The sequence below is a fragment of the Mucilaginibacter sp. P1_A3 genome (assembly GCF_056406855.1).
This window is the reverse complement of sequence record NZ_JBFTZJ010000009.1, coordinates 1-57,671: the sequence shown is the minus strand read 5'-3', so window position 1 is coordinate 57,671 and position 57,671 is coordinate 1. Positions and strand designations below refer to the sequence as shown.

Here is a 57,671-nt window from a genome sequence, read left to right as displayed (position 1 = left end):
CGTAAACAAATGGTAGGGGATCATTATTAAGGTACTTTAGCTTTGATGTAGCATATTCAACTGATTGCTCTTCTACTACAGTAAGTTTTAACCCTTCATCTTCTCGTTTGGCTTCTATTACACCAACAGGCTTTTTATCTACAAATAAGATATAATCTGCTGGGCCTGTTTCAGTTTGATACTCTCTTACAGCGACTCCAATACCTGCACTAAGATTGATTTGCTTTTTACCCTGTATCACCCAACCGCAAAGCAATAATTGCTTGTCGATATTATCACGGGCTAATTGTTCAGGGTTTTGGTTCATTAATTAAAGTAAGGTTTGTGAATAAAAGTAATATTTCCATACGATATTGCAGAATAAAGGTTATAATTTATCAAAATAGACCTTTCTTAAGTATGCAGGTATGTTATGAGCGATAGCGAATTTCATTCCTGCAAGGGCGGCGAGGCTGGAGGTGGAATGAAACCCGGCGCGATAGCGCGTGATGTAATGAAGCCACCTGCCGCAGCCGCTTTGCCTCAATTGGCATCAATAAAATGACCTAATACCCAATCTTTATCTACCGTACTCCGGGACACTTTTTCATGTAGTGCAATTTTCTCTATTTCCTTCTTCAGTATCATTAATATTGTTTGTCCGTTAGATTAAGCAATTCATCTTTGCTAATATTCAGCCTCAACTTCCAGCCTGTTACAAATTCGCCTTTCTCTGTCCCTTGTGAATCAAAAAGGTTATACTTATCATTTATCTGCGCTTTAGCGAAATCAATAAATTTATCCATTAATGGCTTTTCAAATAACTCCACCAAAAATCCTATTCTTTTTGTAGCAGCGCTATTGCCAACCGATCTGCAATAATTGATCATTTTATCAGCATCAATCTCTGCCTGGTATAAAGCCCTTATTAGTTCAGCATAACCACCAGAATATTGTGGTTGATCAAAACAGTCTATAATGGTCTTTTCAATATCCGTTATAGGATATTTTGTGTTGCCATAGCCGTTGTACATAATACCGGTACGCTTACCAGGATTTATAGTGACAAATTTATAAGGGGTTCCTAAAAGGGCCTTATCGGTTTTCCTTTGCGTGGTCTGTATAAATATTGTGTTAGAAAATTGCTCGGTTAAACCATTTAGATTTAAAGCTGACCAATAAGCCACCGCGCTGTTTTTTACCACAAATGTGCCGATCACATTTTCATCACGAAAATTAATTTTGCAAAACTTACCCCGTTCTATCCGTGAAATCAGTTCTTTATGAACTAAATTTTCAAGAACTTCGTTGAGGTTGTCAAACTTTCTATTGATTTGGTTCTCAATTTCATCAAATTTAAACAGCTCAATTTCATAATCATCCAGCAACTTCATAAATTCAAGTTGTTGCTGTGTTAAGTTGGATGATATGTAAACGCTATGTGCCATATTACTTCGAGTGTCATTATAAGACCTAAAAAATGGGTCTTATCGTTACATTAAAAGTAAATATAGGTAGTTATTTCTAATAAACAATAACTATTTAGAGATTGATCCACAAACAAGCAGCCGCTTAATGACTGCTTGTTTACCTACTGATCTATTTGATAAGTTTATTCAACAACAAATAAACCATAATTAAAAAAACAAAACCCAACACGCCCCATACCATTATTTTGTAATATTCAGGGCTTCTCATTTGTTCAGGGAATATTTGAAGCCTTATTTGCTTAGTTACCGGCTTGGGCCCCTTTTCAATAGTTTGATTTATGGTTAACAAACTACTGGCTAATGTTTGATTAACCATCGAAAGATCTGGTTTTGGTGCCTGCACCTGTATATTGCTAAACTTAGCTTCAAAACTATTAATCAATCTTTCAGTCTGCTTTTTACCAGTCTCTATAATCCTGTCTTTTTCATCAAGCTTTTCTTTTTGCATACTCATAAAGTCCTGCATTTGCTTATTGTGCAAAAAGACCTCTTTAAGCATTTCTGTTAGCGTTATATCATCCATTGGTGTTTCTTCCTGTGTCTTCATATTGAAATTCCTTTCGAATAGTTAAGTTTTTGTTCCTGTTCTTTAATTAATTCTTGCTGTTGCTTTTGTTCTTGTAGCCGTTGCTGCTGTATTTGCTGTTGTTTTAATAACTGTTCCTGTTTAAGCTTCTTTTCAATATCCATCAAAGCATAACCAACCTGACTGCCTTTGAAACGGACTTGCTGCTTATCTATAAATGCAATACCTCGCCCAAGCTCTACGGAATAACCTTGCTTTTCCATATACTTTTTTAATGCTGGTACATCTTTACATTGTTTAATAGCCTGTAATAAATGATTTTTTAAAACCTCCTTTCGCTGGTCAATCCTTTTCTCTTGTGATACTCTTTGTTCGGGTCTTAAAAATTTATTGGGACTTAATACTTTGGTTAGTTTATATTCCAGTTCCATCTTCCGGCAGTACTCTGCCATGCGTTTATAGCTATTGCTGTCACTGGCTGTTTTGCCATCATAACCGATACGGTTGGCGACAACATGCAGGTGCTGGTGTTGCCGGTCACTATGCTCAATCACAACATACTGGTTATTATGAAACATAAACTCTTTAGCCAGCTTTTCAGCCATGTCAACTTTGTCCTGAGGATTCAATTTGTCCGCATCACCGTGCGCAAAACTGACAGCTAAATGAAACACGGGCTTACTGACATTTGGGTTAAGCTTACTCACTTCAATAAAATCACGGATCAGTTGCCGCTTATCACCAAAACATTGGTTGTAAGCAATCACCTCTGCTTGTTTCTTTTCCATCTCATGTAACTGCATCGCCTTAGTTTGTTGCAAACGACCTTCAAAAAGATAGTTTAGGCACCCCCGAAAACTTTTGCCAGTTCCTATTTTACCAATCATGATATAGCGTTTTTAATGTCCTTAACCAACGTTTGCAGGCTCCTGATCTCTTGGTTAAGCAAGGCTCTTTCCATCCCGTTGAGATCATTTCCTTGGTTATACTTTTTAGCAAGCTGGTTTATATTGGCAGCTATATGATTCAATGTTCCTGTCAATTGCAACACTGACCTCGGTAGCGTTCGTACCTTGATCACCGCCCGATTGTGTAAACCAAGATCACGGAGAAATACAGATACTGTTTTCCCAACATTCCGGGCATTTGCCTGGATAATCTTTTTCTCTAAAAGGTTGCACATAACACTTAGGGCTTCACTTTTTTTATGCGGCACCTTAGGGCGTCCCCCCTTGTTGATTCTTCCTTTTTTTTCCTCACCAACCGCCTTACCTGTCTTTTTGATTAAGCCTTTCATAAGATTAACTTCTTTAAAATATCCCCCCCGAATGCGATAGCATGAGTGGGGGCCAGCAAGTTTCGGCAAGGCCGAAACATAGCTGGCTCCACTTTGGGGCTAATGCCCCTCGTGTTAGCCGGATACTTCGTATCCGGGCCTTGTAACCTTTCCATTTGGGTAAATTTATTTCGGGCTAAAGCCCGAAATGCTTATTTGTTTAATAGGTCGGCCTTTTTCGAGAGGCGGTCAACTGCTGTACCGCCTCTTCTTTAATTTCGTCCGCTGTCTTCTTCCGGCCAGACTTAATCCATTCCGTCAATTCAGATCGATAGAAATACAGCCGCTTGCCGCGCTTATTCACGGGGATTTCTTTACGGCATACTTTGCTGTAAATTGTAGGTACGGAGAGATTTAAAAATTTGGCAGCGTTAGAAATGGTCAGGAGTTCTTCGTGTCCTGGTAGCTGCTCATGCTGATGAAGTAAAAGCTGTTCAATGCTTTCAAGCTTATCCTGAAGTTTGCTTACCGCTAGCGGTAATTGGTCAAATGTTAGTGTTTCCATTGCGCATTATTTGTTTAATGCTGCAATTGTAGTGGCTTGTTTTGCTGGGTTACAAGAGGGTAAACTGTAACCTTACTGCAACCCACTCATTTCTTTGTTATCTTTTGTTACGAGGCGTAGGTAGGATATAAAATTTATCCTCCTTTTGTTCAATTTTAAGGATAGGGGATTTGCAGGGTCGGGTTTTGGTAGACATTAGACCGTTGAGATAGCCCTCTGTTAATTCCCTTGCTTCGGCTTGATTAGAAAGATAGTTAAATTTAGGAGCGATCCATCGCTCCAGGTCTGCCATCTGGCAACCTACGATAAGCCGAGCATCAAATAACTGTTTGAATGCATCGGCCAGTTGATTGCCAAAACCGCGGAAAACCAACGGTCTGTCCGGTGCCTCATCTGATAATAACAGTCTTTCAAGTTTGGGGTGATCTGCGGAAACAAAATACTCTCTTAATAAGTCGAGCAGTTGCGAGGCTATACCTGGTTTGAAAGTCGGGTAGCGACCTATTGATTTAGTGGGTGTTTCATTTTCAAACCCCGCTTCCGGTTCTTTACTTATTTCTGATTCTGTCGGCTCATCAGTCTGCTTCGCTTCCTGCTTTTTATCGTGAAGTGATTTTTGAAAATCTTCAAATGAAAGATGTTCTTTGATCGAATTTTCAGCATCATAGATTAGTTCCATCAAAAACTTTTCGCGCAACTTAACAGAATCGCCCAGGTCTTCAGCAAATTTGGAGGTGACTTCTATATCAGCGCTGTCAGACTGAAGATTATTCACTATGAACAAATACTCCAAACGGGCAGAAAAAATAAAAGAGCGATCATAAACCAACTTCATTTCCGAATAGTGCTGATTATAATTACCCCAAAACTCTTTAAACCGGCTGCGAACTTTAGACAATTCAGCCAATTGAAGTTTAATGCGCTCTTTATCTAACGTAATCAGATCAATAAAAGCCATGTCCTTTAACACCCTTAATTCGCTCCTATAAGAAAAGGAATCATAGTATTGGGTTTGGTAGGTTAAATCATAGGCTTTAGCACACTTCTTTTCAGTCGTGCCAGAATCCATCTGCATATCATCTTCGACAATATGCAGGTCAAAAGTTTGAATACGGATTAAAAATTCTTTTAGATGCTGCATGTGCGTGCAGATTATACACTCAAATTTAAGTATTATAATATTCCCATAAAAACGTTCAAGATGCTTAGGGCTAAAACGAAATAAATTTAATCAGTAACAACTTACCTCTTGATAATATTACCGATCTTCGGCGTGATCTGAATTGTGAACTTTCTGTTTTCAGCTTCATTCAACTCTCTAGATTTTCCAAAGTATCCACTTCCAGTAATTAGAATCTCACAGTTTTTAAATGATTTAAAGTTCAATCCGTTTTGTTGCCAAAGGTTCACTAAGGATAGAGATCTATTATAACTCAATACGTACCCAACGTCAGGCATTGTTATGAAATTCCCTTGGGTACGCTGCGTATTGCCTTCTACAATGACAAGATAATTAACGTTTGGGTTTTCTTTAGTAAGTTTTGTCATCAAATCAAAGATATTCTTCCCCGCTAAAAGAAGATCATTCTGGAGTGCTGTAGGAATATCATGTATATTTGAACTATTGCCTTTGAAATTTACGTCAACCTTTAATTTGTATCTTTTATTTCTTGTATCGAAGACAAAATATCTTTTGTCTAAATTTTTTAAAGCTTCCTGGATTTTATGAATTTCATCTAGCTCAATCTTGGCAGCTGTAAGTTCTCCGATCATTTTCGCTTGCATTGTATACACAAGTACAAAAAGTACAAGCATGACGAAAAACAAGCTAGTCATCAGGTCTGAATAGCTTAGCCAAAAAAAGTCCCTTTTCTTTTCGTTAGATTTGCTCATTCAGATTCTCCAGTCTATTATTTGACTTATTCATGGTGATCTTTAGATCTTTTATTGCGTCTATTAGAGCAACGTTGGTCTCTATAGACTGTTTCTGTGCGTTACGGAAATCGTTACTCATGTCTGCGATATGGTTTACTAGAAGACTAAATTCTTCTTTTTGAATTTTAGAGTTTTCGACAAAAACCTGGACGGCGTTTTGAATTTCGTCAAGTCCGGAAAAGAAATTATTGTTGCTGCCAACAAATGCTTGTATTTGTTCTGTTGAAATCTTGAAATAACTGTTGAGCTCCCTATAGATCACACTTATATCTTCGTTAAGCTCATCAACTTRCGATCTCCATATTTCACGATGATCATTTATTGTGGGAAAATGTTTTTCAAGCGAATCCTTAAATTGCTTTTGTAGCTCGACATTTGCCACGGATTGTCCGGAAAGAATTTTTAGATTGCTGTTAAAATCTTTAAATTGTCCTATTATTTCATTCATTTCGCCAGCAACTGTTTCGGTCTTATCAATGTAACCGTTTAATCCTCTCTGATATTCTTGAAATCTATCTAGATGCTCTGCTGAGTCTTTAAGATCCACAAATACTTCGGCTATTTTGGTTGCTGTTTTGGTCAGACTTAGTTTATTTATTTCTTCAAGTACTGTCTGTTGCTTCTTTAAGTTTTCATTAAGTAGTTGCCCGGAATCTTTATAGTCACCCATGTTTTCACCAAATTTTTTGATGAAATGATTTAGAACATCTTTAAAGCTTCCTAACGACTTGGATACTCCAATATTTAGAAATGGTAATAGTTCTCGTTGAAGGAAGTCGTAATAATGGTTTCTGTCAGTATCGTTGCGGTAAGCGGCTGGTTTGTAAATCAATGCTGAATTAACTACTGTAAACGCAAGCCCCACTAAGCTGGCAACCATTGCTGCAATAACACCGTTAAGCAGGTGACTTATGCTATCTGAGGAGATTGTCGTAGTCGTCCCTGCTATAGTAGTAGTAAAATCAATTCCAGAGAGGCCAATTATAATCCCAATAAACGTTCCAGCTAATCCGATATACAATGGCACATTTATTAGGTTTCCTATTTCGTTATCAACTTTTTCCACATGTCTTTCACAAGTATCTTTCAGGATTCCAAAGTCAGCTGAAGCACCTTTGTTTTTGCATAAATAAGCATTGGTAGATTTTATAACCTCAGAAAAGTCGATGTGCGTTTTATGTGTGTCTACTGGAATGACCAAAAGTTCTACAGGTTCAGCATCGGGTTCGTTTCCTACTAATAAATGAGTGTCAGATAATGAGTCAAGGTATAATTCAAATTGCTCTGGATCAGCCATCACATCTTTCGTTATAAAGAATGATTTAATTTCTATGTCTTTAAACGAGCTTGGGAAAAACGTCTTATACGCACGAATCTTTTTCATAACGTGTGCAAAAACAAAAATTTGCAAGGCAATCAGGGCGATAATAAATATAATTTCGAATGTCATTTGCTTAATTTAAAATAATGTATTTTGATTTGGATCTATCTTTTTTCTGATAGTCCTATTATCATTTTTTAGTTCTACTTGTGTATTTTCCTTTTTCTCACCATTTTGGTTATTGAACTGTTTGTAAAGCTCACTTGCCTTTGGATAATTACCATCAACAAAAGACTTAACCAAAAATGCATGGGATAACGGTTTTTTGTAATTCAGGACATCACAATTTGTTTCATAGTCCAAAAGGACAATATCTTGATGTATTGCAGCATCTTTTAACTTTTCCAATATAGATGCAACTTTATTTTCAAGTACCCATAAATAGGTTGGAAGATATATCTCAATCCGGGCCTCAATATAACTCAACAACTCCTTTCCTAAAAATCCTTTTCTATGCCCTAACGGTTTTCCAAACTTCCTTACTGTTCTTTTGAGATTTTTCATTGTCTTATTCTCGAATACTGACTTATCCACGTCTGCACCCTCAAAAACTTTTAGTCCCTGCCATATACCTTCAACAGATTCAGCCATCATTCCATCTGAAAACGGAACTGGAATCTTACTGTGCGGATAAAATGGACTTAGTTTCACCAATGACGTGGTTGCCTTTGAAGTGACATCCAATATCTTGGCATTTGGATATCGGGCTGCAAGTGTTTTCTCACTTTTCTTTCTACTATCTACATAAATCATACTAAAACTCGTTAATATTTAAAATGAACTCAGCAGGTATCCATGTTTTTACCATTACTTCGGCCTGATAATATTTTACTTCTTCATCGCTTAAATTAAAATGGTTCACATGCCTAACTAATGAAAATCTTATTCTTTTGAAATCTTCGATTTTTGATCCCGATTTATGACCTGTTTTAGTTGCATTCATGTCTGAGAACCTTGTTTCTTGAAAGAAGCACACTTCACGGTCTATTTTTAAAATCACTGGATCTTTTATCCTGTCTTGCTTTTTTGCAACAAACATCATCGGATGATTGATCGTAAAAGAAACTCTAACAAAATCCTCTGAATTATATCTTCTGTCTAGCTCTCTGGATTGTATATCGCCTCCTGGAAAAGGAATATCAATATTATTTCTTTGTAAATAATGCCAAGAATATAGTCCTCCACATTCTTTAATTGATTTTAAATTAGCCCTATCTGTAAAATGGTAAAGTTGAGTAATACTATTTTCATTACACACATTTTCAAAGTCCATCCAATCAATCTTCTTAGTTAGTAAATTCTTCAGCTTTTCTTTCTCTGAATCCTTCTCTGCAGCTAGAAGTTTTTTAATAGCATCCTCATTATCCTTCTCAACTTTAATCGCTTTTAATCGTTGGTTTTCAATTTCTTGATGACGCTTAACTTCCTCTAAGTGTTTTCTTAAAACCTCATTCTGAGCTTTTTCAATTAACACAAGCTCTTTATCCCTAATCTTTTGTTTAGATTGGTTTAGTCTTAGAGTTTCTTTGTAGAATGTTGGTTTTATTTCTAAAGCAAGTTCAGAAATCAACGCTTTTGCTTCCGTTAATCTATTCTGAGCAATTGCTCCTTCAAGGCGATTTAATTTTTGTTTTATTTTGCCTTTTTCAACTTCAATCTGTTGTTGCTTTTTATCAAGTCTTGCCTTATGAAGGCTCAGTGTACCATGAGCCTTTAACAAATTCTCTAATTTTTCACCAGATTGAGGATTTTCGAAAATCCGAATCTTATTTTGGTCTCTTAATCCTACACCATTTCTTGTCCCAAGGCTTATCATTGTTCCAATCTTATCGTCTATAAATGATAGATCAGCGTATTGTAGTTCGGAAATTTCATTCATTGCGAAATTCAGAAGTAGTCGTCTTTTTTCCAATTCTAATAATTCCGCCCTAAAATTGGCAAGGTCATTATGATTACTTCTGCTGAATAAAAAAATATTGTTTTCATTGTAAAATGATAAAATTGCTTTTGATGTGGCATTTTCAGCTAGTTGATCAATAATTAATGACTTGCTAGCATCATCTTTAACTTCACTATAATTTTGCAAAAGTTCAAACTCATTGAATGAAGTTTCAAGAATCGCTTTTTGCTCTGTAAAAAAATCTTTTTGCTGTGGGGTTTTCTTCGAAAAGAGCAACTTTAACCTAAGCCATAATTTCCTAATAAAGTTCATTTGCTTGAACGCTAAGTTAAAATTGATGCTTCTTCAACAGATTACCATTTATGTTTTCTCCCAGTTTCGTCAAAGGTGGAATCAAATATGTATCAATCTTTGTATTTGCTTCAATGAAGCTTACTAGTCTTTCGATTTCGTAACTAGGGTTTCTTCTAAACGCAGAATAAAGAATTCGATAGACACGCCATCCAATTCTTTCAAGAAATTCCTGTCGTTCAATATCGTACGCGACGTCTTCTGGGAGTGAATGGAAAGGGTCTCCATCGCATTCTATAGCTATTGTTTTGCCGTTGTTAAAAACTACTAAGTCGATTTTGAAATTAACGTAGACATTTTTATTAAGTTTCTGATTGAAATATTGTTCGTCTTCTTTGACCTTATATTGTGGCTGAATGTAGTTGTAACCATGCTCTATAAGACTTTTTGCTATATCAGCTTCAAACCAACTGTCGAATGGCGTCGGAACGTTGAGGCGGTCTCTTTGAATATTAAAGTTATCAAGAATAAGAGGCTGTAATGGTTTGACATCTGAGTAAAAGAAATTTATTATTTCCCTTCTAAAGTCTTGTGGAGCTAAATTGTCATTTTTAACCGAATGAAAAAGTATCATTTGCTCCTTAGCTCTACTTAAAGCCACATTTATTTTTCTCTTTTTGTCATCATCATTTATAATTGCTGTTGGTTTTGCGTTTTTATTATTTATGCTAGCTTCATAATCTAATGCTACACCAAGTGAAACTAACATCACATCCCGCTCGTCGCCTTGGAATTTTGGGGAATCTTCAATGATTATCTTAAAAGAATCAATAAGTTCGCTTCCAAATTCAGCAACAAGATCTTCTTTTACATCTTTTAATTTTTCAGTATGTTTTGTATAGCCAAGACTTACAACACCTATTGATTTTGTTTTGTAATTGGGATCAGTTAGCATTAATTTCAAACATTCCTTTATTTGTAGAATTTCCTGATGTACGATATTATCCTCTGAAATTGCATTATCTACAAATACTGTTTTTTTGGGAGGCAACCTATTCGAATTTAGTTGCTTTAAGGGTCTAAGTGAATTATTATAAAAATAGTTTTTAGAGAATTCGATCAGTTCTGGCACACATCTGAAATGTTCCTTTAAGGTGAGATTGGAAGTTCCTGCAATCATTTCCGAAAGGTTAAATAGACTGTTATCGCTTTTAATGTGAATGACATTCGGTCCCAGAAATTCTAAATATTTATTTTTTATGGAGTCGAAATCATTGCCATCTGCAGCAGTTAGACTAGATGGAGAAGTTTGCTTGTCATCTCCAACGATTATAATGGTTTTTCCGTAATAACCGAGAATAAGACTATTGAAATCTAGCTGACTTGCTTCATCGACAATAATGCAATCAAATATCTCGGGCTCATGACCTACACTGTTTAGCACATCGTTAAACTTCATTACCCAACAGGAGAGTTTCTTCGATATGGCTATGCTATTCTTTCTACAAAGAATTTGATATCTGACCTGATCACGTATCTTTCTATTACTTTGGCTTAAGTTATACTTATATTCTTTTAGAACATTGATAAACTCGTCAATCTCATCATCATCAAATTTTTTCTTGAAGTTGCTTTTTCCAAGATCGAATAAAATTTCACATTTCTTTTTTGATATTTCATTATTTAATCTTGAAATTTTTTCTGTACTGGCCTGTAAATTTATAGATAACTTATATTCTAGATATTGATTTGTCACCGCATAATCAATATTCTCAATTGTAAAGTATTCGGGGTTAATGTTTTTAAGGTCTGGAAATGTATTTGGCAAATATTCAGTCAAATAAGAAACAATTCTGCGGAATTCATTTTCCTTTAGCAAGCGTTCATTGAAACTCCGTATTTTATCTAGTAAACCTTGATATTTATCCTCATCTTCAATGTCATATATAGGGAGAAATTCCATAAACAGGTGTTTTAGCTTAGATCTTTCTATAACTATATTGACTCCTTTTAGGATTTCAATAAGACCTTGAATTTTGGAGTCCAGTTGCACTAAGTCTTTAAGATCTTCCCTATACATAATCGCCCTCTCTCTAATACCGTCAATATCTTCTATTGGAAGATCAATGAATCGAGAAAAGTTAACTAGCCCAGGGTCTAATCTCGTTTTGTTCAACAACTGTTTATTTCTTTCGATCTGAGCCAGGATGTCCTCAAATTGACTAAACTTTTCGTTAACGTTTGCCCGCTCATCTAGCACAAAAATAAATCCTGTATCTTTTAGAAGTTTGAATTTCCTACCAAGAACGGAGATTTTTTCTATTAGCGATTTAAGCTTAACTATTTCATCCCGTGTGTTACACTTTTTCCCATCAATGGTAAAGTCTTCTAAATACGCCACTTTCTTAAATGACGCAGTATATCTTTTAAAAAAACTTACAGTTTGATCTGTTAAGTGAGACTGATAGGTTTCAATGTCTAAAAGATATCTGGTTTGATTTTCGATGATTTCAGAATATGCCTTATTGGTGGTAAGATCACAACTTTCAAAATTTGAATGTAGTGAAGCAGACAAACGATCAATTTCCTGAGCTGACTTCATAACTAAGTCAGAATTTGTAAAATCTTTTATTTGCTCAATGATACGGTCTAAATCTATGCTAAGCAGCTTATCCCGATTTTGTATATTTAACCCTAACGTTATACTTTTCGTTTGATTCTTTTCCTTCAACTGAAAGAGCTGCCTAAAATCAAAATCCTTTAATTTATTGTAAATGCTTTCCAGGTCAATATCCAGCGAATCGGAAGTTGAAATTTCATAATCACTTAACTTTTGATATTTTATTAAACTGATTTTTAATTTTTGAAAGTCGACAACATTAAATTCAACTAGGTTATCCTTGATCCAATTGAACTCTTTAGGATCTTTCTTAAGGAATTTTTCGACTATCTGATATGGTCTTAGATTAGAAAAACTTTCGTTTAAGCTGACTGTCGAATATTCAGATTCTAATGAGTTGATGATCTCGCCTTTCGATTTTACGTACGCCGCTTTGAGCTTATCCAAATCCAACAATTTGTTATCAATGTTTACAATGTAACTTTTGGTCAACAAATCTGAGATTCGTTCAATGCTATTTGAAAGTGAAAATCTGTCTTTTTTGTTTTCAAGTTCTATTTTTGTAAAAATGAGATCGTCAAAGCTTTCAGGAATTTTCCCAAGAAGGGATTCCAATGCCTTGTCAGTTTGAGCGGTAACCAGCACCCGTTTTCCTTGTGCCAATAAAGTACATAAAATATTAACAATTGTGTGGGATTTCCCTGTCCCCGGTGGACCGGTAACAACTGTTAATCTATTCTTAAGATAATTTTTATAGATACTTTTCTGTTCCGTATTGTATGGAAGCGGAAAAAAGACCGAAAAATCTTCTTCGGCATTTAAAGAAGAGAAGCTCTCTTTGTTTTCTTCATAAAGCTCATCAATAAAGTAATTTTGTTTCGGATGACTGTTCTTATACAAAGTAGATGGATCTCGTACTAAAAAATTGAACAATGTGCCAGTTTCTGGGTTTAAATCGTTATGCGCAATAATAGAGTCTGTCAATCTTTCAAAAAAACGAGGTTTCTGATATTTAATATTAATTGCTGGCGAAAAACTGATTCTAAAAAAATCTTCCCTGTATATGTCACTTTCGGGTTTATTAAGAGAAGTTTCGAAAGCGGAACTATCTGACATCTTTTGGAGACTATTCGAAATTAATTTTCTAAAATCTTGCTGGTATATGTATTCAAACCCGAGTTCCTCAATTTTCGCGTCAAATATTTCTATGATATTTAATAGTACTTCTTTCTCAATTGGCGCGTTATTCAAAAAGAAAAAATCAGCGTATGGCGTCCCGGATTCAGAAAAGTTTAGGCTAATTGAATTTTTGGAACTAATTTCTAATGTTAAAGGAAAATGAAAAAGATGTTGATTGGTTTTCGAAAAATTATTTGAGCTGTTTTTTTTTGCGTACTGTATTAAACCGATACTAAGGACTATTTCAAGATTGGAATCATTTTTTATATCATTATATGCTCGAAAAAGCTTTGAATAAATCTCTTTACCCCTTTTATAAGTTTTTATCTTTTCAGCGCTAATTTCACCTTCCTCGGAGCTTAAATAAAGGCGTAATGATTCATTATCATTGTTTTTACTAGAGAAAACGTTTTTGGCGAAATCAAAAAAAACATCTTCGGAAAATATATCCGAAATAGTAATCTCTGGCAGTAAAGGTTTATCCAGAGTAAATATTTTTTCAACTTTAGTAAATTCCGGAGTAAAAAGTTTAGGTAAAACTGAATTGCACATCCCTGCATCTAAAAGTTTTTCGATGTCATTTAACCAAATGAAGTTTGATGCATTGCTACTAGCAAGTATATCTTTGATACCTCGCTCGAGAAGTTTTTTGTATTCTTTAAGAAAAGTTATATAACTTTTTACTGCGTTCATGATAAGGACAGGATTAAGCGACTCTAAATTTAGAAGAAGCTACTCATTAGTTCTTAAAAATTTAAACCGCACTAATATAATCAACTTTATGTTTTGAAAGCTTGCAGTATTCAATTCTTTTAATTATAGTAAGTTAACTAATCTCCTGAAACTATTTTGTGATACCAATTTTATTTAACCTCTGATAGAATTTCAATCAGTAATAAGTAGCCTAGTTTCGTTAGACTAAAACAGGATACCGAAAGTTCCCTAGCTAATACCGCATTTTATTTGATATATCATTCAGACATTAATAATAAAATGATTTTTGTTAATAGCAGCACGTGAAATAGCAAAACGAGGTTTAGAAAACCCTTTCGGCGCGATTCTAAACTTAGAATAATAGCCTAACGAAATACTTTTTTTTCAAAAATGTGTGAGAAATGTGTGAGAAACAAAAAACCCAACTCGCCAGAGTTGGGTTAAATCATTGATTTTCAGGCTCCTGAGGCTGGGCTCGAACCAGCGACCCTCTGATTAACAGTCAGATGCTCTAACCAGCTGAGCTACTCAGGACTATTTTCCGTTTGGAGTGGTGCAAAAGTATAATTTCTCCGGATATTTCACAATATTTGCGCAAAAAAATTTTAAAATATTTTTACATGAGTTTGTTAGTTATTGGTACTGTGGCATTTGACGCTATTGAAACTCCCTTTGGGAAGACAGAAAAAATCGTGGGAGGGTCTGCAACCTTCGCAAGTTTGGGCGCATCTTACTTTTTTGATGATATAAATATCGTTGCTGTGGTGGGTGATGACTTTCCGCAAAGCGAGATTGAAGACCTGAATAATCACAATATTCATACAGAAGGATTGCAAATTAAAGAAGGAGAAAAGTCTTTTTTCTGGAGCGGCAAGTATCACAATGATATGAACACCAGGGATACGCTGGTTACCGAACTTAATGTTTTGGCCGATTTTGACCCAATCATCCCCAATACATACCAGGATTGCGAGTTCCTGATGCTGGGCAATCTTTCTCCCCAGGTACAGCAAAGCGTTATCAACAGGCTAACCAAGCGCCCAAAACTTATTGTGATGGATACGATGAACTTTTGGATGGACATTGCCCTTGATGAACTTTTAAAGACCATCAGCATGGTTGATGTTTTAACAATTAATGATGCCGAGGCCCGTCAGCTTTCTGGCGAGTACTCACTGGTTAAAGCTGCCCGCAAAATATTAACCATGGGCCCAAAATACCTGATCATCAAAAAAGGCGAACACGGAGCCCTGCTTTTTCATGAGGATAAAATATTCAGCGCACCTGCCTTACCACTGGCCGAAGTATTTGACCCTACAGGCGCTGGCGATACTTTTGCCGGAGGATTTATAGGCTACATGGCCAAAGTTGGCACAGTGAGCTTTAATAACATCAAAAACGGAATCATCTTTGGGTCTGCACTGGCTTCGTTTTGTGTTGAAAAGTTTGGATCTGAAAGATTGAGGAATTTAACACAGGAAGAAATAGTAGCCCGCATACAGGAATTTATAAGCCTGGCAAAATTTGAGATATAAGAAACTCAACTAAATCCTCTGGCAGAGCAGGTTGTTTACTTATTTTAAATTTAGCACTATTGAAACTTACGAAGTTTTTAAAACTTCGTAAGTTTTTCTTTTTAAAACACCTGCTTAGGGAGCCGGAGAACTTAGTCTGCCTACTTTTTCAAATTTTTCAAACACAGTCTCTGTATGCGGAGCATCCACAAGTTCGGGTGTAAGATCCTGGCCGGCCCAGTGCTCGTAATGTTTCCCGTTTCTCCAAAGGCGGCTTTCAGTCACATCATAAATAATGCCCTTATAGGCCACCCAGATCTGCGGCTTATCCTGCCCGTTACGAAGGGCCAGCTGTGACTTTGTATATTCAGGCAGATTTGCCATTTACTTTTCTTTTAGCTTTAAAATATTCAAAAAAACCAATATTCATCAGCAACAGGGCCATTAAATAAAAATGATCTTCTACAGGGATCGTACCTACCCTTAGGCCCAAATTCTGGTTGTTATTATAAAGCACTATGGGTATTGCAGTTAAAAACCCATTCACTATATAAAACGGAATAAGCGCAACCAAATAGGTTATATAAAATTGGTTAAGCCAGTTTACCTTCATGCCAAATTGCAGCACCACCATCAATACTGCTAAAAGGCCAAAAGTAATGGCAGAATAAATCCTGTTGTAATAAAACACCAGCGCCAATATGCTGATCAATACAATCAACCCGCTAATGATAGCGCTAAGCTGTACCCCCATCCTCCACTTCACATAATAGTTTAAGCAGGCATGTATGAACAGGCACGCGAAGGGCACGGTTAAAAAAAACAACATTTCCTCCAATGGTAAGCCCCAAAAAGCTATGCCAATAATGTAATGCGGGTTGAAGGACCATACGCCTTTCATGGTGAACAATACATCCCAAAACAAAAAGAAAATGCCTGTTATCAACATTCCGGGCCACATGAACTTCCAGCTTTTATAAAAATGCACCTTTTTATCAAACGATAAAACAACTGGAAAAAACACCGTCAGGATATCTATAAGCAGGTAAGTGTATTTCACTTTAATTCAACTAAATGTTTATTCAGCTCATCATTTTGGGCGGGTGTGCAGCGTTTGGAATGGATCAAAAATTTAATAATGGCTACAGTAAGCTCCTTATCGGCAGTACCATAATTTTTTTTATCTAACTGAGCTATAATATCTTCTCTATCAGCAACCAAATCTTTATTAAAACCTAAAAAGCCGGGCACATTGTGCTCAATAGAGAAACGCAAAAACCTGATCTCTATATTATGCGGATCAGCATTTACGGCTGTTTGAAAAACTTTTTCCGAATTATTTAAAAACTTAACCTTCATGTATGGATTCCAGGCGTGTTTAGCTTTACAGGATAGTAAAGCCCCCATATATCCACTGATTAACCCTGTCCGGTTTTTTACGGAGGCAAGGCTCTTGTATAAGGAATCGGTGGTTTTACTGTTATCAATAGCTAATACCAATTGCTTGCGTATACTTTTTAGGTTGATGTCATCGGCCTCTACATTCTGTACTATCAGCAATAAAAAAAACGAGGCTACTATAAATACGCGATGGATCATCAAATTACATTTAGTTTTTGTTGTAATACAGCTTTAACGTACAAACCTATTTTGCAGGTATCAGAAACACGGATTCTTTTTTGCATTATAACGTTTGCCGGTGTATTCTTTATTTTTTTAAACAGTTGCAGATAGTAGGTATAGGCAATATAAACCCCTAACCGTGTACCAACTGGCAGCTGTTTTATGCCTGCAAAAGCGGCATCAAAATCACTTTGAATATTGGCCTGTATATTCAATTTAACCTGCTCGGTAAAATTATTAAAATCAACACCAGGAAAATAAGTTCTGCCACGTTCTTCAAAATCCGACCTTATATCCCGCAAAAAATTCACTTTTTGAAAAGCTGCGCCAAGGCTGCGGGCCTGCGGTAAAAGTGCACAGTAAAGGTCATCATCATTATTAGCAAAAACACGCAGGCACATCAACCCTATTGCTTCTGCCGATCCATAAATGTAGGCATTATATTCTTCCCCATCATACACTTTTTGGTCAAGGTCCATTTCCATTGACCGTAAAAAGGCGTCAATGAGCTGATGATCTATACCGTACCTGTTAACCACCTGCTGAAAAGAATGAATAACCGGGTTAAGACTTATACCCTCTTCAATAGCCTTAAAAGTTTCTCTTCTGAAATTGCAAATCAGCCTTACTTTATCATATTCATGAAACGTATCCACAATTTCATCGGCAAACCTTACAAAACCGTAAATAGCATAAATAGGATACCTGTAATCCGCATCAAATGCCTTTATCCCCAAACTAAAGGAGGTACTATATTTTTGAGTGATCAGCTTACTGCACTCAAAACAGGTTTCATCATACAGATTCATCTACTTTAATTCAATATTGTTCCAAAAATACATTTTTATAACCATATTGTTTTTTATTTCACCCATAAAACAATTTGCATAACTTGGGCCTAATATAAATATATGGTCAGCAACAAACATATTATTGTTATAGGAACCGGTTTTGCAGGTTTATCAGCCGCTTGTGTTTTAGCCAAAGAGGGGTTTAAGGTAACCGTACTTGAAAAGAACGATCAACCGGGTGGCAGGGCCAGAGTTTGGGAACAGGATGGTTTTAAGTTTGATATGGGACCAAGCTGGTATTGGATGCCGGATGTGTTTGAAAACTTTTTCTCCCTGTTTGGTAAAAAAACTGCTGATTATTATAAACTGGAACGACTGGATCCTGGTTATCGTATTTATTTTGGAAAGGCCGATACGATGGATGTGCCGGCAGAGATGCCCGCCTTGGAGGCCCTTTTTGAGGAAACAGAACCGGGCAGCAGCTTAAAATTAAGGGAGTTTTTAAAACAGGCCGAATACAAATACAAAGTTGGCATGGGCGAATACGTATTTCGTCCGTCGCATTCCATAACAGAGTTTATAGATCTCAACCTTATCAAAAAAAGTTTCAGTCTGCAATTATTGGGGAGCATGAGTAAGCATGTGCGCAAATATTTTAAAAATCCCAAACTGATAAAACTACTGGAGTTCCCGGTGTTATTTCTTGGCGCTACGCCTCAAAAAACACCTGCCATGTATAGCATGATGAACTATGCCGATCTTACCCTCGGAACTTGGTATCCACACGGAGGCATGAACCAGATTGTAAAAGCCATGGTAAGCCTGGCCGAAGAACTTGGCGTGGAGATAAAGCTGAAAACGGAAGTTACCAGGATCAATATAGAAAACAAACTGGTAAGCAGTATTGATACCAATCAGGGAGTTTACCATGCTGATTTTGTGATTGCCGGTGCCGATTATGAGCATATTGATCAACACTTATTAGACAAGCAACATCAAAATTATACAGCTAAGTATTGGGACAGCCGCAGCATGTCGCCATCGAGCCTGTTGTTTTATATAGGCACCAACAAAAAGGTAGCGGGAATAAAACACCATAATTTATTTTTTGATGAGGACTTTGAGCTTCATGCCAAAGAAATTTATACTACGCCCACCTGGCCAACAAACCCATTATTTTATGTTTGCTGCACCTCAAAAACAGATAACACCGTAGCGCCGCCGGGTGGCGAAAACCTTTTCTTCCTGATGCCTGTTGCCCCGGGCTTGCATGATGATGAAAGCATTCGTGAAAAATACTTCGACTTAATGCTTGATCGCTTTAAACAGATCACAGGCCAGGATATCCGCGATTCGATAGTTGTTAAGCGGAGTTATGCCCTAAACGATTTTAAAGCTGATTACCACTCATTTAAAGGCAATGCCTACGGACTTGCCAACACCTTATCGCAAACAGCATTCTTTAAACCTGCCATGCGGGCAAAGCATATCAAAAACATGCTGTATACCGGGCAATTAACCGTACCGGGGCCCGGTGTTCCGCCGGCTATTATTTCAGGGCAGGTGGTGGCTATGGAGGCGATAAAGAGCCTTACCTAAATAGCCGGACTTTCATTAAACGAGAAAACCCGCCTGAATCAGCGGGTTTTCCTATATATATAAATATTATATTGAGTTTATGATATTAGTTCTCTGCGTAAACAGGTTTGGCAATACCGTTATCATAAGCTTTTAAGTTTTTCTTTAATAGCTTACGTGCCACGTGTATCCTGGTTTTTACCGTACCGATAGGAATCTCTAAATGATCGGCTATCTCATGGTATTTATGGCCTTCAAAATACATGGTAAATGGTATATAATAATCTCCAGGCAGCCTGTCTAAAGCTCTTTTAATATCATCCATCACAAATTTGGCTTCCCCCTGGTTTTTTGTTGAACTGAATACCAGGTTTGGCGATGAAATCTCGTCACTCTTGGTAACAAATGTGCTCATTTTAACAAAACGGCGGTAGTTATTAATAAATGTATTTTTCATGATGGTGTATAACCATCCTTTTAAATTTGTTCCTTCTTTAAACTTATTATAATAAGTTATGGCCTTCAACATTGTATCCTGAACAAGGTCGTTAGCATCGTCTGCGTCATGCGTGAAATGTAAGGCGTATGACCTTAATGATGTTGCCTGACGTAGTACTAGGGTGTTAAACTCAATCTTTGTCATTTTGTTAAAGTTTTGTGTTAACAGTTAGGCAAGCATGATGCCATTTACCAACCCATTAAGAACAAATCCTTCCAATAAATACAAAAACAGCGTGTTTACGTAAGCGTGTACACATTACACTGCAATTACAATTAAAATACTAATATACAGCCGATTAAAACCACCAAAAAGCAAACAAAAACAGTCTGCAGAGGCCACAATTGTACCGTAAATATTATTTACAATTGATGAAAACAAAATGAAAAATTTAGTTGAAATTTAATTTTTTAACTAATAATATTGACCTCACGCTGTAGCATAACGCCAAATTTAGTGTACACACTGTCTATGATTTGCGACGAAAAGCTGTACACTTCCTGTCCTGTGGCCCCCCCATGGTTCACTAATACCAGGGCCTGATTTTTCCAGGTTCCTGTGTGGCCAACTGTTTTTCCCTTCCATCCGCACTGCTCAATAAGCCATCCGGCAGCTAATTTTACCTGCTCATCGGCGGCTGGATAATTTACTACATCGGGGTACTTAGTGTGTACTGCTTCAAATTCCTGCTTACTTATCACCGGGTTTTTAAAGAAACTACCGGCATTGCCAATGGTTGAAGGATCGGGCAGTTTGGATACCCTGATATGTGATACTACCTGCGAAATATCTCTTATTGTAGGCGATGTAATTCCCCGGTTTGCCAGCTCCTGCCCTATCGCGCCATACTGCGTGTTGATATTTGGGATAAGCGACAAATGAAACTTTACCGATACAATAATGTACTGGCCCTTTAGCTCGCTTTTAAATACACTTTCCCGGTAACCAAATTTACAATCGGCCTTGCTAAACGTTTTAAAAGTACTGGTGGCAATTTCAAAAGCTTTGCAGCTTACAAAAGCATCTTTAAGCTCAACCCCATAAGCGCCAATATTTTGAATGGGAGATGCCCCCACCGAGCCAGGGATGAGGCTCAGGTTTTCAATACCGGCATATTCACGGGCTACGCAAAAGTTTACCAGATCGTTCCATACCTCGCCGCCGCCAACTTCAACAAATACATCGTTATGGCTTATGCGATGCTCAATACCGCGGATATTCATACGGATAACCAGGCCATCAAAATTGGTAACCAATAGCAAATTGCTGCCTCCACCTATTACTAACCTTTCAGTTTGTAGCCATAACGGATCAGCAAACAATTCAACAAGGTCATCTTCATGGGCTATCTCTACAAAATACCGGGCATGGGCATCAATACCAAAAGTGTTAAAGTTTTTAAGTGATACGTTTTCCTGTATTTGCAGCATAGTATTTTGATTTCGGAATTACGGCGAATTTCGGAATTTTTATTTTGCGATGCCGCAAATCCTCACCAAAAAGAAATGATTAAGTGCAGTTAACCTCTTTGATTCGATGATGAACGGTAAGGTTATATTTTCATTAGGATAATTATCAAAGGATTGAATCAATTGAAATGGCGTGTTATTTTTTTGCAGCTCGGCCTTTTGCCCCTCATTAATTAATATCAGCGCGTTGCTATGCTTAAGAGCATCAGCCATATCCATAAAAGTAACTGGCTGATGGGTATAAAACTCAAAAGCATTTGGCACATTAAAGGCTGCTATTACCTCCTCCTTTGGATGATACTGATTTATAAACGCTGCCGCCTGTACATCCCCTTTAAAATCAACGAGTGTTGGGTACACTAAAGTTACCAGGTAACTGTTAACAAAAAGGCTAACGCAGCAAGTAAATAAAAACAAAGCCCTCATCTTTGTTTCGCTGTAATTATAGATATACCAGGTAATTAATGCCAAAGCAATGCTCAGCATTAAAAATACCGGCCAGCGCCCGGGTGCAAAAATGAAGTTCAACACCACAACGACCATAATCAACAGCACATTTATGGTATACTGCGAGATACTAAAAAAAAGATTTTTATTACTGCCGATAATCTCCTTTATAAATACCGCCGTTATAATGGCAAAGAAGGGAAACAGGATATTGGTATAAAAAGGAAGCTGAAATTTGGAGATTGAAAAAACCAGTAACATGATCAGCGCGCCGCTAATGGTAACGTACTCTGGCAATATTACCTTTTTAATTATTTTACGAACAGCCCTGAACAGGGCAAAATAAAACAACAATGCCCAGGGCGCAAAAGCCCAAAGCAGCGTATGCACAAAAAAGAAGACGCTGCCATGCGTATTCCTGATAAAGCTGTTATTGTTGAAGCGCCCAAACTGGCTACCCCACAAAAACCAATGAATACCTGATATTCCTGTCTTGCCAAAAACTATCTTTTCGGGATGCGTATCGAATTGAATATATAAGGTATAAATTTCCGGAAGTACAAAAACCGCTACCAAAACAAAGGATAGTAGCCATTTCCATTGAAAAAGCCCCTTAATATCTTTCCGGAACAGATAGTCGCAGATAATTCCACTTCCGATGGGGATCAGCAGGTAGATCCCTTTCGTCATTACCGCGCAGGCCGTAAACAGAGTGGCCAGCAAAATATCTGCCCATGTAAACCGATCTTTTAATTTACAAAAATGATAAACGGCGCCCATTAACAAACCCATAATATAAGGTTCGGCGCGTACATCCGTATTTGACATTACTACGTGCTGAGCGGTAAGTAATACCAGTACAGCAATCAGCGCCGTTTCAACATCATAAAACTTTTTGGCAAGCTTGTAAGTATAGATAACCGACAGGAAGAAAAACAGCAAAGCAGGCAATTTATAAGCTATGGTATTGATGCCCAAAATTTTGAAACTAATAGCTGTCATCCAGAACGGAAAATGGGGTTTATCCAGCCAATCCTTACCATGATACATCAGATCGGTAAAGTTGAAGCTTTGAGCCATGTTTCGGGCCAGTACACTGTACAAAGCAGGATCGTCTGTAAAATATTTTACACCAATGCCAGCCAGGTTTACCAATATGGCTATAACGAGTACTAATAAATATGGCTTTTTTTGCGCGTAAAGTATGGAGGAGGCAAATCTATTCACAAGAATATTTAGAGTTATGTAGCAGATTTCATCAAAAGCGTGGCAGCTGTAAAGTGTCTGATTATTTCAAATGGCGCATTGCTTGCGTTTTGCAAAAATAAACTACCGATGTTTCCTTAACTTAACGGTATTGATATATAATGGTGAATAGTACAGCTGTTATCTATTCCAGGGCAGGTATTTTACTGTATTAGCTGCCAGTAAAGTTGGCGCTCCTGCATTCAGTTTTTCGCCATTCATAACCCGTTCATAAAGCTGCAGGTATTTTTGCGCCATTTTTTGCACCGTGAAATTTTCCATAGCATAATCATGGCATAGCTGGTTGCTAAAATCCGCCACAGATTTAAGGCCTTCTGCAAGTACCGAACTACTGTTACTGAGCATACCTACTTCGGGTGCAACCAACTCGGGCAGTGAGCCATAAGGCGTCCCAAATACCGGGCATCCATAATATAAGCTTTCAATAATAGCTAAGCCAAATGGCTCGTGCCAAAGCACCGGAAACAGCAGCGCCTTTGAACTGTTGAGCACTACTGCCTTTTTATCATTATCAACCATCCCTTTAAACCTCACATTTAAGTTTGGTGTAAACCGAAGGCCCATTTTTAAATTTAAACGGGTACCACCCAACACAATCAGCTTATTACCGCTTTGGGTAGCTACATCAATTGCACCTTTAACGTTTTTAACCTTCCAGGCCGCCTTTGCCAAAAAGTGGGTATGAATGCGCTTCTTTGACAGATTGGGTTTAGGGTAATCATCAGGATCAAGGCCGTGATGCACAAAGGCTGTGCCCCCATACCGGGCCGCATGATTGGCCGAAACAAATACCGAATTTTGATCTAACAGATCTCCGTATGCGGGATTGTTATGCACATTAACCAAGTAAGGTTTTTTAGTAAAGTTATTTACCTGGAAATGAAAATGTACCACGTCAATATCATCAGGCACCTGCTTACTTATATCAACGGTAGGATTATAAACCAAAATTTTAGCAAAAGGACAGGAAGAACCAGCGGCTACCAGGTAAGTAATTTGATGCCCTAAACGCTGAAGCGCTGCACCCAGCCACCAGATCATTCTTTCAGTTCCGCCGTATTTTGCTGCGGGTATTTGGGTATTGTTTACTATTAAAATCTTCATTCAAAAATGTAATCGCCCGAATTTCGCAATTTAAATTGGATTGCGATAAAGGAATACCCGTGTGGCCCCCGCAATCATTCCTCTAAATTGCATATTTTAGAATTTTCATGTCAACAATATAATTTATCAACTTTTTTAATTATTTTAGGAACTTGATTAACTTATTAACGATTTAACTAAAAGAAATGACATCAATTAGCAATCCTGTAATATCTGTACAAAAAAAATCAGCGATAAACCCTATCATTATCATAGGCGCCTTATTTTTCATCTTCGGCTTTGTAACCTGGTTAAATTCGGTATTGATACCTTATTTAAAAATTGCATGTCAGTTAAATAACTTTGAATCGTACCTGGTAACCAGCGCGTTTTATATAGCTTACTTGTTGATGGCCAAACCATCTGCCTGGGTGCTTAAACTATTCGGGTTTAAAAATGGAATGGCAGTTGGGCTAATAGTTATTGCACTTGGCGCTCTTATATTTATCCCGGCAGCACTCACCAGGGTTTATTCTGTTTTCTTAATCGGTTTATTTGTACAGGGTACAGGGTTGGCTATTTTACAGTCGGCATCAAATCCGTATATCACCATTATTGGGCCACCAGAAGGCGCCGCCAAACGCATGAGTATCATGGGTATCTTTAATAAATGCGCAGGCGTGCTGGCCCCTATAGCCTTGGGTGCATTGGTATTAAACAATATAGATGGCTTTAGCGCCAACCTGGTAAAGCTTACCCCCGCAGAAAAAATAATACAGCTTAACGAGTTAGCAGCAAGGGTAATACTTCCCTATATCATCATAGTTGTTGTACTTTCGGTTTTAGCAGTGCTGATCTATTTTTCGGGCTTACCTGAAATTGATACCGAGCATGAGGACGAAGCTGTTGCAGCAGCCAACTCTGGCAAAAGCAGCATTTTCCAGTTCCCGCATTTAATATTAGGTGTAATCGCCTTGTTTTTTTATGTAGGTGCCGAAGTAATTGCCGGCGATTCAATCATCGGCTATGGTACGGCAAATCATATCCCGTTATCAGTGGCAAAGTATTTCGCTTCGGGTACGCTGATATGTATGGTTATTGGTTATTGTGCGGGCATCCTGTTTATTCCCCGTTACATCAGCCAGCAAAAAGCATTGGTTTATTCGGCTATATTAGGTGCTGTGTTAACCATTTTAGCACTAGTTACTCCTAAATATATCTCGATAGGATGTATAGCGCTCTTAGGCTTAGCCAACGCCTTAATGTGGCCTGCCATATGGCCGTTAGCATTATCAGGATTAGGCAGATTCACCAAAATAGGCTCATCGCTTTTGGTAATGGGTATTGCCGGCGCCGCCGTTTTCCCACCATTGTATGGTTTATTGGTTGATAAGCTATCGGCCCAGGAAGCTTATATGATACTGATCCCCATTTACCTGTTCATCTTTTATTTTGCAACCATTGGTTACAAAAAGGGGAAACATGTGATAGCGGTGTAAGCGAAAATATTTCTTCATAAATTAATAAGGCAGCGATATTGATTATATTGCTGCCTTGTTAGTTTTAACCTTATCCAATGAAATTACGATTTAATTACTGGCAGCTTTTTTTGTTGTTTTTGCCATTTATAATAGGTTTCCAACTATTTCATGTTCCTTATACATCTCCGCGAGTATATAATATAGCAGTAACCTCCTTAAACCTACTTTTTAATATCAGCCCATGTTTTATAATTGGCTACCAGTCTTATTTAGTAATCACCTTTAACAAGACAATTAATGGCGCAAGGTGGTTTACTATAAATGCTTTTATCCCTGTAATTTTTACCCTTGTATATTTTACTTATGTAGTGACGATCACCATTCTCAGGCCACCGCATTTGAATAGTCGTCTGGGGCCGATTGAACAAACCAATTGGGGTTTTGTACCCAACGCCATTGAAATATTTTTGCTGCACGCGATCATTACATTTTTTGTTGTTAATAACATTTATGTATCCCGGCAGATCAAGAAGATACCCGATGACGTTTTGAGAGATCAATTAAGCTTTGATTTTTTTAGGCCCATGAAAAAGTTAAAAAACATGTCGTACATTGTAATAGCAGGAATATTAATACTTTCGATAGTAATTGATATTTTCATGAATGGTCTTATTCCAAATCAGAATTAAGCATAACCAGTTGACAACTTGATTGACTGTACGAAACCCTGAATTTATTGAATTAAAGAATTTCCATTTTTCCGAACTGATTTAATTCTGTTCATTCCAAAAATTCGTTTAATTCGAGTTCAGACAAATAATCATTCAATTGTCTGAACCTGAATTTATTGAATTAATGAATTTTCAGAATTTTTCAAACTGTTTTAATTCTGTTCATTCCAAAAATCCGTTTAATTCCGATTCAGACAATTTCATTTCTTAAACCACTTCTTCCCAACCACCAGCAAGCCAAACTCTTCAGCCGGATTCTTTTCCATTGATTTGTGGTGAATTTTATGCGCGCGGCGGATAGCCTTCAGATAATGATTATTACTTTTAAAAGCCTTGAACCGGTTATGGATAAACCAATCGTGAAATATGAAATAGATGGTGCCGTAAATGCTGATCCCGGTACCTATCCAAAAAAGGCAATCTAAACTGATGTGTCCTATCCACATCAGCCATAAAGCCAATGCAGCAAAGCCGATACTGAATATGTCATTCAACTCCAAAAAGCTGTGCCTTTCCTGGTGATGGGTTTTATGAATAAACCACAGCGGCCCATGGAACAAATATTTGTGCATCACCCATGAGATGAGTTCCATGCACATCACAGTCGCCACTATTAAAGCTATATTTATGAAGAAATGCATTGTTTAGTTGGCAGTTTTCTGTTTGCAGTTGGCATTATTTAACTAAACGGATAGCTTTAAAATAAGTTTGCAGTTTTAAGGCGTTATATTTTCGCTTAAAACTGCAAACTCAAAACTGCTTACTGAGAACTATATATGAATAGCTCTATTCTCTGTAGCTGCTAAACATGCTTCGCGCATAGCTTCAGTATAGGTTGGGTGAGCATGGCTGATACGTGCAATATCTTCTGCACTTGCACGGAACTCCATGGCAACAACCGCTTCAGCAATCATATCCGCAGCACGCGGACCAATCATGTGTACGCCTAAAATTTCGTCGGTAGCGGCATCAGCCAATACTTTCACAAAACCATCCAAATCACCACTTGCACGGGCACGGCCGCTGGCTTTGAATGGGAACGAACCTGTTTTATATTTTACTCCGGCGGCTTTCAATTGCTCTTCGGTTTGGCCAACAGCAGCAACCTCAGGCCAGGTATATACTACACCGGGGATCAGGTTATAATCAATGTGTGGTTTCTGGCCGGCAATGATCTCGGCAACTAATGTACCTTCATCTTCGGCTTTGTGGGCCAGCATAGCGCCTTTTATCACGTCGCCAATGGCGTAAACACCTTTAACGCTGGTTTCCAGGTGATCGTTAACGGTAATTTTACGGCCACGTTCTTCAACAGTGATGCCTATTTTATCCAGGCCTAAACCATCGGTATAGGCAATCCTGCCAACAGCTACCAGGCAATAATCGCCTTTTAATTCTTTCTTTTCGCCTTTGGGAGTATCAAAATTCACGGTCACTTCGTCACCTTTTACAGTAGCGCCGGTAACTTTATGACCCAGGTAAAACTCCATACCCAGTTTGGTTAATACTTTTTGCAACTCGCGGCCCAAACCCTTATCCATAGTTGGGATAATACCATCCATAAATTCAATTACAGAAACCTTGGAACCTAAACGTGCATAAACAGAACCCAGCTCCAAACCTATAACACCACCGCCAATCAATACCAGATGCTTAGGTATTTCGGTAAGTGATAAAGCTTCTGTTGATGTGATGACGCGTTTTTTATCAATCGGCAAAAATGGCAATGCCGATGGTTTTGAACCTGTAGCAATAATCACATTTTTACCGGTGATCTCGGTTTCGGTGCCATCGGCCTTTTTAACGATGATGGTATTTTTATCTTTAAAAGATCCTGTACCAAAATGGGTATCGATCTTGTTTTTCTTCATCAGGTAGCTAATACCGCTGGTATTGGCATCCACCACTTCCTGTTTGCGTTTTACCATCTGGCCAAAATCAATACCCAGATTATCCAGCTTAATACCATGTGTGGTAAAAGCGTGGGCAGCGTTATGGTAATGTTCAGATGAATCTAACAACGCCTTTGAAGGGATACAGCCTACATTAAGGCAGGTACCGCCAAGGGTGTTATATTTTTCGACGATAGCGGTTTTTAAACCCAGCTGGGCACAACGTATAGCGGCAACATAGCCACCTGGGCCCGAACCGATAACGATAACATCATATTGCATAGTAGTGTTTTTTTGTGGATGGCAAAGTTAAGTAATATCAAAAGCAATAAAGATATATTTTATAGGTACAAGGTCAAAATTCGCAATACTTGTTTACCCAGGCACGGATAAGGGCCACGCGATCCTTGATAAACCTTGGTCCAAAAAATAAATTCGACCAGTCATCAAAGTGTTCATGCTGAAATCCTAAATAAAAAATCCAGAACCCTACGCCAAGGTAAGGGATTGCTTTTAGCTCATCTTCGGTAACAGATCGGTTTTCACGATAACTTTTAACAAAAACAGCAAACATCCGCTCAGCTTCCGCGTCGGTAAGTTTGCCGGTATACACATGTACAAAAAAATGCACGAAGAATGACATCAGATCATTGGCAAGATAGCCCTTCCCGGCAAAGTCAAAATCGAAAAAGGTTAAATTCCCAGTTCCATCAAAGTGAAAATTCTTAGGCAAAAAATCATACTGACAATAACCGTAGCTAAATTTTGTGGCATCAAATGATGCTATTTTTTCCGCTACCTTACCTGCAATTTCTGTTAAATAAGCGTACTCATCCGGCAGGTCTTTAAAAGCAAGCTCGAAATTTTTTAGGGGCTGGCTAAGTGTTGTTTCAACGGTATATTCTCTGCGGGGATGCTGGAGTTGGATAGCCGATGTTAAATTATGTACGGTAGCCATCTCCCTGCCAACCGTTTTTAGCTGCTCGTCATTCAAATCAAGAACCGGGGCCCCCTCGGCAAATGAAAACAAGATTCCATGCCGCGTGCCTTCGGCGGCATTAAATTGCTGTAACTGTTTACCATGTATATCTTTAATAGGGTACGCTACTCTTGCGCAGCCATCTTTAAGCTGGTTTAACAACTCAATTTCGCCTTTTATCTCCTCAACCGACCGATGCTGTTCGCGGTAGATCTTTAAAACATATTTGGCATTGGTAGCCTCTATGATATAAGTATCACTTACCCCGCGTAATAAAAACTTGCAGGTTATCAGCCTTAAATTATAAGCATCTTCAATATACTTTTTTAAAGCAATGGCCGATAAGGTGGAATATTGTGCCGGGAAGTGCGTCATAGGTTTTAAAAATTAAAATGGGGCTGCAATGATACAAAATTGAATAAACTTAACACTGGGCTTATCCTTATTTTAGCCAATATTAGCCACTTATTAACACGTTAATGTAACAGTGTTGTATTAAATTATTTGTTAGCGATTATGTTGTTAATTTAGGCAGATATTTTGACTGACATTATGAATAAAACTATTTCGATGTAAATGAAACAGGGCTTTTTATTGATCCTATTGTTTTTTTTGTGCTTAGGTACAAACTCTCAAGTATTAACGAACGGTCATCTGGTTTATTCCAACTTATCACACAACCATATCTACAGTGTGACCATCATAAAAAAGCTGAACGATCATACCCTTGCCTCAAATTCCAAATTAACTTTACTAGTATTGAATCAAGATAAAAAAATCCAACAGCGTATCAGTTTTAATACGGGGCTTTTGTTTGAAGATGCCTATACCAGCAATAAAAACGCCCGCTCCTATGTTACCGGCGTAAATAAGGATACCGAAGTTTCAGATTATGATTTTGGAGATCTTATTATTGCCGACCTTAATTTTGATGAAAAAGAAGACATCGCCATAAAATATGATTCGGGTGGCAACGGGGGCCCAGTTTATAATTTCTATTTGCAAGACAAAACAGGTAATTTTAAGTTGAGCAAATATCTTACAAATCGTGTTTGTTCGTTTCCGTTCTACATAGACAACAGACATAAAACAATTGCAACACAAATACACGCTAACGTATCCCAGGAAGGCAGAAAAACCTTTAAATATAATCCACTGACTAAAAAGTGGCGATTAGTAAAATGGGAAATGATCGGTACAAAAGAATAAAACAAATAATTTAATCTTAATTAATAAATGAAAGTCCGGATACTCGTATTCATAATTCTGTTTGGTGCTATTAAAACCCACGCTCAACTCCTGCAAGAAAAGGAAACCTTTACCCATGCCGATAGCTTGCGCGGTAACTTAACGCCATTACGCACGTGTTACGATATCAACTATTACCACCTTGATGTTAAATTTGATATCGCCCAAAAATCCATCAGCGGCAGTAACCTCTTTAAGTTTACGGCTACGCAGGATTTTACCCAGCTGCAGTTTGATTTGTTTGCTAACCTTAAAGTAGATAAGATACTTTACAAAGGCAAAATACTACCCTTTAAACGCGATGCCAACGCCGTGTTTGTGACCTTCCCTAAAGCTATTGCTAAAGGTAGTAAGGACCAGTTTACGGTATATTATTCTGGCAAACCAACCGTTGCCTTAAATGCACCCTGGGACGGCGGACTGGTATTTAAAAAAGATTCGTTAGGTAAACCATGGGTAGCTACTGCTTGCGAGGGTGTAGGCGCCAGTATCTGGTGGCCAAATAAAGACCACCTGAGCGATGAAGTTGATAGTATGCTCATCAGCATCAACGTACCTAAGGGGCTCAAAGATGTATCCAACGGTCGCCTGCGTAAGGTAACCACATTAAAAGATGGTTATACCCGGTTCGATTGGTTTGTGGCAAACCCTATTAACAATTACGATGTAGTAGCCAACATTGGCGATTATGTTCATTTCAGTGATAGCTATATGGGCGAAAAAGGCAAGCTTACCATGGATTATTGGGTGCTGCCTGCAAGCCTTGAAAAAGCAAAAAAACATTTTAGTGCCAATGCAAAACCTATGCTTAAAGCTTTTGAACACTGGTTTGGCCCTTACCCTTTTTATGAGGATGGCTATAAACTGGTAGAAACCCCGCATTTAGGCATGGAACATCAAAGCGCTACCGCCTATGGTAACCACTTTTTAAATGGCTACATGGGTTACGATATGTCGGGCACGGGCTGGGGACTAAAATGGGATTACATCATCATTCACGAAAGCGGGCACGAATGGTTCGGCAACAACATTACCGGGAAAGATTTAGGCGATATGTGGGTCCACGAAAGCTTTACCTGCTATTCCGAATCACTGTTCATTGAAGATAACTGGGGCAAAAAAGCCGGCCAGGAGTATAACTTTGGTTTAAGGGATGGTATTAACAACGATAGTCCGTTGGTTGGCCCCTACAATGTAAATAAAGAAGGTTCGGGCGATATGTACCCTAAAGGCGCGGTTGTGCTTAACATGGTACGTACCATCATTAATGACGACGAAAAATGGCGGGATATTCTGCGAGGCCTAAACAAAACATTCTATCATCAAACCGTAACTTATGCACAGGTTGTTGATTACATTAACGGGCAATCGGGCAAAAACCTGTTACCGGTATTTGATCAATACATGCATTACAAAAACCTGCCAACGCTGGAGTTTGCTACAAAAGGCGGTAAATTTTGCAGCAGGTGGATAGCAGATGTAAAAGATTTTACCATGCCGGTTTTGGTACGGGTAAAAGGCGGCGAATATAAATTCATCACACCAACAACCCGTTTTACCCCCGTTGATTTGGAGGGTGCAGCCAAAGATAATATTGAGGTAGATACCTTTAACTTTTATATTGGGGTATTGGTTGATTAAATTGAGTGAGTGGTTGATTAAGTGAGTGGTTGACTGGAGCAAAAAAAATTAGAAACGATTTACATAGACACATATGCAAAATAAAAACCTATACAAATGCGCACTTAGCTTATTGATGGCAGGCGCAAGCTTACTCCCGGCTAAAGCGCAACTGGGCGTTGCAAAAGAGACCTTTACACGTGCCGATACTTTACGCGGATCATTAACCACACCGCTGCGTACCTGTTATGATATTAACTACTATCACCTTGATGTGAAGTTTGATATCGATAAAAAATTCATCAGTGGTAATGTATTATTCAAGTTTACGGCTGTTAATGATTTTAATAAGTTGCAATTTGATCTTTGGAATAACCTGCAAATAGCAAAAGTGGTTTACAAAGGCCAGGAATTGAAATACACCCGTGAATTTAACGCCGTGTTCGTAACCTTCCCTAAAAACATCACTAAAGGCAGTATGGATGAATTTACAGTGTACTACTCGGGCAATCCTACCATAGCCAAACGTGCTCCCTGGGATGGAGGCGTTGAGTACAATACCGATTCATTAGGTCATGCATGGGTATCAACCGCCTGCCAGGGCATGGGAGCCAGCGTTTGGTGGCCTACTAAAGATCAGCAGGCCGATGAGGTGGATAGCGCGCTCATCAGCATCAGCGTACCAAAAGGTTTAAAAGATGTTTCAAATGGCCGTTTACGAAAAGTTACCGATTTGAAAGATGGGTATATACGGTTCGATTGGTTTGTAAGCAACCCCATCAACAATTATGATATTGAAGCCAACATTGGCGATTACACCCATTACGAGGGTGTTTACAATGGCGAAAAAGGTAAGCTTACCATGGATTTTTGGCCATTAAGCTACAACCTTGACAAAGCTAAAGCCCAATGGGGCCTTGATGCGCCACGGATGCTGAAAGCTTTTGAAAACTGGTTTGGCCCTTATCCTTTTTACGAGGATGGCTATAAATTGGTAGAAAGTCATCACCTGGGTATGGAGCACCAGAGTGGTACAGCCTATGGTAATCATTACAAAAACGGCTACCTCGGTCGCGACCTTTCCGGTACAGGCTGGGGACTTAAATGGGATTTTATAGTTGTACACGAAAGCGGGCACGAGTGGTTCGGTAATAACATCACCTCCAAAGATTTGGGTGATATGTGGATTCACGAAAGTTTTACCAATTATTCTGAATCGCTATTTGTAGAAACTTTTTATGGCAAACAAGCCGGCCAGGAATATGTACACGGCACCCGCGCAAGCATCGTAAACGACAGGCCGATAGTTGGCCCATATAACGTGAACAAAGAAGGCTCGGGCGATATGTATTACAAAGGCGGCAATATGCTCAACATGATCCGCACTATTATTAACGATGACGAAAAATGGCGTAGTGTACTGCGCGGACTTAACAAAACTTTCTACCATCAAACCGTTACCTATGATCAGGTTGTGGATTATATCAACAAGCAATCGGGGATGGATCTGTCGCCGATATTTGACCAATACCTGCACTACAAAACCCTGCCTATCTTGGAGCTGATGGTAAAAGATGGCAAAACCCTCGCCCGCTGGACCAGCGCAGATGCTAAAGGTTTCAACATGCCGGTTAAAGTAAGGGTTAAAGGTGGCGATTATAAATTTATTACCCCAACAACCCGCTTTAAACCTATTGAACTCGACGGCGCAACAAAGGACAATATTGAGGTTGATACGTTCAATTTTTATATTGGAGTGCTGGTAGAGTAAAAGCAAATTTGTTTTGCTGAGTGATGAATTTCACGAAACGCTGAAGGAGAAATGACGTTTTAAAAGGTTTGTCATCCTGAGGAACGAAGGATCTATTCGCAGACTGTACAGGGCGAAGAAGCATAGCGAATAATAGATCCTTCACTGCGTTCAGGATGACAAAAGCCTTTTTGGTAAATACGTCATAGGAGAAATGACAAACGACGAAAGACTTACGAAGTTTTAAAACGGCGAAGCCCTCAACGAGGCCAAAAACAATATTATCGAGTTAAACTTCGTAAGTCTGGGATTCAACAACTTGCCATGGTTAGTAAAGAAGCATCTCCCTTACTCAATAGAAATAACCTATTTTTAACTTTATTTCTATCCCCGTGCAACCTCGTCAAAAAACTTGCGTCATATAGACACAAAACATATAGTTAACATGAAATTATTAAGCAAAATATTACTGGTTACTGTTTTGGTAACGGGTACTGCAGGTTATACAATAGCAAAAACTCATTCAACAGAAGTAACTCAAAATACAGAAGACCGCCATATTACTGGTTTCAGTTCGGTAAATGTTGCAGGTTCATTCGATGTAGTTATTACACAGGGATCTACCGAATCGGTTAAGGTACAGGCCCCGTCTGATATTATTAGTCGGATCATCACCGAAGTTGAAGGCGGTGTACTTAAAATATATACTAAAAGTGATAATGACTGGCATTGGTTTAATGGCGGTCACAAAAAAATAATGATCTATGTATCGGCCAAAGATCTTAATGGCGTCATCCTTTCAGGATCTGGCGATGTATCTTTTAAAGGGGGCATTCGTGCCAATTCCTTTAAACTGAAGCTTACAGGATCGGGTGATGTAACCGGCAGATTGGATGTAAAATCATTAGATGCTGTTTTGGCGGGCTCAGGAGATATTACCATAAGCGGTAGTGCCGATAACTCCAATATCAGCGTTGCCGGCTCTGGCGATTATTCTGCCAGGGACCTTGTTACCAATACGGCATCTGTGCGTGTTGCAGGTTCGGGCGATGTCAGAATAAATGTTAATCAGAAACTTGATGCCTCGGTTATAGGTTCGGGCGATGTACACTACACAGGTAGTGTTAAAAACATCAACAGCTCCAAAGTGGGCAGCGGCGATATTAGCAGAATGTAAAAACCTCGCCTAAACAGCGAAGCTATTCTCCGAAAGAGGAAACCTTAAGATAAAAACGAAAAAAGCGATGAGTTTCTCATCGCTTTTTTCGTTTAAACTATTTTCACCTCCCTCTTCATTGAAGAGAGCCGGCTGATTCTAAAATCTGGTATAAAAAGCCAGCTGAGCCACGTGATTAAGCGTATAGCTTTCTGCTTGTTTAATGTATTGATTAAGGTAACCGGTCTCCACATCTATCATCTTGTTGATACGATACCCTACGGCAACGTAGGCCCTGTTCTGATCAAAAAAGTGCTTATTCCCCTTGTTTTTATTTTGGATGTTTACAAACACTTCGTTTTGCAAGGCAACAAACGGCCCTTTGCTAAATGCTCCCGAATCTTTTTTCAGTGGGATAACTCCCCTCGCAAAATATCTTAAGCGCTGCGCAAAATACTGATCGTTCTTATTTGCCGCGGTGTGGCCCAGGAAACGCTGCTCTAAGCGGAAGCGGTGTGCTACTGCAATGTTTTTATTTACTTTGTGCGAATAAGTATACTGCTCCCATATACGGTGTTCCGGGCGGAAGGTTTGGTCGCCGGCTGTGTTGCGGCCATAAGTGGCTATGTATGCATATCCCAAGGCTCCTACCTTATTTTTAGCGAAGTAATAATTAGCCGATGGACGCAGCAATATGTGCTTCAGATAACTAAGTTCATCATGTGAGCGGAGCTGCCCATCAAACGAATACCCCCAGTGCTCAGATAATTTCTGGCTGTGGAACAAAGCCGCCCATGCCGAAAACTGGTTATCCTGCGCAAATAGCTTCGCAGGTACTATAAACAATAAAACTATTAAAACTGCTAATTTTTGCTTCAACTTCATAGATGTATATATTATTTAATAAAATCGTACTAACCAATTTTTAATCCTTCAACCTGATTAAGGTCCTTCTGCCCAGGTCAACAGTTACCCTGAAAGCTTCCTGGTTACTGGTTTTAAAACCAGGTGTTTGGTGAAAACTTAAAATAAACTGCCCTTTTATTCTATTGTACAGGAAAGGCGTCCATATAATATCCATCCGGTTGTACGTTTTCTTTTCATAAAACGCATCACCGTACATAATATGATGCCCTTGCCCTTTATAAAATTCATCAAACAAGGCAAAACGGTGATAGCCAAAATAAACATTTGCCACAAAGCCCGCTGGCTTTTGGAAACCATCAACCCCACGGGTTCGTTCAAATGACATCATACCTCCTGCTTCTATTGATAAGGAATCAAGAAAGGTTTTGTGGCCAAAATCGAGCCCTAACCTTATCTGCCCCGCGCCGTTATCTTGTATATTATCATTAGGTACAGCAATGATTGCACCGGCATCGTGCTCCAGCATAAAATTGTGTGATACATAAAACATACCGGTAACCGATGGCTTGTACCTGCCCGAAAATCCAAATAAAAACTGCTCTCTATCTGTATTGGTTTGGCGGCTTACCCAATCTATCCAGCCGGTCTCCACAAAATGATCGTTATGCACACGTGCTAAAAGCCCCTGGATATTGGGACGATAATAGCGTAAGGTATCATTAAGTATTGCCCGTGGATAATCATCAAGTAAGCCCTCACGAGGGAAAGCCCCGGCATTAAAAAGCCAGCTTTTACCTGTAAAGCTATAATAGGCAATCGGGTCTACCTTTAAAAAATAAGGTTTGGCGCCAAACTCATGAATACCGTTGGCACCCACAATAAAGTGATTTAAACTATCAAGGTTCCATCCCACATCAAGCGCGGTACGAACGCCGTTGTAGGTGCGAGATCGTAATACAAATGGCTTATACTCGCGGTTGTCCATAAAGCCCATCGCGTTAAAATGAATATCAATGGTTTGCTGTGCCAGCGCGGCAGTACCGGTAATTATTGTAAAAACTGCAAGTAAGTATATTCTTTTAAACATAGGTGTAATTATTATTTAACTGTAAAACTAATACCATCGCTGTTCCTGCCTCCCTGGAACGGCTCTGTACGCAAGGAGAAGAACAGCAGATAATTTGCCTTTTTCTCAGGAGCAGTAAGGGTAAAGGCATAGTCGGTTTGTTCGCCTGGTTTCAGAGATATATTATTAAAGTCATCTCCCGAAGCTTGTGTCTTCACTATGTCCTCACCGATTAGTATACAGGCTTCTAAGGTAAGCGGATGCGTTTGGTTTTTGTTGCTGAGATTAATGGTATATGAATATGGATTAGTTATCCTCATATTGATTACATGCTTTTGTCCGGGTGCAAATGCAAAATTAGGAGATAAAATTTTACATTTCACTTTTTGGTAAGTGCGGGTATCCTCTACCCAGCTGCCATACCATTTCCCCCTGATGGTCATACTATCGGTAGTAACATTGGGTATCTTATCATGAGTAAGATAATAAACTCTTTTATGCTGAAATTGCTCCTCAAACGGCCACATATCAAACTGGGTGATACGGTAATACCGGGAATCATAGGCAAACCCTTTTAAAGAGTTGGTGTAATAAGAATATCTTGATGGGTCCTGGTACTCATTTTTCATGACCAAATAGCTATCGCCAATTTTGGCATGAATAGCATCCGCCCATTTATGATGACCAAAGTATGCCTCTAACTGTTCATTACCTTTTAAAATATCAAAGCCTGCAACTACACACAATCTAAACGCCACAAACAACGCGATATTGGCAATGCTTAAACGATACAACCATTTAGGGTTCAATTCCCTTTGCTTAAGGTTAATGAGTGCAAGCATTACCAAAGGCACAAAGCCAATGAGGGCATAATGTAACTGCACAGTGGCCTTTAATGAGCTCAGGATAAAAAAGGCGAATGTGCATACCATGTTCACCTGCAGAGCCCTCATAAATTTATCCTGAATCCGGGTAGTAAAGGATGCATAAAACAAGTACCAGGATGTGAGCGCGCCACCCAAAAGCAATTGACCAAAAAAGAAATCAGATCCGGCATTGAAGTGAACTCCGCCGCCTTCCCGCTCAAACAGGCTAATATTTATAGCCGGGAAGTTATGGTGATATTGCCATAAAATATGAGGCACATACAAACCCAGAGCCAAAAGCACAATAAAATAAAAAGAAGGACGCCTTAGAAGTTTAAGGTTTGATAGTAAGGTAAAACTCACCACCAATATACCGTGATACTTACTGTACATAAGGCAAGCCACTACTATGCCCAGTATCAGGGCCAGTTTCCAGCTGTTGTTATCAATGTATTGCTGGTAAAAATAGTAAAACAGCACTGTAAAGAAAAGCAGTGGCGCATCGGGTGTGGCGGTAAAGCCATAGATATGGAACACCCATACGCCCGACATCAGCAAAATAAACCATTTGATACTTACCTCATACCTTTTAAGCATCAGCCAGATGATGTAGATAGAGAGCGTGCTCGATATAACCATCGCCAGCCGTGTTCCCAGTTCATTATGCATCAGCATATCACCCAAGCGGATAAATACAGCCACCATAGGCGGGTGATAGTAGAAACCCCAATCCATCATGCGCGAGAAGATCCAGTAGTAGGCTTCATCGGCATGCACCTCTAAAGTGGAAGCCTGCAGGATGTTTAGCGCCGTCCACAGCAATAAAAAATAAATAATGGGCTTGTTGTATTTTGTTTGGGCCGGCGTATTAATTATGGCGGTATCCTGCATTAATGAACTATTGAAATTGAGTTTGTAAAGGTATAATAAAACACCAAACACATAAAACTATCCCTATCATGAATAAGTAATTTGATGAAATAATAACCTAAATCTTCCTACTTTAGCCTTCCAATAACTAAACAATTATCTATAATGCTCAAATCAATAGAACTAATTAGGGGACCAAGGGAATTGGCGCTCAACCAGGTGAAGGACCTTACGCTGGAACAGCTTAACCAAGTACCTCAGGGTTTTAACAACAATATCATCTGGAATATAGCACACATGATATCAGGTCAACAGGGTATTTTTTATACCCGTGCAGGTTTACCGGTAATAGTGGACGACAAATACTATACCCCCTACCGCCCGGAAACTAAACCAACTACTTTTGTGGGGGCCGAAGATGTAGCCACCATCAAAGAACTATTCCTTTCAACTATCGATCAGCTGGAAACGGATGTTAACAACAACCTGTTTGTAAACTACCCAACCTGGAGCACCCGGTATGGCACCACTGTAAATTCTGTTGAAACCGCACTGGCTTTTTTGCCTTTTCATGAAGGTTTACACTTCGGGTACATGATGGCTTTGAAAAGAGTATTATAAGGTAATATAGGGGTGTTCGATTTTGCGTATGGATTTCCGGCAAACCCTATTGGCGAAGAGTACCCGATCATCGACCCAACAACGGCCGAATAAATAATACTCCTTTTCTATAAATTCATTTATAACCTTTTTACGCTTTTTTTTACAAAAAGCCTTCTGAATTGTACGTTATTTGGTAATATGAATCCTACTACAACTCCGATTCTCTTCTTGATTTTCAATCGTCCGAGCCACACCAAAAAAGTTTTTGATGCTATCAAAATCCAAAAACCAAAAGCTCTCTTTATAGCCGCAGATGGGCCGAGAAAAGACCGACCTGGTGAATTTGAAAAATGTGAACTCGTCAAAAAAAACGTTTTGGATGCAATTGATTGGGATTGTGATGTTAAACTTTTATTTAGAACAGAAAACTTAGGTTGCGGAAAAGCAGTATCTGGAGCAATAAACTGGTTTTTTGAAAACGTGGAAGAAGGAATAATATTGGAAGACGATTGTGTGCCCGGAAATAGCTTTTTTTATTTTTGTGAGGAGCTATTAAACAGGTACAGAGATACTGAACAGATTATGCATATCAATGGCACGCGGTTTCAAAACACAAGCAATTTTGGAAACAAAAGCTATTATTTCAGCAACTATATACACCCTTATGGATGGGCTACCTGGCGGCGCGCATGGCAAAAATATCAGTTTGATATTCCTGTAGAAACAAGCGAAGATTTTAAAATCATATTAAAACATAAATTTCCAGATGTTCTTGAAAGGCATCTTTGGGAAACATCCTTTTTAGGCATGGCTCAGAATAAAATAGACACATGGGACACACAATGGAATTACAGCATTTATAAGTCTTCGGGTTTTGCAATTACGCCAGTACTAAATCTTGTTTCAAACATAGGCTTTGACGATGAAGCAACGCACACCAATGAATATACCGTGGGCATTGCAGATTTATCAATAAACACAATAGATGCTATTGTGCATCCCCAAAAAATAGCTGTATCAAAGGCGGCCGACAGGCATACTTATAAAAAGCATTACGAGCTTAAGATCACTCTTTTTAATAAATTAAAATTTAAAATTGGCAAGGTACTTCCTTTTGTAAAAACCGCCTATTTAAGATTATTTTTAAAAAAGGACTTCTAAAAACAAAAACGATACCTGATCTAATGCTTTATAAAAATTCAAAATAAGTCCACTAACTGACCTCAAGGCTTTTAAATTTCGGTTATTTAAAGACCGATTTTGTGGCTCGGTCATTAATTAAAATCCAGTCGTTTTTTTCTACTTTTATAGAAAAACCTGACCGTGATGATTTTTACCGGCATTAGCATTTTAACATGTTTTATAAACGTAGCATTCGTCACTTACCTCATTGTCGGCCTAAAAAAAATTAAACAAATAAGCAAACTACCTGTAATTGACGATGAACCTGCAGTAGCTATAATTATAGCTGTACGCAACGAAGAGCAAGACCTTGAAAAAGCGTTGTTAAGCGTTTGCCATATCAATTATAGTAACTACAGGATTATTGTGGTTAACGACCGATCTACCGACGGTACCGCCGAGATATTAAAGGGATTCATTACAAATTATCCAAAACTAAGTGTTACCACCATTGACAGCCTGCCTCCTGGATGGCTGGGTAAAAACAATGCATTATACCAGGGTTATAAAAGCAGTAATGAAGAATGGATGCTTTTTGCTGATGCCGATATTGTTTTTCACCCGGATGCGTTAAGTAAAGCCGTAGGCTACGCGGTAAAACAAAAGCTTGATCATTTAACCATATTGCCGCAATTGGTATCACCATCGCCTATTTTAAATAGTGTGCTGGCCACATTTAGTATCATGCTTATGATGCATATGCGGCCCTGGGATGCCAAAAACCACAAATCAAACGCGTTTGCAAGTATTGGTGCATTTAATTTGTTAAGGCGCAGTGCCTATGAAAAAGTTGGCACCCATGCCCGCATAAAATTAAGACCTGATGATGATCTGCAGCTTGGTCATATTATCAAGTCGGCAGGGTTAAACCAGGATGTATTGGCGGGCAATAACTACATCTGCCTGGAATGGTACAAAAACCTGCGCCAGTTCGGCCACGGAATATTGAAAAACTCTTTTGCCATAGCCGAATATAAACTCGGCAGAGCTCTTGTAAATGTACTTTCCATGTTGCTAAGTTTCACGTTGCCATTGCCCATCCTTTTTGTTTTTGGTTCCACAGAGATCCGTTTAATGGCATGCGTGATTTTGCTATTTCTGCTGATATACATGACTGTAGTATTACCCAATAAATGGTGGTATGCATTTATGGTTCCGTTTGCCGGTGTGTATATAGCCTACTTTACAATAAAATCGGCATTGATAACGCTTAAACAAGGCGGTATTTATTGGCGGGAAAGTTTTTATTCGCTGGCTATGCTTAAAGGCAAAGATTAAGCTTTACACAATGCCCATCCATTGCACAAAATGCGTACAATATTTAATTATAATTTCAATAACAACTGACTATCAGTATATTGTATAACATTTGAAAAAACACCTAACTAAACCAAATACTATTTTAACCGGGCCTATCTGCAGGACTGAACAAATCCAAGCCCTTCATTTAGGCCATGCGTTATCAACCGGGCTGTCACAACCTAAATACCTTAATCAGTACTAAATAAACCTATTGCTAACACGTATATTTTAAGTTGCATATAATAAACGATACAATTTTTTAAATCTTTAAAATTTTGGTATGCTTCCTAAACCCTACATTTTATTCCAATTTATATCCTTCTGTAGCCTTTTATCACATTTAAGCGCAGGCATTCATTATTGCTTTATCTCTTCCAGGCTTATAAAAATTCCTTTTTACATTTTAAATTTAAACGGCAAAAGCCAGCTATATAAAAATCTCAACCAAATTTGGTACACCCGGCTTGTTAGGAGAATAGTTTCGTTATCTGTACGCAGCCCGCTTAGGCTCATTACGCTCCGTTTAGTAAATTTCAATATTACTATTCCTTCCAATTCTGGTTGTGTAATAGCTATTTGCCATACACCATGGAAAAGACTATTGGTGCAATGGTGCCTTCAAAATAATTTTTCGCTGATTATAGCCGGTGGTAGATGGACCAAACAAAGAGGCACAATTCAGCGGCAGGCCCTCGGAATTACAGATCTGCGTTGTATAGTGAACTATTTGAAACAGAATGGCCGGATAGTTATTACCTGCGACATTTTTAACAATTTAAACAATTGTCCTGTAAGCTTTTTAGGCAAACAGCAAAATGTATCGCTACTTCCTGCGCGCCTGGCACGAATAGCCGGCGTACCTTTAATTACCGCTATACCTGTACTCAGAAAAGGGAAGATCCATTTTGACGGCGGCCCTCAATTTGATTTAAATAAGCTGAACTCCGATTCAACAGACGTAATGCAGCAAATTGTTTCGTTTTTAGAAACCGAGATTAAAAACGACCCCAGCATATGGCTTACTACCTACCACCAAAATTTTACCTGACCAAATAACGGCCATCCCAAAGTTAGGCGACTTAAAACACAGCATTTTATCTTTACCCCATTTTTTCATAGAGCCATCGGCTCGAAGATATTGTAACAACGGATTTTAATCCGTTGACCCTAACCCAAATAAAAATGAGTGCCGTAGACACGGCGCATCTTTTAAGCACATACCGACATTTCCATTTACAGCATGGTAATAACCGTTAACCAACTGAGCACATGGGCCGAACCTATCGTTCTTTTTTACCTGCTGCTTCTTTTCAACGAATTAAAATCCGTTGTTACAATATTAGCCGGGGCTACGCCAGTGATTTATAACTGCTTGTACAACGGTCACTTTATGAAGCAAAAAAATAGAGAATCCCATTTGCTTTAGCCAAATCACAGCCACCTAACAAACTTGTGCACACATAGTAGCCCCTTGGAAAGGGATTAAAAACCTTAACAGCCTGCACCGTTAGGTGCTACCTGTTTGTAGCAAACACAGCATATTATCTTTGCCTCGTAGAGGCTACCCTTCAACAACAATTATTTACCTGGTTTATTGGGGTTGCACCTACGGTGTTCACGAGAATAATAAAAAGCAGGGGCCATGTGCGATTCCTTCCTCGGGGAAGGGGAGGTAGGGGTTTAATCAGGCGTACAAGTACCGCTGCAGATCACATGTCGGCGAAACCCCTCCCTGCCATCGCGCACTTTTCAACCGCACCCCTCCCGTTGGGAGGGAACAAAAAAACCTTTAGAATACCTTTGGTGTCTCCACAAAACGCAATTACAACACGCCACTTTGTACCGCCTTGTCCTGCCACACCAACAAAACCCTGCCGCACAAAAAAGGCCTCCTTTTTCAAGGAGGCCCGGTATAAATATTTGATGAATAAGCTTAGCCAGCTAATGCTGCAGCACCGCTCACAATTTCGGTAAGCTCGGTAGTGATCGCAGCCTGGCGGGCCTGGTTGTATGAAAGTTTTAAAGCTTTCAACAAGTCGCCGGCATTTTCGGTAGCCTTATCCATAGCCGTCATACGTGCGCCATGCTCAGATGCGTTTGAATCTAATACGGCACGGTATAACTGTATTTTAATATTTTTAGGGATCAGTTGCTCTACAATTTCCTCTTGCGATGGCTCCAGGATGTAATCAACATTAGCAGTTTTCACCGCATCCTTTTTATCGGGTTTTGGAACAGGTAATAACTGCTCGGCAACAAGGTATTGTACAGCTGCGTTTCTGAAATGGTTATACACCAGTTCAACACGGTCATACTTGCCATGAACAAAACCTTCCATAATGCTTTCAGTAATTTTCGAAGCATTTTCAAAGTTAAGGTCAAGGTACAAATCGTTATTGTTACCAATTACATTGTACTTGCGTCTTTCGTAAAACTCCTGGCTTTTTTTACCTATCGCTACAATCGAAACATTACCGGCCGCTAATTGCTTGCTGTATTTTTCGGCAATAAGGTTGTTGGCCGTTTTAATTACGTTGGCGTTAAATGCACCTGCCAAACCACGGTTTGATGATACTACAACAACCAAAATACGCACGGGCTCGCGCTCCTGCAAATAAGGTGATGAGCCATCCTCTAAACTTTGAGAAAGGTTTGCCAGCAGCTCTTTAAGCTTATTAGCATAAGGGCGCAATTGAACGATAGCATTTGTAGCGCGCTTTAACTTAGCAGCCGAAACCATTTTCATGGCCTTGGTGATCTGCTGTGTTGACGATACAGACTTTATCCTGTTTCTTACTTCTTTTAAATTAGCCATCTTTTTTGAGTATCAAGTAGTTAGTATCAAGTATCAAGACTTGTATGACCACTCGACTAATGCTATATTTTTTTGAATACAAGTAGTTAGTTTCATAATACCAGGCGCTTAAATACTTGCTACTTGATACTAACTACTTGCTACTAAAATTAATACTTTCCTGCCAGTTCTTTAGCTACTGTTTCCAGTACGCCTGTTATCTGATCATCAAACTTACCTGCTTTAAGGGCAGCTAATACTTCTGGATGACGAGCTTCTAACTGGCTTGTGTATTCTGCCTCAAACTTCCTGATATCCTTTACAGGTACAGTACGCATCAGGTTTTTTGTACCTAAGTAAATGATGGCAACTTGTTTTTCAACAGATACCGGTGAGTACTGGCCTTGTTTCAACACTTCCACGTTACGTACGCCTTTATCAAGCACGTTTTTAGTTGATGCATCAAGATCAGATCCGAATTTAGAGAAAGCCTCTAATTCGCGGTATTGAGCCTGGTCAAGTTTCAAAGTACCTGCTACTTTCTTCATTGATTTAATCTGCGCGTTACCACCTACACGTGATACCGAGATACCTACGTTAATAGCCGGACGAACACCCGCGTTAAATAAGTTTGATTCAAGGAAGATCTGGCCATCGGTGATCGAAATCACGTTGGTAGGGATGTATGCAGATACGTCACCAGCCTGAGTTTCGATAATAGGCAAAGCGGTTAATGAACCACCACCCTTAACTATACCCCTGATAGACTCTGGCAAATCATTCATCGCCTGGGCGATAGAATCATTGGAGTTGATCTTGGCGGCACGCTCTAATAAACGGCTGTGCAGGTAAAACACGTCACCAGGATAAGCCTCACGGCCCGGAGGACGACGAAGTAATAATGATACTTCGCGATAAGCAACAGCTTGTTTTGACAGATCATCATAAACGATCAATGCCGGACGGCCTGTATCACGGAAGTACTCGCCAATTGCAGCACCTGCAAAAGGAGCAAAGAACTGCATGGTAGCAGAGTCAGCAGCACTTGCAGCAACAACGATAGAGAAAGGCATAGCGCCGTTTTCTTCCAGTGTGCGTACAATATTTGCAACTGTTGATGCTTTTTGACCGCAGGCAACATATATACAGATAACCGGTTTACCGGCATCATAAAATTCTTTTTGGTTGATAATGGTATCGATACAAACAGCAGTTTTACCTGTCTGGCGATCGCCAATAACCAACTCACGCTGGCCACGGCCAATCGGGATCATCGCGTCAATAGCTTTGATACCTGTTTGCAAAGGCTCGGTAACCGGCTGACGGTAGATAACACCTGGCGCTTTACGCTCCAATGGCATTTCGTAAGTTGTGCCAACTATCGGTCCTTTACCATCAATTGGTGTACCTAAAGTATCAACAACACGGCCAAGCATGCCTTCGCCAACGTTGATTGATGCAATACGGTTAGTACGTTTTACAGTATCACCTTCTTTAATATCGTCAGATTTACCTAACAATACCACACCCACGTTATCTTCTTCAAGGTTAAGTACGATACCCTGCAATCCTGTGCCAAATTCTACAAGCTCACCTGATTGTACTTTTGTTAATCCATAAACGCGTGCAATACCATCACCCACCTGGAGTACAGTACCCACTTCTTCTAATTCAGATTCTGACTTAAAGCCTGCCAATTGCTGACGCAAAATTGCCGATACTTCGTCTGGTCTTACCTCTACCATTGTTTAAATTTATTTAGAGTTTTGTTTTTACTATTATTGAATCACCTTCACGGCAAATTCTTTTTTCAATTTTTTCAAGCTTGCTGCAATGCTGGTATCAACCTGCCTATCGCCCACGGTTAATACAAAACCACCAATTAATGATGGATCAACCTTGGTTTCCAATACTACAGTACCACCTACCGCGCTTTGTACTTCGGCTATAATGGTTTTTTTATTAGCTGCTGATAATTCAGTAGCCGATGTAACCTTAGCCTTGGTAATATGCCTTTTGATGTTAAACAGGTTTACATACTCAAATGCTGTAGTATATAAAACCTCGCCGCGACCTTTATCAACCATCAGTTTAAAAAAACCGATAGTTGCCTTGTTCACCTTATTCAGGAAAACGGCATCAAGTATTTTGGTTTTTTTGGTGTGCGCTACAATGGGGTTGCTCAAAACAGCTTTAAGCTCCGGGCTCGCCTTCAAAGTATGTATAAACAGATCCATATCAGCTTTGATCACATCAACAATGTTTTGTTCCTGTGCAAGGTCAATAAGGGATTTTGCGTACCTGGATCCTACCGTTAATTCTGACATATTCTTTTTATTTCGGATTTCGAATTTTCGATTTCGGAATTTTTTATTTTGAAATTAGGACATTTAAACTCGGACCCCAATACGGAAAATAAATCCGAAATTGAACATCCCAAATCCGAAATCCCTATAATTTCACTTCTTTTAATAATTGGCTTACCAGCTCATCTTGTTTCTGATGATCTTCAAATTGCTTGCGCAATACTTTTTCGGCAATATCTAATGAGAGGGTAGCTACCTGGTTTTTAACATCAGCCATCGCGATAGCTTTTTGATTGTTAATTTCCACGCGGGCCAGTTCAATCATACGGGCACCTTCTTTATGAGCAAGTTCTTTTGCATCAACAATCATTTGCTCTTTAACCTTACGGGCGTCAGTAAGTATCTGATCGCGCTCGGCACGGGCTTGTTTTAATAACGATTCGTTTTCGTTAGTTAAACGGGACATTTCTTCTTTGGCAGCTTCGGCTTTCTGAAGCGAGTCTTCAATAAAACGTTCGCGATCGCTCAGCGCGCCTAAGATTGGTTTCCAGGCAAATTTTCCTAATATAAACAACAATATCCCAAATGATATCGTTGTCCAGAAAACTAAACCTAATGCGGGTGTAACTAAATCCATAATTCTGTATTGCTATTACTTGTATGTTATTCTTTTAATGGGATTAAAACAAGCCCGGAGCCAATCGCCCCGGGTTGTTCTTTTCTTTTTGCCTAAAACTAATTAGAGCAAAGCTACTACCACGGCAAACAAAGCAACACCTTCAACAAGCGCTGCAGCGATGATCATGTTAGTTTGAATTTTTGAGGCAGCTTCTGGCTGACGAGCAATACCTTCAACGGCTTTACCACCGATTTGTCCGATACCGATACCTGCGCCAATTACAGCTAAACCTGCGCCAATTGCACCAAGTTTTTGAAGACTAACAACACCAGTTGCAGCTGCTTGAGCAATTGTTCCAATCATTCCAATCATTGTTTGATAATTTAAAACGTGTATATATAATTATAATTAATTCAAGATTAATGGTGATGCTCCTCAACAGCCATCCCAATGAACAGCGATGTAAGCATCGTAAAAATGAACGCCTGCAAAAATGCTACAAGCAATTCTATCATATCCATAAATACCACAAACGGAACAGAAACTGTTGACATCCATGCGGTTTTAAAGATAAATATTAATGATATTAAACTAAGCACAATAATGTGACCTGCGGTAATGTTTGCAAACAAACGTATCATTAACGCAAAAGGTTTAGATATGATACCAATAAGCTCAACCGGAACCATGATAGGATATAACCAAAAAGGAATATCAGGAGTAAAGATGTGTTTCCAATAATATTTATTACCGCTAAAGTTAATAACGATAAGCACAATTACCGACAACACCATGGTTACCGCTATATTACCTGTTAAATTAAAGCCTCCCGGAAAAAACGGAACCAAACCCAACAGATTGTTGATTAATATAAAGAAGAATATAGTAAGCAACAAAGGCATGTATTTAACGTGCTTGATGCCAATATTAGGAATAGCTACATCATCACGCACAAACAGGATAACAGGCTCTAATAATGCCTGGATACCTTTTGGAGCTTTACCAGCGCGTTTCTTATAGCCCGCTGTAACGGCAAAAAACACAATAAGCAAAACAATCATACCCAGCCACATACTGGCCACATTGCGGGTGATTGAAAAATCATAAACCTTGGCGGCTTTATCTACCTCCCCGGCTTCGTTTACCGCGTGTATTTTACCTTCTTCCAGTTTATAGCTATAATGTGTACCCTTATAAACCGGTTCTTCTTTTACACTTTCTTCCTTTAATAAATGGCCCGACCAGAAAGTTTCCAGCCCTTTATCGGTATAAAGTATTACCGGCAAAGAAAGAAAGTGTTCGCCCATCAACGGAATTGATACGGGCCAAAAGTGAGAATCGCCGATATGTTCAAATACCACCTCTTTTGGATCAAAGGGTTTTTCAGCGCCTTCAGCAGCTTTTTCTTGCGCAATTGATAGATTAGGCATTACACCTAACAACAAAAAAAGCGCGGAAATCAGGAATGTGTTAAATATTTTTGAATTCAAAATCGAGCTGTTATACATCTAAATGAAGTTTTCTACCTTAATTTTTGGTTGCGCAAGTTACGTAACAAACCATAAATTTCAAAGGCCATATTTAAGAAATATACGTAAAAAAAATCGCCGGCAAAAACATACCTGTCTACGCTGTTTTTCTTAATTAAAATGAGGACGAAAAACAAGCAGGCCAATATTTTAACAGTAGTAGCAGCCAAAAAGGCTTGCGCGTACAATTCAGGGTTTATTTTCCCTATAAATACAATGGATATTACGGTTAAAAAAGTAAGTCCACTAATAAATGAAAACAGCAACCAGAACGTCGGTGTAACCAATTTGGCATAAGTTGTATAACTCAACACCACGGGTGGTAACGAAATGATAACAATAAAAATAAGGAATGATAATACAGTAGGAAATAGTTTCAACTTTTTACAGATCTGATAATAATGTACAATGAAATAAATACCCCAACGAGCGACAAGCCCGCGGTTGCCCATTTTGTTTGATGATTACCGGCCTGGTCTATTTTATAACCGGCAAAAGCAAATACACCAATAACAGCGATCATCTGGAAAGCCATGCCCGAAAACTTAGCATAGTTATTAACCTCCTTGCCACCATTGTCCTTATTATCACTTTGTTCATTTTGGGCCATGCGCAAATTTATTAAACCTATTGTATTATCTTTAGTATTTTAGCGATGCTTTTATAACATGATCATATTTTGAGGCGAGTGAGCATATTTTCCATATCCAAAACGTACAAATCTATTCTGCTCGCGCTAATGATCTTCATAGCAGGATGCTCCCTTGAAAAGGAAAGCGGCTTAAACCGTAATCTGCAAAACCTTACTGCTCATTATAATATACTGTTTAATGCCAATGAATTACTGCGCGTTAAACAGAAAAGCTATGCCGCCGGCTTTGTTGATTCATACAACGAGCTATTGAATGTTTATCCCGATACCACTATTCAAACAAGCACTCCGGATAAAGACCTGGAGCTGGCCATCAGTAAAGCCAATAAGATCATTAACATAAAAGAGCAAAGTCATTACCTGGGCGATGCCTACCTGGTTATGGGTAAAGCGCGTTTTTTAGAAGGTAATTACTTTGATGCAGTAGAGTATTTTAACTATGTGATCCTCTCATACGGCAAACAGGCTGCTTTAAAACAGGAAGCTTTTATATGGAAAGGCCGGGCTTTGTTATACCTCAATAACACGCCTGAAGCAAAAATTGCTATTGATAGCGCTATAAACAGCATCAATCCTAAAAAAAGCATTCCTGCCGGCATTTATGCTGCCAGGCTGCAATATGATATCAATGTAGAGGATTATCCCGCCGCCGAAGAGAGCGCTAAAATAGCCCTTCAGCATTGTCATGAAACAAGTCTTAAACTCCGCTGGACATTTATTTTGGCTCAGCTACAGGAACTTAACCAAAAACCCGAGCAAGCAATCATCAATTATACCAGCATTGTTAAAAGTAATGCCTCGTTCGAGATGGCTTTTAATGCCAACCTGAACCGTATCCGCATACAGGATCATGAAAACGGCATCAAACAAAATAAAATTGAGCGCCTGCGTAAATTGCTTAAAAACCAAAACAACATCGAGTTTACCGATCAGATCTATTACCAGGTAGCCCAGCAGCTTTATGCTACAGGTGATGTTGACGGCGCCCTTAAAAACTATAAACTATCGGTACGCGGTAGTATCAAAAACCAAAATCAAAAAGGGCTCTCTTACCTGCGCATTGCCGATATCAATTTTAAGAACAAAGCCGATTACGAAAGTGCCCGTTTATATTATGATAGCACACTCACTTATCTTGCACCCACCTATCCCGGCTACCAGATCATTCGCAAGAAAGCCAATAACCTGCAAATTTTAACCGGCTTACTGCAAACCATCTCGCGCGAGGATACTCTGCAAATGCTTGCCGGTCTGGATGAGAGTACCCGTACCGCCCACATCGATGCGATGGTTAACCGCAAAATATTGCAGGATAAAGTAACCAAAGAAACGGTTACCAACAACAATGGCCAATTTGAAAACAGCAGGAACACTAATAATTTAAACAATCAGCAGGCCAGCAAAAGTGGTGGCAGCATTTTTTACTTCTACAATCCGGCCGCGTTAAGCCTTGGGGCAAATGACTTTAAAAGGCAGTGGGGTAACCGCAAACTGGAAGATAACTGGCGACGTAGTAAACGCTCAAGTACCAATATAGCTGTTAACACAAACAGCGTAATGCCATCTCCGGATATCGATCCCTTCGCCCCCTCAACGCAGGACCAGGCCAATATTACCCGGGGTGATATTGGAGCCTACCGGCAGGACATTATTAAAAACCTGCCTTTAACGCCCGATTTGCTTAACCGATCAAACATTCGGGTTTATAGTGCCTATATGGAAATGGCCAATTTTTACCGCGACATTCTGGGCGATAAAAAAGAAGCTATTGCAACTTATGAAACTTTGCTTACCCGTTTCAAAACCAGTTCAGATAAGGCTGCAGTCTATTATAACCTATACCGGCTGTATGCTGATATAGATGCCTCCCGGTCTGAATTGTATAAAAGCCGTATCTTAAAGGAGTTTCCTGAAAGCGTGTTTGCCAAAGTAATCCTTGATCCCGATTACAGTAAACACCTGGATGATGCCAATGCCGAATTCAACGGATTTTATAACAACGTATTTGACCTGTACACGCAAAAAAAGTATACCGAAGTTATTACAAAGTCCGGTGAATTACTGACCAAATACCCCGATAACCGTTTCGCGGCCCAGCTATCATATTTACGCACTATAGCCGCCGGTCACCAGGAAAAACTGGCGCCCTTTATGGCCGATCTGCAGCAAATAACTTCAAAATATCCCGATGATAAACTGGTAACCCCATTGGCCAACCAGCACCTGGCCTATATCAACGCCAATAAAGCCGAAGTAGAAACCCGCACAGTAGTTTTAACTGGTGATGATATAAACGGAATCCCTTTTACCCCACCGGTGGCTTACCAAAAACAAACAGAATACCGGCCGGTTTACCACCCATCGCCGCAGGTACAGGTAGCACAGGTAAGGCAGGAACCAAAAGTAAGCCCGCCCCTGGCAGTGCAGGCAAAACCAACCGTACCTATTGATGTACCCAAACCTGCTGAACAAAGTAAGCCAAAGGCCATCACGCCGGTTATTACCCCTCCTGTTGAGCAAAACAAGCCTCAGGTAGCTAAAGTAGCTGCGCTACCTGCAGATTCTGTTAGCAAACCGGCAGACCAATTAGCTGTAGCATCGCAAAACCAGCAAGCCCAGCAACAAGTTACAGAAGCTCCTGCCATAAAACCGCTTCCGGCTGTAACCTACATTTTCTCCACGCGCGATAGCACCAATTACTATTTTGTGGTAAATGTGAGCAGCGGTACAACTAACCTCGCTTCATCGCGTTTTGGTATAGGGCAGTTTAACCGTACCAGGTTTTCTGGCAGTTCCATTAAGCATGATTTAAAACCTATTGGCGCAGATGACCAGCTGATATTTGTTGGTCGGTTTTATAGCCTCGAGGACGTAAAAAAATACGCAAGGGGTATAATCCCGCTGATGCCCGAGATTATGAAGGTGCCAAAGGATAAATACAGTTTTTTTATCATTACCAAGGAAAATCTGGATAAATTAGCCGACCAAAAAACATTGGATAGTTATATTGATTACTATCAAAAATATTATTGAAATGAAAACCTATAACAAAAAACCTGCGCTTGGCTCACAGGATATAAGACGATATAACTGGTACATATGGCGCGCTGTAATAGCAGGCTTTGTATTTGTGGTAATTATGATAACCCTTACCGTTTTTGGTGTGTTTGGTCAGTTACCCGCTTTCCGCGATCTGGAGAACCCAAAAAGCAACCTGGCATCGGAGGTGATATCATCAGATAAGCAGGTTTTAGGTACTTACTATATCCAAAACAGATCTAACGTTACTTTCGCGGGCCTTTCGCCAAACGTAATTAACGCGTTGGTAGCTACCGAAGATAAACGCTTTTACGATCACTCTGGGATTGATTTTGGCCGCAGCTTTACTATTTTCCTGCACCTGCTTGTAGGGCAAAAACAAGGTGGCAGCACCATTACCCAACAGCTGGCAAAAAACCTTTTCACCGAAAAATCAAACAACCCTTTTGTTCGTATCACCCAAAAACTACAGGAGTGGATAACGGCTGTTAAGCTGGAGCGCCATTACACCAAACAGGAAATATTGACCATGTATTTAAACACGGTTGATTTTGGCGCTTATAATACTTACGGTATCAAATCGGCAGCGCACACCTATTTTAATACCACACCCGATAAATTAACACCAGACCAGGCCGCGCTATTAATAGGTATGGTAAACGGCCCGGGCATTTACTCGCCCATAAGGCACCCCCAGAATGCTATTAACCGCCGTAACCTGGTACTAAACCGCATGCAGGAACAAGGTTTTTTAAGCGATGGCCAGGTAGAGGAGTATAAAAAGAAACCTTTGGGGTTAAATTTCCACCAGAATAACCATTTTGATGGACCGGCTCCATACTTCAGATCGGTATTAAAGAAAGAGATCCAAAAGATCTTTAAAGAGCAAAACTTAAACCGCCCGGATGGCACTCCTTATGACCTCGACCGAGACGGTTTAAAGATATATACCACCATTGATGCCACCATGCAGCAATATGCCGAAGAAGCACAGCAGGAGTACATGCGCAACTTACAGGGGCAGTTTAATGATCACTGGCGTGGGCAAAATTTATCCAAAAGCATCCACAACTTTAAATTCCTGATTAACCAGGGTATGCTTAAAAGCGACAGGTATAAGCAATTGAAGATGCAGGGCATGAGTGACGAGGATATTAAAACTAACTTTAACACTAAAGATACCCTCAACCTGTTTACCTGGCACGGCGATATTGATACGCTGATGAAGCCTGTTGATTCTATCGTTTACTGTAAAATGCTGCTTCGGAACGCGCTTATGAGCATGGACCCCACAACCGGCTACGTTAAAGCCTGGGTTGGAGGCACCAACTTTGAGCACTTTAAGTATGATCAGGTTAAAAACGGAACAAGGCAGGTTGGCTCAACCGCAAAACCGTTTACCTACGCGGTGGCTATTGATAATGGCTATTCGCCCTGTATGAAGATTAATAACGTACCGGATACGATAAGGGGTTACGGTGAACCATGGTGCCCGCGCTCGTCACCATCAGAAACCCTGCCTGGTTTTATTACATTGCGCCAGGCCCTGGCACACTCGCAAAACTGGGTAACAGCCCACGTAATGAGTGAAGTGAAACCCGAACCGGTGGTAGAGCTGATTAAAAAAATGGGGATCACCAGCGCGGTTCCGCCCTACCCTTCTATTTGCCTGGGTACATTTGATGCTTCGGTATTTGAAATGACAGCTGCATACTCGGTATTTGCCAATCATGGTTTATGGACCGAGCCTACTTATATATTACGCATCGAAGATAAAAACGGTAACGTGCTGTACACGCATACGCCAAAAGTGGTACAGGCTATGAACCCTCAAACAGCCTACGTAATGACTTACATGCTGAAAGGCGTTATAGAGGACGGCACGGGCTCAAGACTGAGTTACAAATACGGCTTGCGCAACCCTATAGGCGGTAAAACCGGTACCACCCAAAACAACTCTGATGGCTGGTTCATTGGTATCACCCCGCAGCTGGTTACCGGCTTATGGACAGGCTGCGAAGACAGAGATATTGCTTTCCAGTCTACCAGGCTGGGCGAGGGAGCCAATAGCGCATTGCCTATATTTGCCTTGTACATGAAAAAGGTATACGCCAATGCTGCGCTGGGTATCAAAAAAACAGTTGATTTTGATGCCCCCAAAACCGGAGTTAGTATCATCCTGGATTGCGGCCAGTATACCCAACAGCAGCAAGGGACTAATGAGGTTGATAAGAAGTTGGATTTTTAAGAGTATTTAACAAACGGTCGCGTCGTCCTCAAAACGACCAGATATGTCATTGCGAGGTATGAAGCAATCGCGAACGATACAAATCAGATTTGCATCGTTCGCGATTGCCGCGCTGCGCTCGCAATGACATATCCCGCCTAATTTGGCCAAAACAATCATTGACGATTGAGCTATGAGTGAGAAATTTGATTATAAGGCAGCATTACAGAATATTCCTCATAAACCTGGTGTATATCAGTATTGGGATAGTGAGAAAGAGCTGATCTACATAGGCAAAGCCAAAGATCTGCGCAACCGCGTGAGCTCTTATTTTAATAAGGATGCGCACATCAATGCCAAAACAAGGGTTTTAGTATCCAAAATCCGCGACATCACTTTTACTATTGTTGATACCGAGGTCGATGCCTGGCTGCTTGAAAACAGCATGATCAAGAAGCATCAGCCGCGCTATAACGTAATGCTCAAGGATGATAAAACTTATCCCTGGATCATTATCAAGAACGAGAACTACCCGCGCATTTTCTGGACCAGGCGTATTGTTAAGGATGGATCCAAATACCTGGGGCCCTATGCATCTATCAGCATGATGCATAATATCCTTGGGCTTATCAAAGAAACCTATCCCCTGCGTACCTGCAACCTGGCGCTCACCCGCGAAAATATTGACAAAGGCAAGTTTAAGGTTTGTTTGGAATATCAGCTGGGCAACTGCAAAGGGCCCTGCCAAAACTACCAGACAGAGGATGATTATGATAACAGCATCGGGGAGATAACCGATATCCTGAATGGCAAGATAGGCGCCATATTACGCCGTCTTAAAGGCGAAATGGACGCTGCTGTTGCCGAGTACAACTACGAGTTGGCTCACCGCCTTAAACGTAAGTTTGATTTGCTGGAGAACTACCAAAGCAAATCAACCATTGTAAACTCATCTATTACTGATGTGGATGTGTTCAACATCGCATCCGAAGAGAAACTGGCTTTTGTGAATTACTTAAAGGTAATGAACGGCACCATCATCCAAACCCAAACCATCGAACTTAAAAAACGACTGGATGAAAGTGACGAAGAATTGTTAACGTTGGCCATCGTTGAGTTCAGGAGCCGTTACAACAGCGATTCTAAAGAGGTAATTGTTCCTTTTGATATCGACCTGGAAGATTCATCTATTAAATTTACGGTACCTAAACTAGGCGAAAAAAAGAAACTGCTGGATCTGTCGCAAAAAAATGTTCAGTATTTTAAAAAGGAAAAGATAGATCAGTACGAAAAGCTGAACCCAGAGATCCGCACCGAACGTTTGCTAACGCAGATGATGAAGGATCTGCGCATGAATCAGCTGCCCCGCCATATAGAGTGTTTTGATAACTCCAACTTCCAGGGTAAATATCCTGTATCCGCTATCGTGGTGTTCAGGGATGGCAAACCATTTAAAAAGGATTACCGCCATTTCCATGTTAAAACGGTAGAAGGCCCCAATGATTTTGCCACCATGGAGGAAGCCGTACACCGCCGCTACCGCCGCATGCTTGATGAAGGTACCGAACTACCTCAGCTCATCATTATTGATGGTGGTAAAGGTCAGCTATCATCTGCTATGCATAGTTTAAAACTATTGGGTATTGATAAGCAGGTAACCGTGATAGGTATTGCCAAACGCCTGGAAGAGCTATACTATCCCAACGACCAATACCCCATGTACCTGGATAAAAAATCAGAAACGTTGAAAGTGATCCAGCACCTGCGCGATGAGGCCCACCGGTTTGGTATCACCTTTCACCGTAAAATACGGGATAAGGGCACGCTGGCTACCGAACTTGAACTAATAGAAGGCATTGGCAAAACAACTGCCGAAAAGCTGCTTAAATACTTTAAATCGGTAAAGAAGATTCGCGAAGCCAATGAAGAGTTATTGCTGGAAGTAGTGAATTTAAAACAGGCAAAAGCGATACGGGGATATTTTGATCAAAGTCAAAATTAAAGAAACTTTTTCCCTATAAAACTGATCAATGCGACTGGCGCTCCCCTTCGACAAGCTCAGGGTGACAGCGCCTTTTAAAAGGCACTTACGTCAACAACAAACACGTCATTGCTGTAAGGGTTTAGTAATTCGGTAACAGAATCAGGTGTTTTTATTTGTTGTTTAGGGTGACCATATCGATAGGTTTTTTACCATTGATGCCCTGATGTGGCCGTTCCCAGTTATAATAAACAAGATATTTGAGGAGTTCATCTTCCAGCTCTTCAAAGCTGTCGAAATCGGTATCTTCAATAAGGTCTTCTTTAAGGGTCCTCCAAAAGCGTTCCACCTTGCCGTTGGTTTGCGGCCGATAAGGCTGCATGTACCGCCGTTTGATGCCTGTTTCCATTAACATTCGCTCAAAAGGATGGTTCCGCTTTTGCAAACTTGTTGAAGTACCGAACTCCGGGCCGTTATCATCAATGATCTCCTCGAACTGGATGCCGAACTCCCGTTTGAGCGCCTGCATGCAATGCATGGCAGTGAACATGGTGGTCAGCGCGGTGATGTCTTCCATCACTTGTGCCCAGGCCAGGCGGGAATAATCATCCAGCACGCAAAGCAGATATAACCTCCTATTTTGCCCTCTGATCACACTTTTACTTAGGTGATGACAGTCGATATGTCCTAACTGGCCCATGCGTTCTTTAATGATCTTTCGCTTTACTTCCCGGTCTGCCGACTTTAAACGGTTCCGGTTATGCCGCTTCAGGATATTATAGTAG

51 protein-coding genes and 1 tRNA gene (1 of these 52 running past the window's edge) are annotated in these 57,671 nt (G+C 39.5%); 16 read left to right on the top strand and 36 right to left on the bottom strand.

The genetic code is table 11. The features are described from left to right. On the bottom strand, positions 1-307 hold the beginning of the coding sequence (locus AC1D0K_RS19635; protein ID WP_477398313.1) for a type I restriction endonuclease subunit R. Its footprint begins 2,489 nt before the window's first position; only the first 307 of its 2,796 coding nucleotides appear in the window; it begins with the start codon at positions 305-307; the stop codon falls past the left edge of the window. 105 nt (positions 308-412) lie between these two features. Here AC1D0K_RS19635 and AC1D0K_RS19630 point away from each other — a divergent pair, with 105 nt between their 5' ends. After that, a complete protein-coding gene (locus AC1D0K_RS19630; RefSeq protein ID WP_477398311.1) occupies positions 413-544 on the top strand; it encodes a hypothetical protein in 132 nt (43 codons plus the stop codon). Positions 545-626: 82 nt separating this feature from the next. On the opposite strand, the gene AC1D0K_RS19625 is transcribed toward AC1D0K_RS19630, so the two are convergent. The 12 genes from AC1D0K_RS19625 to AC1D0K_RS19570 all read right to left on the bottom strand — a co-directional run bounded on the left by AC1D0K_RS19625 (position 627) and on the right by AC1D0K_RS19570 (position 14,390). After that, positions 627-1,427 (bottom strand): type IV toxin-antitoxin system AbiEi family antitoxin domain-containing protein, encoded by an 801-nt coding sequence (locus tag AC1D0K_RS19625; protein ID WP_477398309.1) that lies wholly within the window; start codon positions 1,425-1,427, stop codon positions 627-629. Positions 1,428-1,578: 151 nt separating this feature from the next. Next, positions 1,579-2,016: a hypothetical protein gene (locus AC1D0K_RS19620; protein WP_477398307.1), complete on the bottom strand. Its 438-nt coding sequence runs from the start codon at positions 2,014-2,016 to the stop codon at positions 1,579-1,581. Then, positions 2,013-2,882, bottom strand: coding sequence for a relaxase/mobilization nuclease domain-containing protein (locus AC1D0K_RS19615; protein WP_477398305.1), 870 nt, complete (start codon positions 2,880-2,882; stop codon positions 2,013-2,015). Before AC1D0K_RS19615 ends, AC1D0K_RS19620 begins: the two co-directional genes overlap by 4 nt. Next, positions 2,879-3,292 (bottom strand): plasmid mobilization protein, encoded by a 414-nt coding sequence (locus tag AC1D0K_RS19610; RefSeq protein WP_477398303.1) that lies wholly within the window; start codon positions 3,290-3,292, stop codon positions 2,879-2,881. The genes AC1D0K_RS19615 and AC1D0K_RS19610 overlap by 4 nt, the downstream gene beginning before the upstream one ends. 199 nt (positions 3,293-3,491) lie before the next feature. Then, positions 3,492-3,836 (bottom strand): helix-turn-helix domain-containing protein, encoded by a 345-nt coding sequence (locus AC1D0K_RS19605; protein WP_477398301.1) that lies wholly within the window; start codon positions 3,834-3,836, stop codon positions 3,492-3,494. Positions 3,837-3,933: 97 nt separating this feature from the next. After that, on the bottom strand, positions 3,934-4,977 hold the full coding sequence (locus AC1D0K_RS19600; protein ID WP_477398299.1) for a hypothetical protein: 1,044 nt from the start codon (positions 4,975-4,977) through the stop codon (positions 3,934-3,936). Positions 4,978-5,078: 101 nt separating this feature from the next. Further along, positions 5,079-5,729, bottom strand: a complete 651-nt coding sequence (locus tag AC1D0K_RS19595) for a hypothetical protein (protein ID WP_477398297.1) — start codon at positions 5,727-5,729, stop codon at positions 5,079-5,081. Then, positions 5,716-7,221, bottom strand: a complete 1,506-nt coding sequence (locus AC1D0K_RS19590; RefSeq protein WP_477463093.1) for a hypothetical protein — start codon at positions 7,219-7,221, stop codon at positions 5,716-5,718. The genes AC1D0K_RS19595 and AC1D0K_RS19590 overlap by 14 nt, the downstream gene beginning before the upstream one ends. A gap of 9 nt (positions 7,222-7,230) precedes the next feature. Beyond that, entirely contained in the window at positions 7,231-7,905 is a 675-nt protein-coding gene (locus AC1D0K_RS19585; RefSeq protein WP_477398293.1) for a DUF6939 family protein, read from the bottom strand. Position 7,906: 1 nt separating this feature from the next. After that, positions 7,907-9,364 carry a DarT ssDNA thymidine ADP-ribosyltransferase family protein gene (locus AC1D0K_RS19580; RefSeq protein WP_477442501.1) on the bottom strand — a complete coding sequence of 486 codons (1,458 nt, stop codon included), beginning with the start codon at positions 9,362-9,364 and terminating at the stop codon, positions 7,907-7,909. A 16-nt stretch (positions 9,365-9,380) separates the two neighbouring features. Further along, positions 9,381-13,835, bottom strand: coding sequence for an AAA domain-containing protein (locus tag AC1D0K_RS19575; protein WP_477463092.1), 4,455 nt, complete (start codon positions 13,833-13,835; stop codon positions 9,381-9,383). Positions 13,836-14,316: 481 nt separating this feature from the next. Then, a tRNA-Asn gene (locus tag AC1D0K_RS19570) sits at positions 14,317-14,390 on the bottom strand. Between the two features lie 86 nt (positions 14,391-14,476). Between AC1D0K_RS19570 and AC1D0K_RS19565 the strand changes: the two genes are divergently transcribed. Further along, positions 14,477-15,391 (top strand): PfkB family carbohydrate kinase, encoded by a 915-nt coding sequence (locus AC1D0K_RS19565; RefSeq protein ID WP_477396965.1) that lies wholly within the window; start codon positions 14,477-14,479, stop codon positions 15,389-15,391. Between the two features lie 114 nt (positions 15,392-15,505). Here the strand turns inward: AC1D0K_RS19565 and AC1D0K_RS19560 are convergent, their stop codons facing one another. Genes AC1D0K_RS19560 through AC1D0K_RS19545 form a run of 4 tightly spaced genes read right to left on the bottom strand, consistent with a single transcriptional unit; the run spans position 15,506 to position 17,802 of the window. After that, positions 15,506-15,754 carry a cytochrome b5 domain-containing protein gene (locus AC1D0K_RS19560; RefSeq protein ID WP_477396967.1) on the bottom strand — a complete coding sequence of 83 codons (249 nt, stop codon included), beginning with the start codon at positions 15,752-15,754 and terminating at the stop codon, positions 15,506-15,508. Next, positions 15,738-16,430, bottom strand: a complete 693-nt coding sequence (locus tag AC1D0K_RS19555; RefSeq protein WP_477396969.1) for a lycopene cyclase domain-containing protein — start codon at positions 16,428-16,430, stop codon at positions 15,738-15,740. Before AC1D0K_RS19555 ends, AC1D0K_RS19560 begins: the two co-directional genes overlap by 17 nt. Further along, the gene (locus tag AC1D0K_RS19550; RefSeq protein ID WP_477396971.1) at positions 16,427-16,969 is read right to left on the bottom strand and encodes a hypothetical protein; all 543 of its coding nucleotides are present in this window, start codon (positions 16,967-16,969) and stop codon (positions 16,427-16,429) included. Before AC1D0K_RS19550 ends, AC1D0K_RS19555 begins: the two co-directional genes overlap by 4 nt. After that, positions 16,969-17,802: a phytoene/squalene synthase family protein gene (locus AC1D0K_RS19545; RefSeq protein ID WP_477396973.1), complete on the bottom strand. Its 834-nt coding sequence runs from the start codon at positions 17,800-17,802 to the stop codon at positions 16,969-16,971. Before AC1D0K_RS19545 ends, AC1D0K_RS19550 begins: the two co-directional genes overlap by 1 nt. Positions 17,803-17,904: 102 nt before the next feature. On the opposite strand from AC1D0K_RS19545, the gene AC1D0K_RS19540 reads away from it, so the two are divergent. Continuing rightward, positions 17,905-19,383, top strand: coding sequence for a phytoene desaturase family protein (locus tag AC1D0K_RS19540; protein WP_477396975.1), 1,479 nt, complete (start codon positions 17,905-17,907; stop codon positions 19,381-19,383). 85 nt (positions 19,384-19,468) lie between these two features. On the opposite strand, the gene AC1D0K_RS19535 is transcribed toward AC1D0K_RS19540, so the two are convergent. From AC1D0K_RS19535 to AC1D0K_RS19520, 4 genes are all read right to left on the bottom strand, one after another. Then, entirely contained in the window at positions 19,469-20,005 is a 537-nt protein-coding gene (locus tag AC1D0K_RS19535; protein WP_295712489.1) for an RNA polymerase sigma factor, read from the bottom strand. A gap of 266 nt (positions 20,006-20,271) precedes the next feature. Continuing rightward, complete coding sequence (murB, locus tag AC1D0K_RS19530; RefSeq protein ID WP_295712491.1) at positions 20,272-21,291, bottom strand: UDP-N-acetylmuramate dehydrogenase; 1,020 nt, start codon at positions 21,289-21,291, stop codon at positions 20,272-20,274. Between the two features lie 39 nt (positions 21,292-21,330). Next, positions 21,331-23,004, bottom strand: coding sequence for an ArnT family glycosyltransferase (locus AC1D0K_RS19525; protein ID WP_477396977.1), 1,674 nt, complete (start codon positions 23,002-23,004; stop codon positions 21,331-21,333). A 159-nt stretch (positions 23,005-23,163) separates the two neighbouring features. Beyond that, a complete protein-coding gene (locus AC1D0K_RS19520) occupies positions 23,164-24,147 on the bottom strand; it encodes a glycosyltransferase (protein ID WP_477396979.1) in 984 nt (327 codons plus the stop codon). A 185-nt stretch (positions 24,148-24,332) separates the two neighbouring features. On the opposite strand from AC1D0K_RS19520, the gene AC1D0K_RS19515 reads away from it, so the two are divergent. Further along, positions 24,333-25,625, top strand: coding sequence for a sugar MFS transporter (locus AC1D0K_RS19515; RefSeq protein WP_477396981.1), 1,293 nt, complete (start codon positions 24,333-24,335; stop codon positions 25,623-25,625). Between the two features lie 77 nt (positions 25,626-25,702). Next, positions 25,703-26,296: a hypothetical protein gene (locus AC1D0K_RS19510; protein ID WP_477396983.1), complete on the top strand. Its 594-nt coding sequence runs from the start codon at positions 25,703-25,705 to the stop codon at positions 26,294-26,296. A 242-nt stretch (positions 26,297-26,538) separates the two neighbouring features. On the opposite strand, the gene AC1D0K_RS19505 is transcribed toward AC1D0K_RS19510, so the two are convergent. The 3 genes from AC1D0K_RS19505 to AC1D0K_RS19495 all read right to left on the bottom strand — a co-directional run bounded on the left by AC1D0K_RS19505 (position 26,539) and on the right by AC1D0K_RS19495 (position 29,584). Beyond that, positions 26,539-26,979: a sterol desaturase family protein gene (locus tag AC1D0K_RS19505; protein WP_477396985.1), complete on the bottom strand. Its 441-nt coding sequence runs from the start codon at positions 26,977-26,979 to the stop codon at positions 26,539-26,541. Positions 26,980-27,108: 129 nt separating this feature from the next. Continuing rightward, entirely contained in the window at positions 27,109-28,512 is a 1,404-nt protein-coding gene (gene lpdA / locus AC1D0K_RS19500; RefSeq protein WP_477396987.1) for a dihydrolipoyl dehydrogenase, read from the bottom strand. A 73-nt stretch (positions 28,513-28,585) separates the two neighbouring features. Continuing rightward, positions 28,586-29,584, bottom strand: a complete 999-nt coding sequence (locus AC1D0K_RS19495) for a phosphotransferase enzyme family protein (protein ID WP_477396989.1) — start codon at positions 29,582-29,584, stop codon at positions 28,586-28,588. A 384-nt stretch (positions 29,585-29,968) separates the two neighbouring features. On the opposite strand from AC1D0K_RS19495, the gene AC1D0K_RS19490 reads away from it, so the two are divergent. From AC1D0K_RS19490 to AC1D0K_RS19475, 4 genes are all read left to right on the top strand, one after another. Beyond that, positions 29,969-30,418, top strand: coding sequence for an XAC2610-related protein (locus AC1D0K_RS19490; RefSeq protein WP_295712514.1), 450 nt, complete (start codon positions 29,969-29,971; stop codon positions 30,416-30,418). 27 nt (positions 30,419-30,445) lie between these two features. Then, positions 30,446-32,098, top strand: coding sequence for a M1 family metallopeptidase (locus tag AC1D0K_RS19485; protein ID WP_477396991.1), 1,653 nt, complete (start codon positions 30,446-30,448; stop codon positions 32,096-32,098). A gap of 73 nt (positions 32,099-32,171) precedes the next feature. Beyond that, on the top strand, positions 32,172-33,848 hold the full coding sequence (locus AC1D0K_RS19480) for a M1 family metallopeptidase (RefSeq protein ID WP_477396993.1): 1,677 nt from the start codon (positions 32,172-32,174) through the stop codon (positions 33,846-33,848). Positions 33,849-34,272: 424 nt separating this feature from the next. Beyond that, entirely contained in the window at positions 34,273-35,004 is a 732-nt protein-coding gene (locus AC1D0K_RS19475; RefSeq protein WP_477442839.1) for a head GIN domain-containing protein, read from the top strand. Positions 35,005-35,142: 138 nt separating this feature from the next. Here the strand turns inward: AC1D0K_RS19475 and AC1D0K_RS19470 are convergent, their stop codons facing one another. The 3 genes from AC1D0K_RS19470 to AC1D0K_RS19460 are packed head-to-tail and all read right to left on the bottom strand — an operon-like array spanning position 35,143 to position 38,673. Further along, on the bottom strand, positions 35,143-35,868 hold the full coding sequence (locus AC1D0K_RS19470) for a DUF2490 domain-containing protein (RefSeq protein WP_477398108.1): 726 nt from the start codon (positions 35,866-35,868) through the stop codon (positions 35,143-35,145). 40 nt (positions 35,869-35,908) lie between these two features. Beyond that, on the bottom strand, positions 35,909-36,937 hold the full coding sequence (locus AC1D0K_RS19465) for a hypothetical protein (protein ID WP_295712529.1): 1,029 nt from the start codon (positions 36,935-36,937) through the stop codon (positions 35,909-35,911). Between the two features lie 11 nt (positions 36,938-36,948). After that, positions 36,949-38,673: an ArnT family glycosyltransferase gene (locus tag AC1D0K_RS19460; RefSeq protein WP_477442841.1), complete on the bottom strand. Its 1,725-nt coding sequence runs from the start codon at positions 38,671-38,673 to the stop codon at positions 36,949-36,951. 144 nt (positions 38,674-38,817) lie between these two features. Here AC1D0K_RS19460 and AC1D0K_RS19455 point away from each other — a divergent pair, with 144 nt between their 5' ends. The 4 genes from AC1D0K_RS19455 to AC1D0K_RS19440 all read left to right on the top strand — a co-directional run bounded on the left by AC1D0K_RS19455 (position 38,818) and on the right by AC1D0K_RS19440 (position 42,787). Then, positions 38,818-39,273, top strand: coding sequence for a DinB family protein (locus AC1D0K_RS19455; protein ID WP_477442843.1), 456 nt, complete (start codon positions 38,818-38,820; stop codon positions 39,271-39,273). 180 nt (positions 39,274-39,453) lie between these two features. Beyond that, the gene (locus AC1D0K_RS19450; RefSeq protein WP_477398114.1) at positions 39,454-40,416 is read left to right on the top strand and encodes a nucleotide-diphospho-sugar transferase; all 963 of its coding nucleotides are present in this window, start codon (positions 39,454-39,456) and stop codon (positions 40,414-40,416) included. Positions 40,417-40,581: 165 nt separating this feature from the next. Beyond that, positions 40,582-41,715, top strand: a complete 1,134-nt coding sequence (locus AC1D0K_RS19445; protein WP_477398123.1) for a glycosyltransferase family 2 protein — start codon at positions 40,582-40,584, stop codon at positions 41,713-41,715. Between the two features lie 304 nt (positions 41,716-42,019). Further along, positions 42,020-42,787 (top strand): LpxL/LpxP family acyltransferase, encoded by a 768-nt coding sequence (locus AC1D0K_RS19440; protein WP_477398116.1) that lies wholly within the window; start codon positions 42,020-42,022, stop codon positions 42,785-42,787. An 885-nt stretch (positions 42,788-43,672) separates the two neighbouring features. Here AC1D0K_RS19440 and atpG read toward each other — a convergent pair. From atpG to AC1D0K_RS19400, 8 genes are all read right to left on the bottom strand, one after another. Then, positions 43,673-44,554: an ATP synthase F1 subunit gamma gene (gene atpG / locus AC1D0K_RS19435; protein ID WP_295712543.1), complete on the bottom strand. Its 882-nt coding sequence runs from the start codon at positions 44,552-44,554 to the stop codon at positions 43,673-43,675. Positions 44,555-44,703: 149 nt separating this feature from the next. After that, positions 44,704-46,278: a F0F1 ATP synthase subunit alpha gene (atpA, locus tag AC1D0K_RS19430; RefSeq protein WP_295712545.1), complete on the bottom strand. Its 1,575-nt coding sequence runs from the start codon at positions 46,276-46,278 to the stop codon at positions 44,704-44,706. A 33-nt stretch (positions 46,279-46,311) separates the two neighbouring features. Further along, the gene (atpH, locus tag AC1D0K_RS19425; protein ID WP_295712547.1) at positions 46,312-46,860 is read right to left on the bottom strand and encodes an ATP synthase F1 subunit delta; all 549 of its coding nucleotides are present in this window, start codon (positions 46,858-46,860) and stop codon (positions 46,312-46,314) included. A 124-nt stretch (positions 46,861-46,984) separates the two neighbouring features. Further along, positions 46,985-47,476, bottom strand: coding sequence for a F0F1 ATP synthase subunit B (gene atpF, locus AC1D0K_RS19420; protein WP_295712549.1), 492 nt, complete (start codon positions 47,474-47,476; stop codon positions 46,985-46,987). Between the two features lie 102 nt (positions 47,477-47,578). Continuing rightward, positions 47,579-47,821, bottom strand: a complete 243-nt coding sequence (atpE, locus tag AC1D0K_RS19415; RefSeq protein ID WP_274213861.1) for an ATP synthase F0 subunit C — start codon at positions 47,819-47,821, stop codon at positions 47,579-47,581. Between the two features lie 56 nt (positions 47,822-47,877). Further along, entirely contained in the window at positions 47,878-48,948 is a 1,071-nt protein-coding gene (gene atpB, locus AC1D0K_RS19410; protein WP_477442847.1) for a F0F1 ATP synthase subunit A, read from the bottom strand. Positions 48,949-48,980: 32 nt separating this feature from the next. After that, entirely contained in the window at positions 48,981-49,367 is a 387-nt protein-coding gene (locus AC1D0K_RS19405) for a hypothetical protein (RefSeq protein WP_295712553.1), read from the bottom strand. Continuing rightward, positions 49,364-49,597: an AtpZ/AtpI family protein gene (locus AC1D0K_RS19400; RefSeq protein WP_477437134.1), complete on the bottom strand. Its 234-nt coding sequence runs from the start codon at positions 49,595-49,597 to the stop codon at positions 49,364-49,366. The genes AC1D0K_RS19405 and AC1D0K_RS19400 overlap by 4 nt, the downstream gene beginning before the upstream one ends. 129 nt (positions 49,598-49,726) lie before the next feature. On the opposite strand from AC1D0K_RS19400, the gene porW reads away from it, so the two are divergent. From porW to uvrC, 3 genes are all read left to right on the top strand, one after another. Next, positions 49,727-52,672: a type IX secretion system periplasmic lipoprotein PorW/SprE gene (porW, locus tag AC1D0K_RS19395; protein ID WP_477399189.1), complete on the top strand. Its 2,946-nt coding sequence runs from the start codon at positions 49,727-49,729 to the stop codon at positions 52,670-52,672. 1 nt (position 52,673) lies between these two features. Then, a complete protein-coding gene (locus AC1D0K_RS19390; protein ID WP_477463091.1) occupies positions 52,674-54,926 on the top strand; it encodes a transglycosylase domain-containing protein in 2,253 nt (750 codons plus the stop codon). 172 nt (positions 54,927-55,098) lie between these two features. Beyond that, positions 55,099-56,907 (top strand): excinuclease ABC subunit UvrC, encoded by a 1,809-nt coding sequence (gene uvrC / locus AC1D0K_RS19385; protein WP_477399193.1) that lies wholly within the window; start codon positions 55,099-55,101, stop codon positions 56,905-56,907. Positions 56,908-57,058: 151 nt separating this feature from the next. Here the strand turns inward: uvrC and AC1D0K_RS19380 are convergent. Next, on the bottom strand, positions 57,059-57,671 hold a 613-nt coding region (locus tag AC1D0K_RS19380), incomplete at its 5' end, for an integrase core domain-containing protein (protein ID WP_477463090.1).

Bases quoted from the DNA above. Each gene is read 5' to 3' on its own strand.
- AC1D0K_RS19630 (WP_477398311.1), top strand. From the start codon at position 413: ATGAGCGATAGCGAATTTCATTCCTGCAAGGGCGGCGAGGCTGGAGGT.
- AC1D0K_RS19625 (WP_477398309.1), bottom strand. From the start codon at position 1,427: ATGGCACATAGCGTTTACATATCATCCAACTTAACACAGCAACAACTT.
- AC1D0K_RS19620 (WP_477398307.1), bottom strand. From the start codon at position 2,016: ATGAAGACACAGGAAGAAACACCAATGGATGATATAACGCTAACAGAA.
- AC1D0K_RS19615 (WP_477398305.1), bottom strand. From the start codon at position 2,882: ATGATTGGTAAAATAGGAACTGGCAAAAGTTTTCGGGGGTGCCTAAAC.
- AC1D0K_RS19610 (WP_477398303.1), bottom strand. From the start codon at position 3,292: ATGAAAGGCTTAATCAAAAAGACAGGTAAGGCGGTTGGTGAGGAAAAA.
- AC1D0K_RS19605 (WP_477398301.1), bottom strand. From the start codon at position 3,836: ATGGAAACACTAACATTTGACCAATTACCGCTAGCGGTAAGCAAACTT.
- AC1D0K_RS19600 (WP_477398299.1), bottom strand. From the start codon at position 4,977: ATGCAGCATCTAAAAGAATTTTTAATCCGTATTCAAACTTTTGACCTG.
- AC1D0K_RS19595 (WP_477398297.1), bottom strand. From the start codon at position 5,729: ATGAGCAAATCTAACGAAAAGAAAAGGGACTTTTTTTGGCTAAGCTAT.
- AC1D0K_RS19585 (WP_477398293.1), bottom strand. From the start codon at position 7,905: ATGATTTATGTAGATAGTAGAAAGAAAAGTGAGAAAACACTTGCAGCC.
- AC1D0K_RS19580 (WP_477442501.1), bottom strand. From the start codon at position 9,364: ATGAACTTTATTAGGAAATTATGGCTTAGGTTAAAGTTGCTCTTTTCG.
- AC1D0K_RS19575 (WP_477463092.1), bottom strand. From the start codon at position 13,835: ATGAACGCAGTAAAAAGTTATATAACTTTTCTTAAAGAATACAAAAAA.
- AC1D0K_RS19565 (WP_477396965.1), top strand. From the start codon at position 14,477: ATGAGTTTGTTAGTTATTGGTACTGTGGCATTTGACGCTATTGAAACT.
- AC1D0K_RS19560 (WP_477396967.1), bottom strand. From the start codon at position 15,754: ATGGCAAATCTGCCTGAATATACAAAGTCACAGCTGGCCCTTCGTAAC.
- AC1D0K_RS19550 (WP_477396971.1), bottom strand. From the start codon at position 16,969: ATGATCCATCGCGTATTTATAGTAGCCTCGTTTTTTTTATTGCTGATA.
- AC1D0K_RS19545 (WP_477396973.1), bottom strand. From the start codon at position 17,802: ATGAATCTGTATGATGAAACCTGTTTTGAGTGCAGTAAGCTGATCACT.
- AC1D0K_RS19540 (WP_477396975.1), top strand. From the start codon at position 17,905: ATGGTCAGCAACAAACATATTATTGTTATAGGAACCGGTTTTGCAGGT.
- AC1D0K_RS19535 (WP_295712489.1), bottom strand. From the start codon at position 20,005: ATGACAAAGATTGAGTTTAACACCCTAGTACTACGTCAGGCAACATCA.
- murB (WP_295712491.1), bottom strand. From the start codon at position 21,291: ATGCTGCAAATACAGGAAAACGTATCACTTAAAAACTTTAACACTTTT.
- AC1D0K_RS19520 (WP_477396979.1), bottom strand. From the start codon at position 24,147: ATGAAGATTTTAATAGTAAACAATACCCAAATACCCGCAGCAAAATAC.
- AC1D0K_RS19515 (WP_477396981.1), top strand. From the start codon at position 24,333: ATGACATCAATTAGCAATCCTGTAATATCTGTACAAAAAAAATCAGCG.
- AC1D0K_RS19510 (WP_477396983.1), top strand. From the start codon at position 25,703: ATGAAATTACGATTTAATTACTGGCAGCTTTTTTTGTTGTTTTTGCCA.
- AC1D0K_RS19505 (WP_477396985.1), bottom strand. From the start codon at position 26,979: ATGCATTTCTTCATAAATATAGCTTTAATAGTGGCGACTGTGATGTGC.
- lpdA (WP_477396987.1), bottom strand. From the start codon at position 28,512: ATGCAATATGATGTTATCGTTATCGGTTCGGGCCCAGGTGGCTATGTT.
- AC1D0K_RS19495 (WP_477396989.1), bottom strand. From the start codon at position 29,584: ATGACGCACTTCCCGGCACAATATTCCACCTTATCGGCCATTGCTTTA.
- AC1D0K_RS19485 (WP_477396991.1), top strand. From the start codon at position 30,446: ATGAAAGTCCGGATACTCGTATTCATAATTCTGTTTGGTGCTATTAAA.
- AC1D0K_RS19480 (WP_477396993.1), top strand. From the start codon at position 32,172: ATGCAAAATAAAAACCTATACAAATGCGCACTTAGCTTATTGATGGCA.
- AC1D0K_RS19475 (WP_477442839.1), top strand. From the start codon at position 34,273: ATGAAATTATTAAGCAAAATATTACTGGTTACTGTTTTGGTAACGGGT.
- AC1D0K_RS19470 (WP_477398108.1), bottom strand. From the start codon at position 35,868: ATGAAGTTGAAGCAAAAATTAGCAGTTTTAATAGTTTTATTGTTTATA.
- AC1D0K_RS19465 (WP_295712529.1), bottom strand. From the start codon at position 36,937: ATGTTTAAAAGAATATACTTACTTGCAGTTTTTACAATAATTACCGGT.
- AC1D0K_RS19460 (WP_477442841.1), bottom strand. From the start codon at position 38,673: ATGCAGGATACCGCCATAATTAATACGCCGGCCCAAACAAAATACAAC.
- AC1D0K_RS19455 (WP_477442843.1), top strand. From the start codon at position 38,818: ATGCTCAAATCAATAGAACTAATTAGGGGACCAAGGGAATTGGCGCTC.
- AC1D0K_RS19450 (WP_477398114.1), top strand. From the start codon at position 39,454: ATGAATCCTACTACAACTCCGATTCTCTTCTTGATTTTCAATCGTCCG.
- AC1D0K_RS19445 (WP_477398123.1), top strand. From the start codon at position 40,582: ATGATTTTTACCGGCATTAGCATTTTAACATGTTTTATAAACGTAGCA.
- AC1D0K_RS19440 (WP_477398116.1), top strand. From the start codon at position 42,020: ATGCTTCCTAAACCCTACATTTTATTCCAATTTATATCCTTCTGTAGC.
- atpG (WP_295712543.1), bottom strand. From the start codon at position 44,554: ATGGCTAATTTAAAAGAAGTAAGAAACAGGATAAAGTCTGTATCGTCA.
- atpA (WP_295712545.1), bottom strand. From the start codon at position 46,278: ATGGTAGAGGTAAGACCAGACGAAGTATCGGCAATTTTGCGTCAGCAA.
- atpH (WP_295712547.1), bottom strand. From the start codon at position 46,860: ATGTCAGAATTAACGGTAGGATCCAGGTACGCAAAATCCCTTATTGAC.
- atpF (WP_295712549.1), bottom strand. From the start codon at position 47,476: ATGGATTTAGTTACACCCGCATTAGGTTTAGTTTTCTGGACAACGATA.
- atpE (WP_274213861.1), bottom strand. From the start codon at position 47,821: ATGATTGGAACAATTGCTCAAGCAGCTGCAACTGGTGTTGTTAGTCTT.
- AC1D0K_RS19400 (WP_477437134.1), bottom strand. From the start codon at position 49,597: ATGGCCCAAAATGAACAAAGTGATAATAAGGACAATGGTGGCAAGGAG.
- porW (WP_477399189.1), top strand. From the start codon at position 49,727: ATGATCTTCATAGCAGGATGCTCCCTTGAAAAGGAAAGCGGCTTAAAC.
- AC1D0K_RS19390 (WP_477463091.1), top strand. From the start codon at position 52,674: ATGAAAACCTATAACAAAAAACCTGCGCTTGGCTCACAGGATATAAGA.
- uvrC (WP_477399193.1), top strand. From the start codon at position 55,099: ATGAGTGAGAAATTTGATTATAAGGCAGCATTACAGAATATTCCTCAT.